The organism is Methylorubrum sp. SL192 (genome assembly GCF_026672325.1).
GTDB lineage: Bacteria > Pseudomonadota > Alphaproteobacteria > Rhizobiales > Beijerinckiaceae > Methylobacterium > Methylobacterium extorquens.
This window is the reverse complement of sequence record NZ_JAPPQV010000003.1, coordinates 1584740-1639819: the sequence shown is the minus strand read 5'-3', so window position 1 is coordinate 1639819 and position 55080 is coordinate 1584740. Positions and strand designations below refer to the sequence as shown.

Annotated in this window: 53 protein-coding genes, 2 tRNA genes and 1 pseudogene (2 of these 56 only partly in view); 25 read left to right on the top strand and 31 right to left on the bottom strand. The window is 66.7% G+C overall.

The features are described from left to right. Window positions 1–798, top strand: the 3' portion of a protein-coding gene (locus OVA30_RS08455; protein ID WP_268175188.1) for a class I SAM-dependent methyltransferase. It extends 228 nt beyond the left edge of the window; the window shows 798 of its 1026 coding nt (coding positions 229–1026); its start codon lies off the left edge, out of view; the stop codon is at window positions 796–798. Next, the gene (gene egtD, locus OVA30_RS08450; RefSeq protein ID WP_268175187.1) at window positions 795–1742 is read left to right on the top strand and encodes an L-histidine N(alpha)-methyltransferase; all 948 of its coding nucleotides are present in this window, start codon (window positions 795–797) and stop codon (window positions 1740–1742) included. Before OVA30_RS08455 ends, egtD begins: the two co-directional genes overlap by 4 nt. An 11-nt stretch (window positions 1743–1753) precedes the next feature. On the opposite strand, the gene OVA30_RS08445 is transcribed toward egtD, so the two are convergent. Beyond that, window positions 1754–2992, bottom strand: a complete 1239-nt coding sequence (locus tag OVA30_RS08445; RefSeq protein ID WP_268175186.1) for a glycosyltransferase — start codon at window positions 2990–2992, stop codon at window positions 1754–1756. A gap of 1128 nt (window positions 2993–4120) precedes the next feature. Between OVA30_RS08445 and OVA30_RS08440 the strand changes: the two genes are divergently transcribed. The 8 genes from OVA30_RS08440 (at window position 4121) to OVA30_RS08405 (ending at window position 10960) form a co-directional block, all read left to right on the top strand. Further along, the gene (locus tag OVA30_RS08440; protein WP_268175185.1) at window positions 4121–5350 is read left to right on the top strand and encodes a tyrosine-type recombinase/integrase; all 1230 of its coding nucleotides are present in this window, start codon (window positions 4121–4123) and stop codon (window positions 5348–5350) included. A 189-nt stretch (window positions 5351–5539) separates the two neighbouring features. Further along, window positions 5540–5755, top strand: a complete 216-nt coding sequence (locus OVA30_RS08435; protein WP_268175184.1) for a helix-turn-helix transcriptional regulator — start codon at window positions 5540–5542, stop codon at window positions 5753–5755. A 123-nt stretch (window positions 5756–5878) separates the two neighbouring features. Further along, the gene (locus OVA30_RS08430; RefSeq protein WP_268175183.1) at window positions 5879–6058 is read left to right on the top strand and encodes a helix-turn-helix domain-containing protein; all 180 of its coding nucleotides are present in this window, start codon (window positions 5879–5881) and stop codon (window positions 6056–6058) included. Further along, window positions 6045–6317 (top strand): hypothetical protein, encoded by a 273-nt coding sequence (locus OVA30_RS08425; RefSeq protein WP_268175182.1) that lies wholly within the window; start codon window positions 6045–6047, stop codon window positions 6315–6317. Before OVA30_RS08430 ends, OVA30_RS08425 begins: the two co-directional genes overlap by 14 nt. Window positions 6318–6400: 83 nt before the next feature. Then, window positions 6401–8863, top strand: coding sequence for a primase-helicase family protein (locus OVA30_RS08420; RefSeq protein WP_268175181.1), 2463 nt, complete (start codon window positions 6401–6403; stop codon window positions 8861–8863). 282 nt (window positions 8864–9145) lie between these two features. Continuing rightward, window positions 9146–9484 carry a hypothetical protein gene (locus OVA30_RS08415; RefSeq protein WP_268175180.1) on the top strand — a complete coding sequence of 113 codons (339 nt, stop codon included), beginning with the start codon at window positions 9146–9148 and terminating at the stop codon, window positions 9482–9484. A gap of 34 nt (window positions 9485–9518) precedes the next feature. Continuing rightward, window positions 9519–9821, top strand: coding sequence for a hypothetical protein (locus OVA30_RS08410; RefSeq protein WP_268175179.1), 303 nt, complete (start codon window positions 9519–9521; stop codon window positions 9819–9821). Between the two features lie 425 nt (window positions 9822–10246). Then, window positions 10247–10960 (top strand): recombinase family protein, encoded by a 714-nt coding sequence (locus tag OVA30_RS08405; protein ID WP_268175178.1) that lies wholly within the window; start codon window positions 10247–10249, stop codon window positions 10958–10960. 65 nt (window positions 10961–11025) lie between these two features. On the opposite strand, the gene OVA30_RS08400 is transcribed toward OVA30_RS08405, so the two are convergent. Beyond that, window positions 11026–12054 carry a Shedu anti-phage system protein SduA domain-containing protein gene (locus OVA30_RS08400; RefSeq protein ID WP_268175177.1) on the bottom strand — a complete coding sequence of 343 codons (1029 nt, stop codon included), beginning with the start codon at window positions 12052–12054 and terminating at the stop codon, window positions 11026–11028. Between the two features lie 264 nt (window positions 12055–12318). On the opposite strand from OVA30_RS08400, the gene OVA30_RS08395 reads away from it, so the two are divergent. The 4 genes from OVA30_RS08395 (at window position 12319) to OVA30_RS08380 (ending at window position 18606) form a co-directional block, all read left to right on the top strand. After that, window positions 12319–12573, top strand: coding sequence for a resolvase (locus OVA30_RS08395; protein ID WP_268175176.1), 255 nt, complete (start codon window positions 12319–12321; stop codon window positions 12571–12573). Between the two features lie 96 nt (window positions 12574–12669). Beyond that, on the top strand, window positions 12670–13092 hold the full coding sequence (locus tag OVA30_RS08390; RefSeq protein ID WP_268175175.1) for a hypothetical protein: 423 nt from the start codon (window positions 12670–12672) through the stop codon (window positions 13090–13092). A gap of 113 nt (window positions 13093–13205) precedes the next feature. After that, window positions 13206–13331 carry a hypothetical protein gene (locus OVA30_RS08385; protein WP_268175174.1) on the top strand — a complete coding sequence of 42 codons (126 nt, stop codon included), beginning with the start codon at window positions 13206–13208 and terminating at the stop codon, window positions 13329–13331. Next, on the top strand, window positions 13324–18606 hold the full coding sequence (locus OVA30_RS08380; protein ID WP_268175173.1) for a phage tail tape measure protein: 5283 nt from the start codon (window positions 13324–13326) through the stop codon (window positions 18604–18606). Before OVA30_RS08385 ends, OVA30_RS08380 begins: the two co-directional genes overlap by 8 nt. 22 nt (window positions 18607–18628) lie before the next feature. Here OVA30_RS08380 and OVA30_RS08375 read toward each other — a convergent pair whose 3' ends face one another. From OVA30_RS08375 to OVA30_RS08365, 3 genes are all read right to left on the bottom strand, one after another. Beyond that, complete coding sequence (locus OVA30_RS08375; RefSeq protein ID WP_268175172.1) at window positions 18629–18997, bottom strand: hypothetical protein; 369 nt, start codon at window positions 18995–18997, stop codon at window positions 18629–18631. A 158-nt stretch (window positions 18998–19155) separates the two neighbouring features. Beyond that, on the bottom strand, window positions 19156–19740 hold the full coding sequence (locus tag OVA30_RS08370; RefSeq protein WP_268175171.1) for a hypothetical protein: 585 nt from the start codon (window positions 19738–19740) through the stop codon (window positions 19156–19158). A gap of 788 nt (window positions 19741–20528) precedes the next feature. Next, entirely contained in the window at window positions 20529–20762 is a 234-nt protein-coding gene (locus tag OVA30_RS08365; RefSeq protein WP_268175170.1) for a helix-turn-helix domain-containing protein, read from the bottom strand. Between the two features lie 109 nt (window positions 20763–20871). Here OVA30_RS08365 and OVA30_RS08360 point away from each other — a divergent pair, with 109 nt between their 5' ends. The 3 genes from OVA30_RS08360 to OVA30_RS08350 all read left to right on the top strand — a co-directional run bounded on the left by OVA30_RS08360 (window position 20872) and on the right by OVA30_RS08350 (window position 22747). Then, window positions 20872–21165: a hypothetical protein gene (locus tag OVA30_RS08360; RefSeq protein WP_268175169.1), complete on the top strand. Its 294-nt coding sequence runs from the start codon at window positions 20872–20874 to the stop codon at window positions 21163–21165. A 117-nt stretch (window positions 21166–21282) separates the two neighbouring features. Further along, complete coding sequence (locus OVA30_RS08355; RefSeq protein WP_268175168.1) at window positions 21283–21606, top strand: hypothetical protein; 324 nt, start codon at window positions 21283–21285, stop codon at window positions 21604–21606. A gap of 157 nt (window positions 21607–21763) precedes the next feature. Next, entirely contained in the window at window positions 21764–22747 is a 984-nt protein-coding gene (locus tag OVA30_RS08350) for a hypothetical protein (protein ID WP_268175167.1), read from the top strand. Window positions 22748–23042: 295 nt separating this feature from the next. Here the strand turns inward: OVA30_RS08350 and OVA30_RS08345 are convergent, their stop codons facing one another. The 9 genes from OVA30_RS08345 to OVA30_RS08305 all read right to left on the bottom strand — a co-directional run bounded on the left by OVA30_RS08345 (window position 23043) and on the right by OVA30_RS08305 (window position 31673). Continuing rightward, window positions 23043–23534 carry a hypothetical protein gene (locus OVA30_RS08345; RefSeq protein WP_268175166.1) on the bottom strand — a complete coding sequence of 164 codons (492 nt, stop codon included), beginning with the start codon at window positions 23532–23534 and terminating at the stop codon, window positions 23043–23045. Then, the gene (locus OVA30_RS08340; protein ID WP_268175165.1) at window positions 23535–24011 is read right to left on the bottom strand and encodes a helix-turn-helix domain-containing protein; all 477 of its coding nucleotides are present in this window, start codon (window positions 24009–24011) and stop codon (window positions 23535–23537) included. Then, window positions 23983–24453, bottom strand: coding sequence for a hypothetical protein (locus tag OVA30_RS08335; protein WP_268175164.1), 471 nt, complete (start codon window positions 24451–24453; stop codon window positions 23983–23985). The genes OVA30_RS08340 and OVA30_RS08335 overlap by 29 nt, the downstream gene beginning before the upstream one ends. Window positions 24454–24839: 386 nt before the next feature. Next, window positions 24840–24915, bottom strand: a tRNA-Val gene (locus OVA30_RS08330). A gap of 134 nt (window positions 24916–25049) precedes the next feature. Continuing rightward, window positions 25050–27470, bottom strand: a complete 2421-nt coding sequence (gene lon / locus OVA30_RS08325) for an endopeptidase La (protein ID WP_003600393.1) — start codon at window positions 27468–27470, stop codon at window positions 25050–25052. A 267-nt stretch (window positions 27471–27737) separates the two neighbouring features. Then, on the bottom strand, window positions 27738–29009 hold the full coding sequence (gene clpX, locus OVA30_RS08320; protein WP_003600394.1) for an ATP-dependent Clp protease ATP-binding subunit ClpX: 1272 nt from the start codon (window positions 29007–29009) through the stop codon (window positions 27738–27740). 251 nt (window positions 29010–29260) lie between these two features. Continuing rightward, window positions 29261–29887, bottom strand: a complete 627-nt coding sequence (locus OVA30_RS08315) for an ATP-dependent Clp protease proteolytic subunit (protein ID WP_003600395.1) — start codon at window positions 29885–29887, stop codon at window positions 29261–29263. 131 nt (window positions 29888–30018) lie between these two features. Continuing rightward, window positions 30019–31455 (bottom strand): trigger factor, encoded by a 1437-nt coding sequence (tig, locus tag OVA30_RS08310; RefSeq protein WP_012253842.1) that lies wholly within the window; start codon window positions 31453–31455, stop codon window positions 30019–30021. 133 nt (window positions 31456–31588) lie between these two features. After that, window positions 31589–31673, bottom strand: a tRNA-Leu gene (locus OVA30_RS08305). A 163-nt stretch (window positions 31674–31836) separates the two neighbouring features. Between OVA30_RS08305 and OVA30_RS08300 the strand changes: the two are divergent. Further along, window positions 31837–33275 (top strand): annotated as a pseudogene (locus OVA30_RS08300) (multicopper oxidase family protein). A 6-nt stretch (window positions 33276–33281) separates the two neighbouring features. Here the strand turns inward: OVA30_RS08300 and OVA30_RS08295 are convergent. Next, the gene (locus OVA30_RS08295) at window positions 33282–33479 is read right to left on the bottom strand and encodes a hypothetical protein (RefSeq protein ID WP_268175163.1); all 198 of its coding nucleotides are present in this window, start codon (window positions 33477–33479) and stop codon (window positions 33282–33284) included. Between the two features lie 4 nt (window positions 33480–33483). Continuing rightward, entirely contained in the window at window positions 33484–33621 is a 138-nt protein-coding gene (locus OVA30_RS08290; protein ID WP_244413530.1) for a hypothetical protein, read from the bottom strand. Between the two features lie 335 nt (window positions 33622–33956). Here OVA30_RS08290 and OVA30_RS08285 point away from each other — a divergent pair, with 335 nt between their 5' ends. Both OVA30_RS08285 and OVA30_RS08280 read left to right on the top strand, forming a co-directional pair. Beyond that, on the top strand, window positions 33957–34826 hold the full coding sequence (locus tag OVA30_RS08285; protein ID WP_268175162.1) for an efflux RND transporter periplasmic adaptor subunit: 870 nt from the start codon (window positions 33957–33959) through the stop codon (window positions 34824–34826). A 69-nt stretch (window positions 34827–34895) separates the two neighbouring features. After that, window positions 34896–35555 (top strand): hypothetical protein, encoded by a 660-nt coding sequence (locus OVA30_RS08280; RefSeq protein WP_268177470.1) that lies wholly within the window; start codon window positions 34896–34898, stop codon window positions 35553–35555. Window positions 35556–35690: 135 nt separating this feature from the next. On the opposite strand, the gene rfbA is transcribed toward OVA30_RS08280, so the two are convergent. The 4 genes from rfbA to rfbC form a co-directional block, all read right to left on the bottom strand. Next, window positions 35691–36581 carry a glucose-1-phosphate thymidylyltransferase RfbA gene (gene rfbA / locus OVA30_RS08275; RefSeq protein ID WP_015951016.1) on the bottom strand — a complete coding sequence of 297 codons (891 nt, stop codon included), beginning with the start codon at window positions 36579–36581 and terminating at the stop codon, window positions 35691–35693. A gap of 16 nt (window positions 36582–36597) precedes the next feature. Next, on the bottom strand, window positions 36598–37488 hold the full coding sequence (gene rfbD / locus OVA30_RS08270; protein WP_268175161.1) for a dTDP-4-dehydrorhamnose reductase: 891 nt from the start codon (window positions 37486–37488) through the stop codon (window positions 36598–36600). A 2-nt stretch (window positions 37489–37490) separates the two neighbouring features. Beyond that, a complete protein-coding gene (gene rfbB, locus OVA30_RS08265) occupies window positions 37491–38549 on the bottom strand; it encodes a dTDP-glucose 4,6-dehydratase (protein WP_012253821.1) in 1059 nt (352 codons plus the stop codon). Window positions 38550–38682: 133 nt separating this feature from the next. Beyond that, window positions 38683–39234, bottom strand: coding sequence for a dTDP-4-dehydrorhamnose 3,5-epimerase (gene rfbC, locus OVA30_RS08260; RefSeq protein WP_268175160.1), 552 nt, complete (start codon window positions 39232–39234; stop codon window positions 38683–38685). A gap of 184 nt (window positions 39235–39418) precedes the next feature. Between rfbC and OVA30_RS08255 the strand changes: the two genes are divergently transcribed. Next, entirely contained in the window at window positions 39419–39862 is a 444-nt protein-coding gene (locus OVA30_RS08255; protein WP_268175159.1) for a DUF2147 domain-containing protein, read from the top strand. Between the two features lie 22 nt (window positions 39863–39884). Here the strand turns inward: OVA30_RS08255 and OVA30_RS08250 are convergent, their stop codons facing one another. From OVA30_RS08250 to OVA30_RS08235, 4 genes are all read right to left on the bottom strand, one after another. Next, window positions 39885–40352 carry a hypothetical protein gene (locus OVA30_RS08250; protein WP_056460700.1) on the bottom strand — a complete coding sequence of 156 codons (468 nt, stop codon included), beginning with the start codon at window positions 40350–40352 and terminating at the stop codon, window positions 39885–39887. Window positions 40353–40526: 174 nt separating this feature from the next. Continuing rightward, window positions 40527–40919: a hypothetical protein gene (locus tag OVA30_RS08245; protein WP_003600505.1), complete on the bottom strand. Its 393-nt coding sequence runs from the start codon at window positions 40917–40919 to the stop codon at window positions 40527–40529. Between the two features lie 107 nt (window positions 40920–41026). Further along, a complete protein-coding gene (locus tag OVA30_RS08240; RefSeq protein WP_268175158.1) occupies window positions 41027–42844 on the bottom strand; it encodes a methylmalonyl-CoA mutase subunit beta in 1818 nt (605 codons plus the stop codon). Window positions 42845–42992: 148 nt separating this feature from the next. Then, on the bottom strand, window positions 42993–43844 hold the full coding sequence (locus OVA30_RS08235) for an undecaprenyl-diphosphate phosphatase (RefSeq protein WP_268175157.1): 852 nt from the start codon (window positions 43842–43844) through the stop codon (window positions 42993–42995). Window positions 43845–44071: 227 nt separating this feature from the next. Between OVA30_RS08235 and OVA30_RS08230 the strand changes: the two genes are divergently transcribed. The 3 genes from OVA30_RS08230 to OVA30_RS08220 are packed head-to-tail and all read left to right on the top strand — an operon-like array spanning window position 44072 to window position 46815. Then, complete coding sequence (locus OVA30_RS08230) at window positions 44072–44764, top strand: glutathione S-transferase family protein (RefSeq protein ID WP_012253814.1); 693 nt, start codon at window positions 44072–44074, stop codon at window positions 44762–44764. Continuing rightward, on the top strand, window positions 44761–45939 hold the full coding sequence (queG, locus tag OVA30_RS08225) for a tRNA epoxyqueuosine(34) reductase QueG (RefSeq protein WP_268177469.1): 1179 nt from the start codon (window positions 44761–44763) through the stop codon (window positions 45937–45939). The genes OVA30_RS08230 and queG overlap by 4 nt, the downstream gene beginning before the upstream one ends. A 6-nt stretch (window positions 45940–45945) precedes the next feature. Next, window positions 45946–46815 (top strand): SDR family oxidoreductase, encoded by an 870-nt coding sequence (locus OVA30_RS08220; RefSeq protein WP_253388611.1) that lies wholly within the window; start codon window positions 45946–45948, stop codon window positions 46813–46815. A 59-nt stretch (window positions 46816–46874) separates the two neighbouring features. On the opposite strand, the gene OVA30_RS08215 is transcribed toward OVA30_RS08220, so the two are convergent. Beyond that, window positions 46875–48839 (bottom strand): methyl-accepting chemotaxis protein, encoded by a 1965-nt coding sequence (locus OVA30_RS08215; protein WP_268175156.1) that lies wholly within the window; start codon window positions 48837–48839, stop codon window positions 46875–46877. A gap of 230 nt (window positions 48840–49069) precedes the next feature. Between OVA30_RS08215 and OVA30_RS08210 the strand changes: the two genes are divergently transcribed. Further along, window positions 49070–49834 (top strand): SIMPL domain-containing protein, encoded by a 765-nt coding sequence (locus OVA30_RS08210; RefSeq protein ID WP_268175155.1) that lies wholly within the window; start codon window positions 49070–49072, stop codon window positions 49832–49834. A 19-nt stretch (window positions 49835–49853) separates the two neighbouring features. Here OVA30_RS08210 and OVA30_RS08205 read toward each other — a convergent pair whose 3' ends face one another. From OVA30_RS08205 to glnA, 6 genes are all read right to left on the bottom strand, one after another. Continuing rightward, the gene (locus tag OVA30_RS08205) at window positions 49854–50627 is read right to left on the bottom strand and encodes an NUDIX hydrolase (protein WP_442786091.1); all 774 of its coding nucleotides are present in this window, start codon (window positions 50625–50627) and stop codon (window positions 49854–49856) included. Further along, window positions 50578–51075 (bottom strand): DUF983 domain-containing protein, encoded by a 498-nt coding sequence (locus tag OVA30_RS08200; protein WP_012253809.1) that lies wholly within the window; start codon window positions 51073–51075, stop codon window positions 50578–50580. The genes OVA30_RS08205 and OVA30_RS08200 overlap by 50 nt, the downstream gene beginning before the upstream one ends. Window positions 51076–51098: 23 nt before the next feature. Next, the gene (gene rnr / locus OVA30_RS08195) at window positions 51099–53465 is read right to left on the bottom strand and encodes a ribonuclease R (RefSeq protein WP_268175153.1); all 2367 of its coding nucleotides are present in this window, start codon (window positions 53463–53465) and stop codon (window positions 51099–51101) included. A 158-nt stretch (window positions 53466–53623) separates the two neighbouring features. Then, window positions 53624–53962 carry a hypothetical protein gene (locus OVA30_RS08190; RefSeq protein WP_268175152.1) on the bottom strand — a complete coding sequence of 113 codons (339 nt, stop codon included), beginning with the start codon at window positions 53960–53962 and terminating at the stop codon, window positions 53624–53626. A 144-nt stretch (window positions 53963–54106) separates the two neighbouring features. Beyond that, complete coding sequence (locus tag OVA30_RS08185; RefSeq protein ID WP_268175151.1) at window positions 54107–54685, bottom strand: NADPH-dependent FMN reductase; 579 nt, start codon at window positions 54683–54685, stop codon at window positions 54107–54109. Window positions 54686–54817: 132 nt separating this feature from the next. Further along, window positions 54818–55080 carry the end of a type I glutamate--ammonia ligase gene (glnA, locus tag OVA30_RS08180; protein ID WP_003600520.1) on the bottom strand. 1147 nt of this gene lie beyond the right edge of the window, so 263 of the gene's 1410 nt are visible here — the last part of the coding sequence; its start codon lies beyond the right edge, outside the window — the gene reads right to left on this strand; it ends in the stop codon at window positions 54818–54820.

The following is a 55080-nucleotide window of genomic DNA, read 5'->3' as shown; positions in this document are numbered from 1 at the left end:
GGCCTGATCCCGGCGGAACTCACTGATCTGATGGAGCGGGCGGGCGTGCTGCACCGTTCGGAAGGGCCGGACGGTTCTCTCCTGAAGGCGGGGATTCGGCTGTCGAGCCTCGACGACACGTTATTCGTGCATGCGGCCTATCCGCCTTTGGCGGCTGATTCCGTGTTCTTCGGCCCCGACACCATGCGCTTCGCCGAGGCTGTCCTTGCCCATCTCGAAGAGCGGGCCAGGGCCGGGCATCCGGCGCCGCGGCGGGCGGCCGATATCGGCTGCGGCTCGGGCGCGGCGGGCATCCTCGTCGCCAAGCGGTTGCCGGAGGCCGAGGTCGTCCTCGTCGACATCAACCCGGCCGCCCTTCGCGCCGCGCGCATCAATGCGCGGCTCGCGGGCGTCGACAACGTGCGCCCCGTTCACAGTGACATGCTGAGCAACGTCGAGGGATCGTTCGATCTCATCGTCTCGAACCCGCCCTTCATGGTGGATTCCGGCGGTCGGGCCTACCGGCACGGCGGCGGACCGCTCGGAGCCGGGTTGTCGCTGCGCGTGGTCGAGGCGGCGGCCGAGCGATTGGCGCCGGGCGGCAGCCTTGTCCTGTTCACCGGCTCGGCCATCGTCGAAGGCCATGACGGCTTCCGGGAGGAGGCCAGCGCGATCTGCGCGCGGGCCGGTCTCGAGGTCTCGTACCGCGAGTTCGATCCGGACGAGTACGGCGAGGAACTCGACGATCCGGGCTATGCGGCGGCCGAGCGCATCGCGCTCGTGGTTCTCACCGCCACCCGCCCGACCGGACCGCAATGAGCGCGGCAGAGGCAGTGGCCAGCGAGCGTGCCGAATTCCTTCGGGACGCGCTCGCCGGCCTGTCGGGCGAGGTGAAGACCCTGCCCGGCAAATACCTCTGGGACGAGACCGGCTCGGACCTGTTCGACCGGATCTGCGCCCATCCGGACTACTACCCGACGAAGCGGGAAATGGCGCTGCTGCCGCGGGTCGCGGCGGAGGTGGCAGCCCTCGTCGGCCCAGGCGTCAGCGTCGTGGAATTCGGCAGCGGCGCGAGCCGGAAGATCAGAACCCTGCTCGACGCCCTGGAGGCGCCGGCCGCCTACCTCGCCCTCGACATCTCGGGAGCCTATCTCGAAGCGGCGATTGCGCGCCTCGCCCCGGATTATCCGGCCGTGCCGATGATTCCGGTCTGCGCGGATTACTCGAAGCCGATCCGCCTGCCGCCAGGGGCCGCCGTGCCGCCGATCCTCGGCTTCTTTCCCGGCACCAGCATCGGCAACTTCACGCCGGAGCAGGCGGAGGGCTTCCTGGCGCGGGCGCGGGAGACGCTGGGGCCGAGCCACTTCCTGGTCGGGGCCGACCCGACGCACGACCCAGCCCGCTTACGCCGCGCCTACGGGGAGGCGGGCGGGCTGATGCCGGCGCTACACCTCAACCTCATCGAGCGGATGAACCGGGAACTCGGCAGCGATTTCGACCGGAGCAACTTCCGCCACGAGGTACGGCTTGCCGACGACCCGTTCCGGGTGGAGGCCCATCTCGTGGCAAACCGGCCCGGCGCCTACCGGCTCGGCGACCGGACGATCCGCTTCGCGGCCGGCGAGAGCATCCGCACCGACACCTCCCACAAATACGCGCCGGACACGTTTCGAGCCCTGGCTTCGGCGCAGGGCTGGGAGCCGGTCCGCCTCTGGGTCGATGAGGACAGCGGCTTCAGCCTTCACCTGTTCCGGGCGCGATAGGTCCAAGCCGCTCAGGCACGGGCCGGCGCGTCGGCGAGATAGGTCAGGAGCGCGAGCCAAGTCGGCAGGCAGTGACGCCGCCGGTCGTAGCGGTCGATCACCGTCCGCCGGGCCGCCTCCCGCAGGGGCCGCCACCGTTCGGGTGTGCGGCAGGCGTCGATGAGCGCTTCCGCCAGCGCGTCGGCGTCGAAGAAATCGCGGACGATCCCGTTAACGCCGTCCCGCACCACCTCCCGTACCGGCGCAGTGTCCGAGGCGATCACGAGGCATTCGCACGCCATCGCCTTCAGGAAGACCCGCGAGAGCGAGAAGGGATAGGTGTAGGCGACATGAGCCGTGGCCACCGAGAGGGCGGCCACCATCTCCGCGTGCGTGAGCCGGGGGAGGAAGTGGAGGCGTTCGAGATCGAGCCGGCCCTCCAGCTCGGCCAGCATGCGGTCCTTCCACGTCTGCGACTGGGCCCCCTTTGCCGCGCCATTCCCGCGCCCGTCGCTCCCGACCACCAAAATCTCGGCCTGGGGCACGGCTTCGAGCAGCGCCGGCAGGGCACGCATGAAGGTCGGGAAGCCGCGCAATGGCTCCAATTGCCGAGCGATGAAGGTGATGACCGGCCAAGCCTTGGTCAGCTTGCGCCCATTCGGCAGATGCACGACGGCATGGGGATCGTAGCGCACCTCGTCCGTGTCGATGCCTTCGTGAATCACGCTGGCCTGCGCCCGCAAGCCCGCCGGCAGCAGGCTGCGCTGGAACTCCGTCGGGCAGACCAGCCGCTCGGCCTCGGCATAGGCCATGGCCAACGCCGCGTTCCCGGCGCGGTCGCGCACGCGGTCTTCGAGGTTAGGCGGGCGCGTCCACTCGGAATCGAAGCCGAGCGCATCCCCGTCCGCCCGGTAATACGGCGCGTAGGCGAGCCGACGCGCGCGGGGGAAGACTTGGTTGAGTAGCAGCGATTCCCCGCGCCCCGGATGCCCGACGATGACGGCCGGGTCGAAGCCGTGTTTGCGCAGGTCGAGCGCGCATCGCAGGGCGGCGGTGGCGTTGATGAACGCCGCTTCGGTCGGATGGGCCAGCGGAAACAGGCCCGGTGTCACCTTCCGCCCCGGACGCCACCGCAGGATCGGCAAGCCGGCCAAGCCCGGCGCGGCCTCTCCGGCGATGGCCGCGCAGCGATGCCCTCGATCCATCAGCGCCTCGGCGAGAAAGCCAAACGGGCCTGGGAAATGGTCGTGAACGAACAGAAAATCCGTCATTCCGGAGCGCCGGTACCCTCTCGTCCAACCGGCGCAACGCAGCGGGCGCTGACATGCGCCTTCTTCTGCACCAAAGGGTTGAGCGGCTCAGCCGGGGCAATTCATCCGCGTCGGCGCTCCGCCAGTGCAAAAAATCTGCTTCGGAGGACGGCGCTTCATCGCGGAAGCAGATGCCGCAGCCGATCAAGCGAGGCCTTGCTCGCGTTGCAACGGCGCGGCGCCCGTGCGGCAAAGCGCGGCGGCGTGAATTTTGGGACGTACAGTCAATGCGTCGAGAGAGTTCGCGGTTAGCTTCCGGGACCAGTCAGCCAGACGTCACCGTGAAGAATGACCATGTGTGGAAAAGAAACCGTCCAGTATGGACGTCCTCGGCGCCGCCGGCACGAGGCCTGGATCTACCGGCGCTCGACGCGCATCGTGCCGCTGTTGCTTCGCGGCAAAGAGAAGACCGATCGGGCCGGAGATACGAGGCTTCAGCCCAGCGATAACGGCAATGCGGCGGTACGGGACGCCTCGAACCGGTACGAGCCGCGCGATCGGCAGGCGTCGCTCGCATCGCGGTGAACCGCGCGGCGGGGCCCAAGGCCCCTCCCCTCCGGCGCGACAGATGTCAGCGCGGCTCCCTCCGCGCCTTCGCCCAGGCGGCAAACAAGTAGCCGACGCCGCTCAACCCCAGGATGCCGGCGATAATGCCGAGCCAGATCAACCCACCTTCCATGTCATTCCCCGCTCATGCCTGAACGAGGAACGCGGATCGAGCTTCTGGTTTCAGTTTTCGCCTGCACCGGACAATGCGGTTCGTCCGCACGCCCCCGCAGCGGGATGTTCAGGCGCGGAGCCTGCATCGATCGCGGACGAGCTTCGAGACAGAGGTGTTCCGTCGGAAACGCTTAGTCGGAGCCGGCAGGCACTGGTGGGCCCGCCTCTGAACCATCCTGCGCCCGGATTGGTGGGCGGTGACGGGCTCGAACCGCCGACCCTCTCCGTGTAAAGGTGAAGAACGATCCACTCATATGCGCTCGGGGCGCAGAATAGTGCATCATTTCCCTTTAGGACCCTCTCACGGATCGTGGCATAAAGCTGCGGGCGAGATTGCTTGCTGCACCCCTAATGCGCCCCGAGACCCTGATGGCCCGCCGTGCTGTTGCCGAGAACTTGGTGCGCCTGACGCGCTCTGCGACTACCAAGCTGGCCCTGGTACCAGGGCAGGCCGAGCGGGTTTGGTGGGATGCCGAACTCCCCGGTTTCGGCTACCGGCTTCGCGGCGAGCGGGCGACATGGGTGGTACGGCCTCCACGCGGTGGGGGGCGCTCATCCCTCATCACACTCGGCGCGGTAGGCCTCATAGACGCCACCGATGCCCGGCGATTGGCACGTGAGCATCTGTTAAAGGCTGCGCTCGGGGAGGACACACGGTCGGCGCGGCGTGTCGAACGTGCCGAGCGGACCAAAGCCGCGCTCACGGTCAAGGAGGCCTTCGACCTGTATACCGCCGCCGCGGAGGGGCGATTGCGGCCGTCCACCCTCGCGAACCTCCGCACACATCTCAATCAGCATTGGCTGGTGCTTCACGCCCTGCCTCTGGCCTCGGTGCGGCGGGCGGATGTGGCTGAGCAGCTGCGAAAGATCGCGCGGCCGGCCCCGGATGGGTCTGGGCCGCAGGCCGCGCTACGGGCACGCCGCACGCTCTCGACAGTCTACGTCTGGGCGATCGGAGAAGATTTGGCGGAGAGCAATCCCGTCACCGGCACGAACCCGCCCGCTGTTGAAGTGCGTCGCGAACGGGTGCTCACCGACGATGAGCTTTCCGCGGTGTGGCGGGCCTGCCCGCCGACTGGAGACTATGGCCGGATCATCCGCTTGCTCGCCCTGACCGGCGCCCGCCGCGACGAGGTCGCGGAGCTTCAATGGGGCGAGATCGATACGGCTGCCGCGGTGTGGCGCCTACCGGCCGCTCGGTCGAAGAATGGGCGGCCTCACGTGGTGCATCTGAGCGGGCCGGCGCTGGACATCCTCGCGGCGACGCCGCGCATCGACGGCAGGCTCTACGTTTTTGGGGGCGGGAGGGGGCCGTTCTCGGGGTTCTCGAAGTCCAAGGCGCGGCTGGACCGCCAACTTGGCTTTGGAGAGCCATGGGTGGTCCACGACCTTCGACGGACGGTCGCGACGGGTATGGCGCGCCTTGGGACGCCTATCGAGGTCGTCGAGAAGGCCTTGAACCACGTGAGCGGCACGTTCGGCGGCATCGTCGGGGTTTACCAGCGCCATGACTACGCTGCAGAGCGTCGGGCTGCGCTGGATGCATGGGCGGCTCACGTGCTGAAGCTGGCAGAGACGGGACCTTCCGGCTCCACCTAATTTCCATGTGGAATTTAGATGGACTGCAAAAGGCGCTCTTTGCACTTGTCTGATCTAATCTGACGCGCTAATTAGATCGAAGTTCTATTTCAATCCTGACCTGCCCTCGAACTGGGTGCAGGTGGCGGATAGGTCCACGCCTCAGCGTAGGGCCGAACCCCAGTTCTCGACGCTAGAACTGGAACCTCCATGTCTCCGAACATTAATGCGGGCGAGAGCTGCCCGGCTGATAACCGCGTGGTCCGCTTCCGCGATGCCTGCGCCGAGGCGGGTGTCAGCATTGCCACGATGCGGCGGTATCTCTCGGCCGGGCGCGGCCCCCGTCTCGTGCGGCTCAGCGAGCGCGTCCACGGGTTCCGGCGCAGGGACCTCAATGCCTGGATTGAGGATCGCACTGCCGGCTAGGCTGATCTTGATCCAGAAGTAGATCAACAGATCACCTCCCCTAACTCTTAGGGTACGTCATTTGCCCTAATCATCTCCCATGCACATCTATCTGTTTGCAGAAGCAAACAAGGTGGCATGGTGATGATCGAGAGCAAAGAGAAAGAGTTCTATACCCGTAAAGAGGTTCAAGAGCGCCTCGGGTGCTCTCTGGCTTTCATCGACAAGCGCCTTCCGCGCATCAAGATCGGCGGCAAGATCTTCGTTCCTGCTGTCGACCTTGAGCGACTGCTGAAGGGGGAGCGGGTCGATGCTGCCGCGTGAGCCCCTCCACGAACCCTGCCACTCACCGGGCGCATCGGCCGATGGTCGTGTCACCCGTCAGTCGCTGGCCCATGTCTGCTTCAGGATCACGCCGGAGGCGTTCGACGCCTTCCGCCGTGCCGGGTTCGGGCCTCGATGCTCCGGGTCTGGCGATCGGACCTTCGCCACGGATGCCGCCGTCGATGCGTGGTTCGGCTCACCGTGGAGGAGCCGCGAGAGGGAAATGCTCGCCGAGCTGCAGCACCTGCACCCGGCCTAGTCGAGACAACAAAAAGGGCCTGAGGCGTCCCGCACCTCAGGCCCGAATTAATCGCCGCAACTCCTCGCAGGAACTGCTAGCAAATGAATATGGATCATCGCGTTACTGAAGGCAACGAAACGCTCAGTTTTCTTCGTCATCTTTTTCTCGGTGCTTCGACAGGCACGATCGTGCTCTGGATGAAGCAGACGAAGAAGTCCGAGCACTTCGCGTTGTCCGATATCGAGAAGGCCGCGGCCCGCGCTGTCGAACTGGCGGCGGCTGGTGACGTCTACGCCGGTCGCGGCCTCCAAACCGAAACGCTCAAAGCCGGCAAGCGCGGGGTCGAGGCCGACGTTTGCTTTGTGTCCGGCCTCTTCGCCGACATCGACCTTCGGGGCGGTGCCCACTCGGCCGACGCCACGAGGCTGCCTGGCGACGCGGACGAGGCTATGAGCCTGATCGCAGAGGCTGGTTTGCCGGCCCCGACGCTCGTCGTGTTCACTGGCGGCGGCGTCCATGCGCATTGGACCTTCACCAATCCCAGGATGATCGAGACCTCGGAGGATCGCGCCGAGGCGAAGGTGCTGTCCGAGGCGTGGCAGGCTCGCTTGCGGCGAACGTTCTCGGCTCATGGCTTCATCCTCGACGGTACCGCCGACCTCTCCCGCGTCGTTCGCATTCCTGGCACCGTCAATCGCAAGGGCAATGGCTCAAGCCCTGTCTGCATCATTTACAACAGCGATCGGATCGAGGAAGCGGCGGCCGTCGCCCTCGTCGTCGGCAAGCTGCTGCCCCGGCCGGACGTTACCGCGCCGAAGGATGGCAAGGTCACCGATCTACTGGGCGTGGGCTCGTTCACCAGCTCGCGCCTGCCCGAGTTGGAGCCGCTGCTCACCGGCTGCGCCTTCGCCCGGCACTGCATCGAGCATGTCGCCACGCTGTCCGAGCCGCACTGGTACCGCTGGCTCGGCCTCTGCGGCCGGTGCGAGGACGGCTACCGCTTGGCCCATGAAACGAGCGCGGCCTACCACGGCTACACGCCGGAGGGGACGGACGCGAAGCTCGCCCAGGCCGTCACCGCGTTCAAGCCGATGACCTGCCAATGGGCGAGCGGGGAGTTCGAGGGCTGCCGGACGTGTCCGTTCTTCGGCACGACCCATTCGCCGATCGCGCTGGGTTACCAGAAGACGTCGGTCATCGCTGCGCAGGCCGACGCGGTCTACGACCTCGAAACCGATCGCTACTACGTGCCCTCCACCGGAGAGGTGGTGCGGCCCAAGGCAGTGCAGGCGCTGAACCGCGCCAAGGTGGGCCGCGATCCCCTCGACCAGATGCATGCGGCCGCTACCATGCCGATGGTGCGTCGGCTGGACTATCTGCCGGGCGACACCCGCCTCATGATCGCCGGTGAGGTCGGGCGGCCTGTTGCGAACATGTGGCGGCCGGAAGGCGTGATCCCGGCCGAAAGCACGGACGGCGCCGAGCCGATCCTTCGGCACTTCGACTATCTCTTCCCGAAGGCAGCCGAGCGCGAGCACGTCCTCGACTACCTCGCTCACATGCTTCTGCACCCGGGTGTGAAGATCGCTCACGGCCTCATGGTGACCGGCCCTCAAGGGACCGGCAAGACGACGATCGGGATCATCGTTCGGGGGCTCATCGGCGATCGCAACGCTCGCAAGGTCGAGGGTGACGAGTTGGCCGACAAGTGGACCTCGCGGCTCGTCAACGTGCAGGCGTTGGTGATCGAGGAGGCGGCCCACGGCCAGCGGTACGAGATCTACGAGCGGTTCAAGGAACTGTTCACCGGCGAGACCTTCACCGTTCAGGATAAGCAGGTGCCGCTCTACAGCGGCCGGTGCCCGCGTGGGGTGCTGCTGCTCACCAACCATGAGGCGGCGATCACCGTCACGGGGAACGACCGGCGCTTCCATGTGAGCGAGACAACGGAGGTTCCGGCCCCGCCCGACTACTTCGCCGCCCTCTATGCCGCGCTCGATGACGGCGTGACGCTGCCGGCCTTCGCCGCTTGGCTCATGCAACGGGACATTTCGGCCTTCAATCCGAAGGCCAAGCCGCCGATGACCGATGCCAAGGTCCGGGCGCAGGATGCATCGCTGACGCCGACTGCTGATGCTCTGAAGACCCTCCTCGCTGGCGGCGTGGCTCCCTTCCACCGGGACGTGACGACCGTCGAGGAGGTACGCGCTGCCCTGCTCTCTTCCGGCTACTTCCCTGCTACGGAGCGCCTGCGGACGGGTAAGGTCACAGCGGCAATCAAGGACGTCGGCGGCAGGCGGCTCAACGACGGCAACGACATGCGGCTCCCCGGTGGCGCGAAGATCAGGCCGTGGGCGATCCGCGATGGTGCTCGGTGGGCGGCGGTCGGCTTGGATGAGATCAAGGCCGAATACCTGCGGTCGCCCGGCACCTCTCGTCCTGCCGGTCGCTCGGAGGCGGCGAATGTCGTGCTGTCTTTCCCCGCTCAGCCGGGCGAGCCCGTCTACCGTCACCGGACGCTTGAGGATTACCTCCAATCGGTGGAGGCGGCCGGTGCGGCCTGATCCGTCTCAGGTCTCACGTCTCACAGGCGTGCAACCCTCCCGCTCCCTCCTACTGTCTCTCTCTCTATCCTCTCACTTCATTTTCCCCATCAAAATAAAAGGGTGTGAGACATGAGACATGAGACAGCGGAAGGCGCTCCAAAAGCAGCTTTCGACCAGACCCCTTCCGCGCACGGTGGCGCTACTATCAAGAAGCTCGCCACCACCCTGAGCGATCTTCCTCACCCCTCCGAAATCGCTCTCGGAGACCACCGCCCTTGGTCCGTGATCCCCACAAGCTCGGTGGTTGCCCTCCTGGGGGTCGACCGGGGCAATTGGGGGACGTGGCGATGTCGAGGCATCGGACCGTCTGAACTGCCCGTTTCTTGGTTCAAGCCGGCCTCTGGACGGCCCTGCTACTACCGGATCTCCGACATCCTCGGCTGGCTCGCCAGCCGGCATGGCGAGCCCTTCGACAGCCGGGCCTACATGCTCGACTTCATGCGCACCAATCTGGGGTGCAACTTCGCGACCTCGGAGTGGGTGCGGCGCTTGGCTGAGCGCGACGGCCCAATGCAGGGCTCGGTGCGTTTCACGCCGGCCGGCTTCCGCGACTACCTCAACAGCTTGTCGTCGGTGTAGCTTCGACCGGATGACCCTCGAGACAGCAGATACCATGGACCGTCCCCGCCGCGTCGCTCTGCCCTGGTACCGTGCGGAGGACTACTCCTTCCTGCGAACCGGCCTCGCCGATGGTGCGAAGCTGCCGGAACGGCATGGGGCCTGGCTACTCGCCACCGAGCAGGTCGAACAGGTGGTTCAGCGCAGTGGGGTCGAGGTCGTGCGCGTGACGATCGAGCCGGACGACTTCCTGGCTTGGTGCAAGCGCGTCGGCTTAGTGAGTGATGGTGCGGCGCGCAGCAGGTACGCAGCCGAGATCCTTGAGACCAGGGAGACGGGCGCCCCTAGACGGCTGTAGGTCAGTGCTCAGCCAGGACAGCTTGACCCCACCACCTGGAAGCTCAGCCTCGCGCGCGACCTCGGGCAGGAGGAGACCGACCCGGACCAGGTGCGGAAGTGGGCGCACGTCTACGCCCAGACGCTCAACCCCCGCCCTCCTGGTGGCGTGGCGTTCACCCCGGCCGGCTTCCGGGACTACCTCGCACCCCTGTTATCATTCAAGTAAAAGCAAAATTTTCCGAAAGAATACACGGCATATAGTGTTTATTAAGGTGAGTTAATATCTGTGAAAAAGGACCCACGGATGGCTTGTAGTTTGTTTGTCAAGTAGTTTATTGAGTTTGTTCGTGTGATTGTTTGATTGACCAACAAGGTCAGGCTTTGCCATGAAGCGTGTCGTTAGCCAGTACGGTCGTACTGGTCACCGACACAGAGGCACCGACCATGGCCGAAGGGCGCTTCGTCAGCTACCTGCGCGTCTCCACCAAGCGGCAGGGTGACAGCGGCCTCGGGCTGGAGGCGCAACGCAAGGCGGTGAGCGACTTCCTCAACGGGGGCCGGTGGTCGCTGGTTACTGAGCTGGTGGAGGTGGAGAGCGGCAAGCGGGCGGACCGGCCAAAGCTCACCGAGGCCTTGCGCCTGTGCCGCCTTCACAACGCCATCCTAGTGATTGCGAAGCTCGACCGCCTCAGCCGTGACGCTCACTTTCTGCTTGGTCTCCAGCGGGCCGGTGTACGCTTCGTCGCGGCCGACATGCCCGAGGCCAACGAGATGGTCGTCGGGATCATGGCCGTTGTGGCGCAAGCCGAACGCAAGATGATATCCGCCCGCACGAAGGCCGCTCTCGCGGCTGCGAAGGAGCGAGGCGTCAAGCTTGGTGGTCCGATACACCACCTCCCGGCGCAGGCCGGCAGAGCGGCTGAAGCCTCCGCCTCGGTGCGGTCTCTGAAGGCACAAGACCGGGCTTCGGATCTCGCGCGAGACATCGCAGAGCTGCGCTCTGAAGGGGCCTCATCGTTGCGGGACATCGCTGCCGGCCTTGGCCGGCGCGGCATCACCACGCCGCGAGGCGCCGCCTGGACTGCCACCGCTGTGAGACGTGTTTTAGGCAGGATCGACAGCCTTCCAGAACCGAGCCGTCGCTGTGATACGGCATAAAAGTTCCGTCGTCGCGAGACCTTAAATCTCCGTGCACAAGCAGCCTCGCAGACCAAACGGGGGGTTTAGATCATTCTTCCTCGTTCCACGATTTGTATCTCACCCTCACTGAGATTTTGCAGTACTCGACGAGCGCGATCTAACAGCCAATCGAACCCAACCGTCACAAGCTTGTGCCTTGCCTCATTTGTGGCAGAAAGAGCACGTGCCTGCACGTCAGTCAAAGACCTCTGTAGACCGATCACAGCCATCTTGTCTGCGGGACGATAGTTTGGGAATACACGCCTCGCCTCGCCAATTCGTTCATTCAGGAATGTTGCATAGTCGTTTACTTGTTTTTCTGCATGCGTGGCCTCAGCCGCAAGCTGACCGTCCTGTCTGATTAGTAGCTTACCGGGCGTTTCAATCTCTACAACGAGGTAAGTGTCATCCGCTCGTTGAAGCACGAAATCAGGCTCTTCCGCTCCGTGGAGATCTGGCTGGCTCCACGCTCTTACTACCATCGGGTCTAGCATCTGTGGGTAAGCAGTAAAAAAGGCCTGGAATGCGGGCTCATTATCCGCGTCAGTGACAAGCATTTCTTCAAAGCGGTCGAGCACCGCCGGCCCAAACTTCAGCCATTTCGATGATATGGCAGAAGTCAGAATGTAGGGAGCATCTGTTCCACCCATCGCGTAATGGATAAAAGATTGACTTATTGGGATTATCAAATCCTCTGTCGGAATTTGCATTACCATGCTAGTCAGCGCGCGACGAGCATCGGGCCGGTCCTCATCCGATAACTTGATATTGACAATTCTTGCAAGTTCTTCTCCAATCATGATACTGGGCGGCACACAGCCCTTCTCCGCTATTGCAGATAGTACCGTTAGCGCTGCGGACTTGATTTTTACGCTGTCACCGGAGAGTGCAATGCGCACTATTTCGGCAAAGCCGTCTTGGCGCCATGCCGCAAGTGAGGCATACGCCGGCAATATTTCGTCTAGGCCATCACCATTAACTGCAATCTCAGTAATGTGATCTCGTGCCGCACGACCGCCGTCTTGAACGGCGCTCAATAAGTGAGCAAACATTTCTGCATAATAGTTGGCCACTTTTGCACCTCTAGATTTACGAAACTGCTGTCATTTCGCCGCCGCTGCCGATATCAAGCGTTTGTAAAAGATTGATGCTAGCGCAACCTATAGATCCGCCGCTTCTCAAACCGGCCGCGGTTAGCTGATATCTCCCAGCTATAACAAACGCCGGCTGAGCACGCACGCAGAGGTGAGGGCTCTCCTTCGTTGATGGGAATGCGACCGGGCTGATACCTGTTTGGCTTACTTGCCCCGCAACCGGCCGCAGCCCACCTTTCACCCATGACCCACCACCTTCCCGCCCTGGCCCGCCAAGCGTCGCAGGCGTCGGCCGCGATCCGTTCCGGACGAGCGCAACGGCGGGCCGCCGACCTCGCCCCCGTCATCACCGAGCTGCGCACCGGAGGCGCCGCGTCCCTGCGTGCCCTGGCGGCCGGCCTGAACCAGGCCGGTATCGCACCACCTCAAGCGCTCCAGTGGTCCCCTGTTGCGGTGAAGCGGGTGCTGGATCGCATCGAACAACTAGCTTCGACTTGATCTCCACGTGGAAAGCACCGGCATTGCTCCGACTTAATCAAGGTCGGCGTATTGCATCGTCTGTTACAGTAACCATCTCTCGCTTGGCGCCAATGCTTGAGCGAGAACAAGATGACCACTCAATCTCCCGTCCCGACCATCAGCATCAAGATCGGCGAGACGCCGCACGAAGTGACGATGTACTTCGGCCGCCTCGATGAGCTGGCCGAAGTAGTCGGCAGCTTCGAACGGCTCCCCGATGTGGATTTCCACGCGCCCACCCGGCAGGCGGTCCTGGATATCTGCCTGGCTCCCCGCGACGAACGCGGCCGGCGGATCGAGGGCGAGACCGTGAACCTCCACCAGCTCACTGTCGAAGACGGTGAAGCGGTCCTGGACTTCGTGAAGGACCACCTCTCGGATTTTTTTCTCGGGCGGCTGGAGAAGCACCTGCGCAGCCTCGCGGCGGACGGGGAGCGGCTGACGAATGTCGGATCCTCGCTGACTGGCTTGGCGGGCTCAGCTTCCGAGACACCGTAGTTTTCACGCTTGGTGTTAAGCCGAGCGCCCTGCCGGTCGTGTATTGGTCGCACACATTAGAAGACCTCATCACGCTCACAGACCTGAAGGTCCAATTCGAAATGGTGAAGGCCATGTCCTTCACCGAGAGCATGATGTTCACTGCCGGCAACATCTTCGGTGCGAAGCAAACCGCGCCGACCGATGAACTTACCAGCAAGGATGACATGCTGGCATTCGCGAAGATGGTCAATGGCTAGCAGCGGCGACAACTCTCAGGTGGATGTCGATATCGTCGTGGACGATGCGACCCTGAACAGCGGCCTCCAGCGCACGGCGCAGTACATCCGCGAGACGGTCCAGGGCGCTCGCGCGCTCCAGGACCAGTTCGCGGGCACGGTGCGAACCGTAGAACCGCTGCTGGCATCCGTCACCAGGCTCCGCACCGAGCTGGCCGCCTCGCGCACGGGCGGCGACCTCCAGGCCGGGCTCCGAGACCAGCTCCGCCAGGCCGAGACCGACCTTCGGACGGCGACCGCTGCTCTGACGGCGGCCCGACAGGCGGCATCGTCCCCAATACCAGCCCCCCGTTCCGGTGCTGGCTCGGGCGGTGCCGGTGGCACTCCGCCGGGTGGCTTCCCCGGCGGCGGTATCCCGCCCGGTGCCGGCGGCGCGGGCGGTGGCCTGTTTGGCCTCCAGGCTCAGATCGCGGCCAACTACGCGACCATTGGCGCGGGGATCACGGTGCTGCGCACCGGCCTCCGGGACATCGCTGAGTTCGATGACCGGCTCCGGCAGTTCCAGGCCATCACCGAGACCACCAACACCGAGATGGCGGGCTTCCGGGACCAGCTCCTGGCCGTCGCCGCCACCTCGCGCTTCAGCGTCACCGAGCTGGCGGGCGTCTCCATCCAGCTCGGCCAGATCGGCCTGTCCGCGAAGGGCGTCGGCCAGACGCTGAAGCCGGTTCTGGACCTCGCCGCCGCATCTGGGTCCACCCTCCAGCAGTCGGTGGAGGCCATCACCTCGGTGCTCGGGGCCTACAATCTGGAGGCGGCGCGCTCGGGTGACGTGGCCGACGTGTTCGTGGGTGCCCTGAACCGCACCAAGCTCGGGATGGATCAACTCCAGCTCGGCATCTCCTATGCCGCCAACGTGGCGCGCGACAGTGGGGTGTCGTTCACCGAGCTGACGGCGGCACTCGGCGGCATGGCGCAGGCCGGCATCAAGTCGGGTTCGACGCTCGGCACCGGCCTCCGGCAGTTCTTCCAGGAGTTCACCGCCCCCACGGACAAGCTGAAGGAGGGCCTGCGCCAGGTCGGCCTCAGCATGGCCGACGTGGACCTCCGGGCCAACGGCCTCATCGGCGTCATCGAGAACCTGCGCCGCGCCGGCTTCGGCACCTCCGAGGCCCTGCGCTCCCTGGACCTTCGGGCCGCCTCCGCCTACTCGGCCATGCTCGGCCAGGTGGACGTGATCAAGCGGCTTGGCGGCGACCTCACCCTGTCGAACGCGGCGGCGGAGGGCGCGGCCAAGGCGAACGAGAGCCTAACGGCCAGCCTCACCCGGTTCGGGAACGTCGCCTTCGGTCTGCTGGACAAGAGCCTCCGGCCAATGGTCACCGGGCTCACCAGCGCAGTGGACGGGGCGTCCGCGCTCACCACCGCCGCCGACAAGCTCGGGGTGGTGCTCCCCATCGTCGGCACCGGGCTTGGCACCATCGCGGTGGCCGCCGCCGGCCTGCGTCTCGGTGCGCTCGCGGCCAGCCTCGCCCCTCTGCTGGCGGGCCTCGCCAACCCGGCGGTACTGGCCATCGCGGCGACCGGCGCGGCCATCGGTGGCGGTGCCTACCTCGCCCGCATCCTGTCGGACACCGAGCGCGCGAAGGAGGCCCTGGACCAGGTGCGGGCCGTCCGCAACGAGGTGCTGTCCCAACAGCAGAGCATCGAGACCGGCATCAGCGGGCTGGACCAGCAGCTCGGGCTCCTGCTGGAGCGTCGGGAGAAGCTGAACGCCGACCCGGTGCTCCGCCGGAACACCATCCTGGAGGCTCAGAAGGCGTTCGGCGACCTCGGGCTGTCCATCTCGGCCAACGCCGCGTCGATTGATGAGCTGATCGCGGCCTACCGGCGGCTGCGCACCGAGCTTCAGTCCCAGAACACCGAGCTGTTGCAGCGCCAGTTCGCGGTGACCGCGAAGGAGCTTGATGCCCTGGTCACCAAGGGCAACGTTGATCGGCGGAGCGCGGACCAGCGCATTGCCGACGCGCTCGGCGGCGGCCAGGCGGACTATGCGGATCCTCGGTTCCCGGTGAAGGCGTCGGCCGGGCCGCGGTCGGACGATGCCGCTCTGGCGCGCTCCGGCCTCACCGCCCTGAAGCCCCTGCTGGACGTGATCCGCAACCCGGCCTCGCTCGGCCAGGATGATCCGCTCGGGGTGTCTCGTTACCAGCAGCTCATCCTTGATGAGCGCCAGCGGCTGGAGCGCGAGGCCGCGCCGCTCCGCCTGGATGCATCGAACCCCCCTCGCCTGGCGGCCATCACCGATACCCTGGACCGGCTCGACAAGATCGCGGCCCTGTTCGCGGACGCGGTGAAGACCAACGCCGGGGCCATCGCGGCGCAGGGCAAGCTCACCGAGCTGTCGGCCCGCGCCGATGTCTCCCGCCTCCAGCAGGCGCCCGAGTTCCAGGCGTTCGGCCAGCGTGCGGCCGACCTCCAGGCGGGGCTGACCGAGCGCAGCCGAGCGTTGGACACCGACCGGACCCTCACCGGCACCGAGAAGAAGGACCGGATCGTCGCCGCGATCCGGGAGACGCAAGCCGACGCTGCCACACTGGAGGCCGAGTTCGACCGGTATCTCGGTGAGCTGCGCGCAGCCGGCGCGGCCGACAAGACGGTGACCGAGGCCGGCGCGCGGATCACCGACCAGCTCAAGAGCCTCCGGCGCGGCGTCACGAAGGAGCTGGACGAAATCGCCTCCAGCATCCGGCCCGACCTGACGCGCGAGTTGCAGGCCGAGCGGAAGGCAACCGCCGCCCAGATCGACACGCTGATGAAGCGGGCCGGGGTGACCAGGGACACGGCCGAGCCGGGCGAGATCGAGGCACAGGTGAAGGCGCTGGTAGAGCGTCAGCGGGCCATCGCCCGGCAGCTTATCGAGGCCGAGACCGCCAACCCGGACGAGGTGGAGCGCCGGCCCGAGCTGCGCGAGCGCCTGGCCGCTGCGAATGAGGAGCTGGACGCGCGCCTGGCCGGCTACACCGACCGCGTGGCGGAGGCCCGGCGGCGGATCACGGAGAGCCTGCTGGCCTCTCAGGAACGGGCGCTCGGCCGACAGAAGGCCGTGCTCGATGCACAGGTGGCAGGGCTCGAAAAGCAAATCCGCGATCCGGCCACCACAGTTGACAAGGCGGCCGAGCTGGCCGCCAAGGTGCGCGAGCTGCTTCAGCAGGGCATCAACATCGTGGACCAGCAGGGCCAGCTCCGGCTGGCTCGCGAGGCGGTCACCGCGCCCACCGGCTTCAACCGGACCCCGGCCCTGTCCGAGACCGGCAACGCGGTGGCCCGCCAGATCGCGGACACGGCGGAGGGTGCCGGCCGGAATGACCGGCTTCGCACGCTCCTCCGGTTTGGCTCCTTCGAAAGCGACTTCAACCCGGCGGCGGTCTCCTCCACCGGGGCGCGCGGCGTGTTCCAGTTCACCAGAGGCACAGCCTCCGATTTCGGCCTGTCGGACCCCACCGACGTGGCTCAGTCGGCCCTGGCCGCGATCCGCTACTTCGACCAGATCGACAAGACCCTTCGGGCCAAGGGCCTGAACCTGTCCGACGACAACCGTTATGTCTTGTACAACCAGGGCGAGACGGGCGGCTCGGCCCTGCTGGCCAACCCGAACCGCGGCGCGATCCAGGCGCTGATGGATGCCGGGGTGGCCGCGGGCCGGGCGCGGCAGGCCATCACGGCCAACGGTGGCCAGGAGGCCGACACCTCGGCCGAGTTCACGGCCCGGCTGCTGGCCGCCTTCAACGCCAAGGCCACCCGTGCCGACCGCCTGGTGACGCCCACCGGGGACGCGCTCGACGAGAGCGAGGCCTCCGGCCGGAAGGCGCGAGCGGAGGCCGCGACGACGGAGGAGGCCAACGCCAGGGCCATCCGCCAGAAGCGTATCGCGCTGGAGCAGCGGCAGCTTGCTCGGGATGAGCAATCGCTGTCCGACCAGCTCGCCCTGGACAAGCGTGCTGTGGGTCGGACGGCCGACCTCGCGCCGGCCACTCGCACCATCACCGACCTGGCCGCCCTCCGGGACAAAGACCTCCAGCGCGAGCGTACCAGCGACCGCTTCGCGTCCCTCGCCCCCGATGAGCAGGGAGACCAGGTGGCGCGCATCCAGCGCAGCTATGCCGACCGGGCCGCCAAGCTGGTGGAGGCGAACGCGCGGGCCATCGGTGAGGCGACGCTGAAGACCTATCGGGAGGAGGCCGAGCGCACGAAGGCACGGGCCGATTTCCTGAAGGGTGAGGAGACGGCCGGGAAGGTGGGAGCCGGCGAGGTGCAGGCCGCCGACGCCGCCGCGCGCCAGGCCGCCGACCGGCTGAAGCTGGAAGGCCAGACCGCGGCCATCCGGGCGGAGGAGCTGGCTCTTGAACAGCAGCTCGAACAGCTCCGCGACAAGGGTCTTCTGTCCGAGACCGGCCGGGCCGCGATCCAGGAGCGCATCACCGAGCTGAAGAAGCGCGAGGCGGACTATGCCGCCAACGCGAACCTCCAGCGTGGGGTGGAGGCGCGCCGGGACGACGTTGGGGCCGCGCTCAGCCGGGGCTCACTCGACTTTTTCACGTCAGCCGGGCTGGTGGACCGCAAGACCGGGGAGTTCAAGACGGCGGCGCAGGAGATGGCCGGCTACTGGCAGCAGTCCATGGCCAGCATGTCGGGCTCGATGGCGAACCTGTTCCAGGGCCTCGCCACCGGCACGGTGAAGGGGAAGGACGCCTTCAAGATCTTCGCCACCTCCCTCCTCACCGACATGGCGCAGATCGCGAGCAAGGCCGCGTCCAACGAGATCATGAAGGCCCTGTTCGGTGACCTCATCGGGGGTGGTGCCAGCCCCGCCACCAATTCCGGCGGTGGGCTCGGTTCGATCCTCAGTAGCTTCTTCGGGGGTGGCTCAGCCGCCGCTGCCGCACCTGGCATGGCGCTCGGCGGCATGGTCACGGGCGGGGTGCCGAACCGGGATAGCGTGCCCCGGACCCTCATGCCTGGTGAGTTCGTCCTGAAGCGGTCGGCGGTGGACGTGATCGGCCGGGAGACCCTGGACCGCATGAACACCATGGGTGCGGGCGTAATGGCGAAGGCGCCCCCGGTGGAGCCGACCCGGTTCGCGAGTTCGTCCCGAGCCGAGAGCAACGTCTACGTGGTGGACCGGGACCAGGTGCCTCAGCCCGGCCCCTCCGATTTCGTCTACGCCATTGGCGAGAACATCCAGCGCGGCGGCTCGATTAAGACCCTCATCAAGAGGGTGACAGCTGGGGGATGATGCCCACAAACACCTTGGGCTATCAAACCTTATTTACTACACGACGGTCGTAGGCAGCTATCTCGATCAAGATCGCCAAGTCTCCCGTGTTATTCCAGACGCCGTTAGAAAGCCCCCAGTGGAAATAATGCACGACTTTCCCGGCTTTGTTGGTAACATTACAGTATTTACCTGGACGCGTCCAAAGCGCCACGAGTTCTCCGGCCTTAACGCCTTTGTTCGGAAACCAAAAGAAATTCCGGCGCTCATTCGAAAGATTAGTCGTCCCGCTGATATATGTATTATCACATACGGCATAGCCGTTTAGATTGGTATCTATGTCCACAGACAGTATTAGAACTTCTAACGAAGGATTACCGTTGTCCTGTAATTTCAAAATTGAGAGGTCCATTTCTACTCCCGGAAGATGATATTTGTTCGAAGCTGCTGCCGTGCACGGCCAATTATTTTTAGCTCTCGGGCAGAGAAATTATGTCATAGGGTGCAGCCCGCACCAAGGGATGGTCTCGGTGTGGAATGCACACCGAGACCCGCGTGGAAGCCAGCGCGTCAGACCAGCTTGCCCTGGCTGACGGTGATCTCGTGGATCTCATCTCCGACCGGCACCGTGATGACGTAGGTCTTCGGACCCTCAGTCCCTCCCTGCGGCGGCTCGATGTGAAGCTGGCCGCCGACCCACTCGCTGGGAAGCAGGGTGTTGTCCTTGATGACGTTCTGCTCCAGCGCAGCAAGATTGAGCTGGCCGGCAGCGACGGCATCACCGATCATGGCCGAGTTCTGCGCATCCGCCCGGGCGCCGTTAATCGCTCCGGCAATTGGGCTGTAGTTGCCGCCTCGGGTGTAGCTGGCGTTCTGCGCCGCGTAGCTGTTGCCAGCGGCAGCGACGCCCACCAGCAGGGCGCCGACGACCTGGCGGGTGCGCTCCTCCGAGACCAGCGTCTCGTACGGCACGACCGGCATAGGCCGGCTGGCAGCGCCGTTCTGGAGCTGAACGACGGTGACGTTCGTCACGCGGAAGTCGCTCGGAATTTTCCCGTTGTTCTGTAGGGCAACAACGAAGACGGGCCGCGCCCCGCGTGCGATTTCTCTGGATGCCGGGCTCACGATGACAGTCGAGTTCTTGCGCTTCGACATGATCGTGTTGCGTCCATCGCGGACGACGGCCTGTTGCTGGGGTCCAGCCGTAAATGCGACCCGCTCAGTCGGCACACAGGCTGCAGCTGATAGGGCAATCGAACATACAGCAACAACACGCCGGGCAAACATTTGCTCAGTTCCTGCTTCGGTAGGAGCTACAAAGCATGCCGAACATTATCCTAGCAAGATACTGCCATGCTTGAGTTGTGGAACGTTGCGAGATCGCAACACCTGAGGTGGCGCGGCATGGGTGCGAATGCTGATTTCGTTGCGTAGCCCGCACCCTAGGTGGCCGTGGTCTCGGTGTGGAACTCACACCGAGACCACTTGGAAGCTCCAGACGAGCGGTCCGCATCGTACCAAGTGTACAAGCGGTGTCGCCTATTGAGCAGAAATTTAGAGGATCCGCAAAGTCGTTGAAATGCCGTTCCACCCTGCAGAGTTGTGCACACTGATGAACTTAGATGCGGTTATATAAGCTGCTCACAAATCTAAGTTTGAGGCATCTTGATCATGAACGGCAGGACAGACGTAAAGCTTCAGACGCAAAGAGCGAGCAAGGTACGTCCGAAGGGCAAGGGCTATCGGATGGGGAACAAGCTCCAAGTCACGGTGCTGTTCATGCCGGATCTGGTGGACCGGATCGACGTTGTAGCTAGAAGGTTCGGGGAGGCGCGGACAGTCGTGATCAACCGCGCGGTGCGCGAGTTTCTAGACCGATTAGAGGCTCGGTGAGCTGCGAGCGGTCTCGGCGTGGAATGTGCACCGAGACCAGCTCTGGCGGTTCAACTCCGATCCCGCATCCGCACACCGGCCCCGCCGCCGTTCTCCGGGATGAACTGGACGCCTGCCGTCTCGAACGCCTGACGGATCACCATAAGAGTGGCGGGGCGGGGCTCTGCGCTGCCGCCCTCGAACTGACGCACGGTCACGACCCCCACCGAAGCGGCGGCGGCCAGCTCGGCTTGGGTCCAGTTCAGGAGGCCGCGAGCGGCCCGGCATTGTGCGGCAGAAATCATAGCCCAGTTTCTCAGATCCGTCTAAAAACGACAAGTCTGACCAATAAGGCTTGAAACGTCTTAAAACGTCGTTTATCGCTTGAACCATCGAAAAACGACGGATCAAGCGATGTCCTCCCGCCGCTCTCTCTCTTGGTCATCCGCCCTCCGCGACATGCGCGCCGACCGCGTACAGGTGCCGGCCGGCTTCCTCGGCGCTCGTGGCCGGGTCGAGGGCTTGGTCCGGTTTGGCAAGGTCGCGTTGGTGAAGGCCGATGGCTCCTTCGACCGCGCCGGCATCATGACCGCCGCTGTCGCTGCCGCGAAGGCGCATCAGCTCTCCTATGGCTCGACCTGGGCCGTCGCAATGTCCGTCTCGCTCAACGCCGCCTGGCAGGCCGCTCGCCGCGCCCGGAGCCACTGAGAACGGCGCCGATACCAAACCATCGCTCGGTGCGCCGGAAGGCCACGACAGCCAGCTCATCTGGATGCGCAGCAACGACACCGACCGAGAGCTTGTGACCCAGTGAGGAGCCCCGACATGACCGAGCCCAAGACCGTTGCCGACGTGCTGGACGCCCTGCTGGCGCTCTATGCCGCCCCTGGTGCCTGGATCCGCGACGGCGTTGCCGAGGATGCCGCCGGACGCTCGGTGCCGGCTGACAGCCCGGAAGCCATCGCTTGGTCACTGGAGGGCGCGCTGGAGCGCGTCATCGGTGAGTGGGAAGGTAACGCTCACCGGACGGCGCTGCTGTGCGCCGCCTCGGAGGCGTGCGGCGTTGACCTGTCGGACTTCAACGACACGGTGCGGCGCCAGGAGGTGGTGGTCGCGGTGCTTCGTGCGGGGCGCGATGCCGTCGTCTGAATGGCGCTAAGCTGTTGGCCGTCACCGCGCAACGTTAGGTGTGCTCTGTGCGCACTCGACAGCCACGCTCTGACCCGCTCTTAGCCCCTGGAAGACAAGGGAGGGGGCGATGTTGAATAGAGTGAGCCGGGCGGCCATCTGCGCGAGCGTAGGCGCAATGTTGAGCTTGGACGCGCAGGCGACCACCCTCGAGGAAATGGCAGAGACGATCCGCGCCCTTCAGGCTCGCGTCGAGACACTGGAAGCCCGCTCTCGGCGAGACCAGGCCGAGTTGCGTGCCGTGCGCCGTGAGCGCGCCGCGCCGGCTCCGGTTCCAGCGCCTCGCCCGCTCATCACAAAGGACGCGCCGCTCATTTCTGAGCCTATACCGGCCGCCGTGCTGAGTAGTTTTGACGGGGCTTATGCCGCGATCCTCGGGGGCTACAACTTCGGGCCTACCGGGCAAGCGGCATCCACGTTCTTCGGTTTCGAGAGCACCGCTTTGTCCTCTCTGTCCGGCGGTCGGGTGGGCGTGGCAGCCGGTTACAACCGGGTGATTGACGGCCTTCTGTTCGGCATAGAGGGCCGCATTCGAACCGACTTCGGGCAAACCGAGGCGGTTGGTATTCGCCCCAACAGCGCATTTCCATCAAGCCTGCCCTACACGTTCAGCTTTGGTGGCTCCGCACAGTCGTCATTCCCAGACTTCCAGTTGAACAACTCAGCAACTTCAAAGCGTGTCCTCTCGCGCGACGTTGGTGGCGATTTGGTCGCTCGTTTCGGCATCACGTTGGACGATTGGCTGTTCTACGGCCGGCTCGGTGCCGGCATGGAGGCTCTGCGCGTTGAACGGACCTTGGACGAGACCGCATCCGTCACATGCGTGAACCCGGTCGTTCGCTCGACGCCATTGCCGTTCACCGGGTTCAGCAACGCGGTGGTCGCGTGCGGCGCGCAGCGAAACGGCACGGTGACGCGCTCGGTCGATGTGTTCGCGTCACCCTTCGCCGTGATGGGCTTTGGCGTCGAACGCAACTTCGGTCCGATGTTCGCCCGGATCGAAGGCAACCTCTACCTCAACCTCCCGCCATCCGCTCTCATCAGTGGTAGCGGCACCTCTTATGCAACCGATGTGCTTGGCGCAGTCGGCTACCGCTTTTGAGCTTGGACAGCTGCGGCCTTGCTAGCCGCCGCTGCTAGTGGTTTCAGGACGAAGACGTTTAGCGGCTCGAACGCGCCAAGGTGAAGAGCGCCGCGCTGCGACGCCGCTTGGACAACGAGACCGACGAGATGCTTCACGAGGCTGCAGGCTGGGCAGCGTCGCCAGCGGTCAACGACGGGCCGACCACAAGTCACTCTGAAGTGCTCGATTTGATCCGGTGAGCGAGCGCGGTCTGAGGGATGATGTTCGCCCTCAGCTGGGCGAGCCTTACTCCATGCCGGGCGCGGTCGACAAATCAAACTTTTGGGTGGAACTTAATGACCGGCAAAGGGGGGAGCCTCAACTCGGACGACCAGTCCAAACTAGCGAATAAAGCCCTGAAATAAGTATAAGTCGCCGGACGCGCAACATTCTCAGCGAAAAGCTCTACAATTTCCTCGTCTACATCACTAAAGCCATTATAAATTACGTCGTAATGCGCAAGACATTTCGCGTATGTCTGCCGGCCGACTTTGATTTCAACCGTCCAAGCGACACTAGCAATAAAGGCTTTTGCCTCATCGTTGTACTGAAATTTGACTAATTTTCCTCCGTAACTCGGTACGGAAGAATTGCCTTCGCCCTTTGCCGGTCGCTTAACATCTCGATTAACCTTGAAATCGATCTTGCTAAGAAGGATTGTAACAAGATTAGCTTGCCGCACAGCACGGTTGTACTTGCGGCGACGCTCCTCCGGATCTGGAGGAGCGTCCGAGACAGCCATTTCCTTTGCAGGTTTCTTGCTCATTTAGGCGAAGATAGCCGTTTCGTCGTAAGCCGCGCCCCAATTGTCATTGGAAGCAGGATCAACCTGCCAGCGCGTGTTTTCCAGTTCGAGCAATCCTTGCCAGAACCCGGGCTCGGAATGATCGCCGACCCTGGCAGGGATCAGGTCGGGTTGCTTTTCGACGCACCAATCTCTGCTCGTGGCTTCAGGCTCCGGAACGGCCGTCGCATCTTGCCGCCGCCGGCTCACGCGAGAGATGTCGATTTCCTCACCCAGCGCATCGAAGACAGCGACCAGCGTCCGAAGCGTCGGATTGGCGTTGTCGCCGAGCAACTGGGTCACGCGCGACTTGCTAATGCCCAAAAGCTCGGCCAGCTGGACCCGGTTGAGGCCGCGTTCGTTCATCAACTCCTGAACGAGGTACTGAACCTCAGTGATGAGGCCTTCCTCCCGCTCGATCAGCCGAACGTCAGCGTCGCTTACGTGCCGCTCGCTCATCACTGTCTCCACCTCTCTTTTGCCCGGCCTGGTACTCCACCAAGCCGCCGATCTCCTTGGCAACTGCCTTGAGGAGATCCTGATCCGCTCTGTCGCGTTTCTTGCTGGGGTCAACTCGAACGCCGACGAAGCACTGAGCGCCCTCGATCGTCACGAAGGCCCCATAGAGGCGCCACTGCCAGACTTTGAAGACCCATATCGATACTGCCCCACCAGCACCATCAGGGAACGAACCCTCCCGCTTGAACTGCTCGTCGTTCAAACGGCCCGGCCCGTTAGCCGCCATCTCGTCGAAGTGCTTACGCAGCTTCACCCTTCGCTTAATGTCTTCCCTGTTTCGCCCCCTCTCCAACGCTTGCCACTCAGCAAGCGCCTTCGGAGCGAGCAGGATCTTGCCCCCTTTGCCTTCCGCCAAACACTCGAAGCCGGCAGCTGCGGTCAAGCGCCTGCCTCTCCAGCGTGTCGCGAACCGGTTAAGATATGGCTCAACTCTTCGCTCGTGATAAGTGGGGCAAATGGAATTTAACACGTGCTTTAGGCGCGGCAGACGCGCACGTGCTGCACACACCTCAACCAGGCAACCCCTGCTGCTTCACCGCTGGAAAGACGACCGGAAAGGAACGAGGCATCTACGGTTCTATAGCAGCAGGACCGGCCAAAAAAGCGTGAGCATATTCTGGCGCGTGGAAAAGTGGCTGCCACTCTCAGTCGCAGCCAGCCCGCTACGTGAACTAACCTGAAAGCGTCGATTGCGCCCCTTATGCGCCCCGACGACCAAGTTCGGGGTGCAGCCAGCGCTAATCTGCCGTCTAAGTCATTGTGCCGGATTGGTGGGCGGTGAGGGACTCGAACCCCCGACCCTCTCCGTGTAAAGGAGACGCTCTACCAACTGAGCTAACCGCCCGATCCGGCGCCGCGAAGCGTTACGGAAGGGATCGCGGCTGCGCAAGGTGGGTCTCGCCCTCCTCCCCCGATCCGCGCACGAAAAAGCCCCCGGAGCGGCGCTCCCGGGGGCTTCGTTCGATACGAGCGAGAGGATTAGTGGGCGATGACCGCCGCGCCGTCCTCATCTCGCTTCGGCGTCTTTGCCGGGAGGGGCTCGTCCCACTCGATGGGCTCAGGCTGACGCACGAGGGCGTGCTGCAGCACCTGATCCATCCGCGAGACGGGGATGATCTCCAGACCGTTCTTCACGCTGTCGGGCACCTCGGCGATGTCCTTGGCGTTCTCTTCCGGGATCATCACCGTCTTGATGCCGCCGCGGAGTGCGGCGAGCAGCTTCTCCTTCAGACCGCCGATCGGCAGGACGCGACCGCGCAGGGTCACCTCGCCGGTCATCGCCACATCGCGGCGCACCGGGATGCCGGTGAGCGTCGAGATGATCGCGGTGGCCATGGCGATACCGGCCGACGGACCGTCCTTCGGGGTCGCCCCCTCCGGAACGTGGACGTGGATGTCCCGACGCTCGAACAGCGGCGGCTCGATGCCGAAATCGATGGCCCGCGAGCGGACGTAGGACGCCGCCGCCGAGATCGACTCCTTCATCACGTCGCGCAGGTTGCCCGTGACCGTCATCTTGCCCTTGCCGGGCATCATGACGCCCTCGATGGTCAGCAACTCGCCGCCCACCTCGGTCCAGGCCAGACCCGTGACCACGCCGACCTGATCGTCCGCGTCGATCTCGCCGTAGCGGAACTTCGGCGGGCCGAGGAATTCCGGCAGCGTCTCGGGGTTGGCCTCGACCTGCTTCACCTTGGTGATCAGGATCTCCTTCACCGCCTTACGGATCAGGTTGGAGATCTCGCGCTCCAGGTTCCGGACGCCCGCCTCCCGCGTGTAGCGGCGGATGAGCATCATCAGGCCGTCATCGGTGATCGACCACTCGTCGGGGGTGAGCCCGTGCTTCTTGACCGCCTCGGGGATCAGGTGGCGGCGGGCGATCTGGAGCTTCTCCTCCTCGGTGTAGCCGGCGATACGGATCACCTCCATCCGGTCCATGAGCGGGCCGGGGATGTTGAGCGTGTTCGCCGTCGTCACGAACATCACGTTCGACAGGTCGTAATCGACCTCGAGGTAATGGTCGTTGAAGGTGGCGTTCTGCTCGGGATCGAGAACCTCGAGGAGCGCCGCGGACGGATCGCCGCGGAAGTCCATGCCCATCTTGTCGATCTCGTCGAGCAGGATGAGCGGGTTCGAGGTCTTGGCCTTGCGCATCGACTGGACGATCTTGCCGGGCATCGAGCCGATATAGGTCCGGCGGTGACCGCGGATCTCGGCCTCGTCACGCACGCCGCCGAGCGACATCCGGACGAATTCGCGGCCCGTGGCCTTGGCGATCGACTTGCCGAGCGAGGTCTTGCCGACGCCGGGCGGGCCGACGAGGCAGAGGATCGGGCCGGTGAGCTTGTTCGCCCGCTGCTGCACGGCGAGGTACTCGACGATCCGGTCCTTGACCTTGTCGAGGCCGAAGTGGTCCGAATCGAGGACTTGTTGGGCCCCGAGCAGATCCTTCTTGATCTTCGAGCGCTTGCCCCACGGGATGCCGAGCATCCAGTCGAGGTAGTTGCGCACGACCGTGGCCTCGGCCGACATCGGCGACATCTGCCGCAGCTTCTTCAGCTCGGCGGTGGCCTTCTCGCGAGCCTCCTTCGTCAGCTTGGTCTTCTCGATCTTGTCTTCCAGTTCGGCCAGCTCGTCGCGACCGTCCTCGTCGCCGAGTTCCTTCTGGATCGCCTTCATCTGCTCGTTGAGGTAGTACTCGCGCTGGGTCTTCTCCATCTGCCGCTTGACGCGGGTGCGGATGCGCTTCTCCACCTGCAACACGGAGATCTCGCTCTCCATCAGCGACAGCACGCGCTCGAGGCGCTGCGCCACCGTGGGGATTTCGAGGATCGCCTGCTTGTCGGCGATCTTGACCGCGAGGTGCGAGCCGACGGTGTCGGCGAGCTTGGACGGCTCGTCGATCTGCGTGACGGCGGAGACGACCTCGGGGGAGATCTTCTTGTTGAGCTTCACGTAGTTCTCGAACTCGGAGATCACCGAGCGGGCGAGCGCCTCGGCCTCGACGCGGTCACCGAGGTCATCGGTGAGCGTGAGAGCCTGCGCCTCGTAATACTCGTCCGAGCGCACGAAGGACTCGATCTGCGCACGGCCTGCGCCCTCGACCAGCACCTTCACGGTGCCGTCGGGCAGCTTGAGAAGCTGCAGCACGGAGGCGAGCGTACCGATCGTGTAGATCGCGTCGGTGGCCGGATCGTCGTCGCTGGCATTGATCTGCGTCGCGAGCAGGATGTGACGGTCCGAGCGCACAGCCTCTTCGAGCGCGCGGATCGACTTCTCGCGGCCCACGAACAGGGGCACGATCATGTGCGGAAAGACGACGATGTCGCGCAGCGGCAGGACGGCGTAGGAGCCCGTCGAACCGGGAACGACCGGCTGGCGCGATTTCGACTGGGTCATGGGTTCTTCCCTTATGTGTTGACGCCGGGCAGTCGCTCCTCAACGGCGAGCAAGCATCTTGCCAGGTGCCGACCGGGCCGCGAAGGGTCGGAAGCGGATAATCAGTTTGCGGCTGGTGGCGCGGGCCCGACCTTTCGGGGGATGAAGCGTGGAGCCCTGCGTTGAGCCTGAAATGGTCGTTGCGGGGGGCGCTTTCAAGCGCGGGCGTCCCCCGGAACGAAAAAGGGCCGCCGGCTTAAAAACCGTGCGGCCCCGGATGTTTGCCGGTCAGGCGCTGACGCTGGCCGGGGCTTCCTTGTTGCGGTCGCCGTGGATGAAGAGCGGCCTGGATTTGCCCTCGACCACCTCCGGGCCGATGACCACCTGCTCGACGGATTCGAGGCCGGGCAGGTCGTACATCGTGTCGAGGAGGATGGTCTCCAGGATCGACCGGAGGCCGCGGGCGCCGGTCTTGCGCTCGATGGCCTTGCGGGCGACGAGGCTGAGCGCCTCGTCCTGGAAGGTCAGCTCGACGTTCTCCATCTCGAACAGCCGCTGGTACTGCTTGACCAGCGCGTTCTTCGGCTCCTGCAGGATCTTCTTGAGGGCCTCCTCATCGAGATCCTCCAGCGTCGCCAGGACCGGCAGACGGCCGACGAATTCCGGGATCAGGCCGAACTTCAGCAGATCCTCGGGCTCGACCGAGCGGAACACCTCGCCGGTGCGGCGATCGTCGGGCGCCTGGACGCTGGCACCGAAGCCGATCGAGGTTCCCTTGCCGCGCTGGGAGATGATGCGCTCCAGCCCGGCGAAGGCGCCGCCGCAGATGAACAGGATGTTCGTGGTGTCGACCTGCAGGAACTCCTGCTGCGGGTGCTTGCGGCCGCCCTGCGGAGGCACGGAGGCGACGGTGCCTTCCATGATCTTCAGGAGCGCCTGCTGCACGCCCTCGCCCGAGACGTCGCGGGTGATCGAGGGGTTGTCCGACTTGCGGGAGATCTTGTCGATTTCGTCGATGTAGACGATGCCGCGCTGCGCCCGCTCGACGTTGTAGTCGGAGGCCTGGAGCAGCTTGAGGATGATGTTCTCGACGTCCTCACCGACATAGCCCGCTTCGGTCAGCGTGGTGGCGTCGGCCATGGTGAACGGCACGTCGAGGATGCGGGCGAGCGTCTGCGCGAGCAGCGTCTTGCCCGAGCCCGTCGGCCCGATCAGCATGATGTTGGACTTGGCCAGTTCGACGTCGTTGTGCTTCGTCGCGTGGGCCAGCCGCTTGTAGTGGTTGTGCACGGCGACCGAGAGGACCTTCTTGGCGAAGTCCTGGCCGATGACGTAGTCGTCGAGGACGCGCCGGATCTCCTTCGGGGTCGGCACCCCGTCGCGGGACTTCACCAGCGAGGACTTCGATTCCTCGCGGATGATATCCATGCACAGCTCGACGCACTCGTCGCAGATGAACACCGTCGGGCCCGCAATCAGCTTGCGAACCTCGTGCTGGCTCTTGCCGCAGAACGAGCAGTACAGCGTGCTCTTCGAGTCGTTGCCGCCTGTCTTGCTCATGTCGGTCTCCGGTTCGCGGGCGCGGCCCCAGCCAGGAGGACACGCGCGTCGTTCATACGATGTAAGCGCATCCGCCTAAAGAAACAGTCACACAGGGCGGATGCGTCGGGATTGAGGCACTGTCATCCCGATGCAATCATGCAGCCGGCTCGGGATCAACCGGCCTCTCGGCTGGGGCGGGCGCCCAAAAGACGCATGACCCGACAAGGTCGGGCCAGCGGCCCCCGGGCGCCTCAGGTATCTCGTCCTAATCAGGCGGCGGCCGGCTCGGGACGCTTGTGCAGGATGTCGTCGATCAGGCCGAACTCCTTGGCCGCGTCGGCGGTCATGAAGTTGTCGCGCTCGAGCGCCTGATGGATCGTCTCGTACTCGCGGCCGGTATGCTTCACGTAGATCTCGTTCAGGCGCTTCTTGAGAGCCTCGATCTCGCGGGCATGGATCAGGATGTCGGTGGCCTGACCCTGGAAGCCGCCGGAGGGCTGGTGCACCATGATCCGGGCGTTCGGCAGGGCGAAGCGGTGGCCGGCCTCGCCTGCGGCCAGCAGGAGCGAGCCCATCGACGCGGCCTGACCGACGCAGAGCGTCGTGACGGGGCAGCGGATGAACTGCATCGTGTCGTAGATCGACAGGCCCGAGGTCACCACGCCACCGGGCGAGTTGATGTAGAAGGAGATTTCCTTCTTCGGGTTCTCGGCTTCCAGGAACAGGAGCTGGGCGACGATCAGCGACGCGCCCTGGTCCTCGACGGGGCCGGTGAGGAAGATGATCCGCTCGCGCAGAAGCCGCGAGTAGATGTCGAACGCGCGTTCGCCGCGGCTCGACTGCTCGACCACCATGGGCACGAGCGAGTTGTGGAAGTAATCGACCGGATCTCTCATTTCAGCCCTCGGCTCCGGGTCCGGCCCCGGGGCGAATCGCCCGAGGCCGGATGGTTACAGCGAACACGGCAAGCGTTAACGCCGCCTGATCTCAAAGATCGCCGCCCGCCGCGGAGCCGGTGGGTCGGCGATCAGCCGGCAGCCTTGTCGGCCGCCGCCTCGTTGTTGGACTCGCTCGGCTTCTCGTCCGTCGCGGCCCCGCCGGTCACGGCGTCGGCCTCGTCGTCTTCGGCGAAGAGCGCCTCCTTGGAGACGGGTTCCTCGACGACTTGGACCTGACCGAGGACATGGTCGACGACCTTCTCCTCGAACAGCGGCGCGCGAAGCTCGGCGAGCGCCTGTGGATTGTTGCGGTAGAAGTCGTAGACCTGCTTCTCCTGGCCCGGGAACTGCCGGATCCGGGCGAACAGGGCCTGATTGACCTCGTCATCCGAGACCTTGATATCGGCGGTCTCGCCGACTTGCGCAAGCACCAGACCGAGCCGCACGCGGCGCTCGGCGATCTTGCGGTACTCCGCCTGCGAAGCCTCCTCGGTCGTGCCCTCGTCCTCGAAGGTCTTGCCGCGGGTCTTCAGGTCCTGCTCGACCTGCGCCCACACGGCGGCGAACTCCTGGTGGACGAGGCTCGGGGGCAGGTCGAAGGCGTACTTGCCGTCGAGCGCGTCGAGCAGCTCCTTCTTGAGCTTGCGCCGGGACTGGGCCTCGTAATCGGAGCCGACGGCCTTGGACACGGCTTCCTTCAGCTTCTCGAGGTCGTCCATGCCGAAACGCTTGGCGAGCTCGTCGTCGATCTTGGTCTCGCCGGGGGCGGCGACGGCCTTCACGGTCACGTCGAACTCGGCGTCCTTACCGGCGAGCTGCTCGGCCTGGTAATCGGCCGGAAAGGCGACCTTCACGAGGCGGCTGTCGCCGACCTTGGCGCCGACGAGCTGGTCCTCGAAGCCGGGGATGAAGGTGTTAGAGCCGAGCTCCAGATCAACGTCCTCGCCCTTGCCGCCCTCGAACTCGGTGCCGTCGATGCGGCCGACGAAGTCGATGGTGACGCGGTCGCCGGACTGCGCCTCGGCGCCCTCCTCGCGCGGCTCGAAGGAGCGGCTGTCCTTGGCCATCCGCTCGAGCGTCTCGTTGACCTCCTCGTCGGAGGGCTTGAGCACGAGCTTCTTGATCGAGACGTCGGAGAGGTCGGCCAGTTCGAAGCTCGGCAGCACCTCGAGCTTCACCTTGAAGGCGAGGTCGCCCTTGGCATCGAGCGCGCGCTCGATGATGGTCTGCTCCTCATCCTTCGGGAACTCGATCTGCGGCTCGAGCGCGAGGCGCAGGCCCTTGTCGGTGACGATCTGCTGGTTGGCCTCGTTGACGGCGTTCTGCAGCACGTCGGCCATCACCGACTTGCCGTAGACCTTGCGCAGATGCGCGACCGGCACCTTGCCGGGGCGGAAGCCCTTGATCTGGACCTTGCCCTTGATGTTCGAGAGCTCGGTGTTGAGGCGATCCTCAAGCTCGTTCGCGGGGAGGAGCACCTGAAACTCGCGCTTCAGCCCCTCGGAGGTCGTCTCGGTCACCTGCATCGTCGTTCGTCCGCTGTTTTCTAAAACCGCAATCTCGTCTTCGCGTGTCGCTGCGCCAGGGAAGCCCCATAGGGAAGCCCCCTTGCGGAAGCTCCGGCGGGAACCGTTCGGGTTCCTGACGCCGATACGGACATGGTGCGGGCGGAGGGGCTCGAACCCCCACGTCTTGCGACACTGGAACCTAAATCCAGCGCGTCTACCAGTTCCGCCACGCCCGCAAGCGCCATCGACACGAGCCCGGATACCGGGCCGTCGAAGCGCGCGTCTATAGCACGCGCACCCGAGCTCGCAGCAAAAAACTTGCGGGGCGCCGCGTGCGGTGGCGGGCCGGACGAAGCCTGTCTACAACGCGAGCCCGACAGAACGACGACGCGAGACGCCATGCGAAATCCCGACCCGACGGCCCAGCCCGCGCCGGGATCGTTCTCACGGCGCGAACTGTTCGCCGGCAGCGCCGCCCTCGCCCTGATGCCGCGGACGGCCGCGGCCCAAGCGCCGGCCGGGAAGGCCCCGCCCTCGGAGCCGAAATCGATCAAGGCGGCACCGGCCAAGCTTCGCTTGAAGCCCGAGCCCGCACCCGAGACCGCTGTATGGCGTCTCGGCGAAGCGGAGGCACCGATCCTGCGGGTCAAGCTCGGCGACGCAATCCGCCTGCGCGTCGAGAACGGGACCGACAAGCCGCTCTCGCTGCACTGGCACGGGGTGCGGATCGTCAACGCCATGGACGGCGTCGGCGGCGTCACCCAGGAGCCGATCAAGCCGGGGGCGAGCTTCACCTACGACTTCACGCCCCCGGATGCCGGCAGCTTCCTGATCCGCGCGCTCGTCGTCGGCGGGTCGAGCGAGCCGTCGGGCCGGGGCATCGCCGGCATGCTGATCGTGGACGAGCCCTCCCCACCCCTGGTCGATGCAGACCTCGCCCTGCTCGTGCAGGATTGGCGGCTCGACGAGGCCGGCGCGCTGCAACCCTTCGGGCAGGTCGCCTTCGCCGCCGCGGCCGGGCGGCTCGGCAGCGTCGTGACGCTCAACGGACGGCCGATCCCGCTCGCGCTCGACGCGCGGCCGGGCAGCCGTCTGCGCCTGCGGCTCGCCAATGCCTGCAACGCGCGCAGCCTGCGCATCCGCTTCGACGGGCTGAAGGCTTATGTCGCGGCGGTGGACGGGCAGCCGACCGACACTTTCGAGCCTCTGAAGGCGACACTCCCCTTCGCGCCGGGCACGCGCTACGACCTGCTGCTCGATCTCCCGGCGCAGGCGGGACCGGCCGGCACCATCACCGCGCTGGTCGGGCAAGGCCTGCCGCTGGCGACCCTGACCGCCGTCGGCGAGCCGGTGGCGCAAACCGGCCGCGCCGTGATCGGCTCGATCCCCGAGAACAAGCGCCTGCCGGCCGAGATCCGGTTGCAAAGCGCGCTTCGCCGCGAACTCGTGCTGACGGGCGGCGTGCGGCCCGACAAGGCGAAGCCCGGCGCCGAGACGCCCTATGCCGGCGATCCCGCCAAGATCTGGCAGATCAACGGCGCGAGCGGGACAGCGGGGGCGCCCCCCTGTTCTCGGTCAAGCGCGGCGGGGTCGTGGTGCTGTCGATCCGCAACGACACCGGCTTCATCCAGAGCCTGCACCTGCACGGCCACGTCTTCCGCCTGCTGCATCAGCTCGACGACGGCTGGGAGCCCTACTGGCTCGACACCGTGCAGATCCCGGAGGGCAAAAGCGCCCAGATCGCCTTCGTCGCAGACAATCCCGGCCGCTGGCTGCTCAGCGCGACCGTGCTGGAACGGTTCGACACGGGGCTGTGGACGAGCTTCGAGGTGAGTTGAACGCCCTCACCGGGGCGGCGGGAAGGTCCAGAAGAACTCGCCCGAGCGCCCGCCCTGGAGCGAGGCCTGCCGGGTGAGGAAGCGGCACTCCGCCGCCAGCGCAGCCTCGCTCCAGCCGGTGCAGGACCGCATCTTCAGGGAGACCGGGTCGTAGTCGAGGCGATGCTCGGGGGGCGAGCGCACCATCAGGCCCGAGGGCAGCACCAGGCTAGTCCACGCCGACCTGCGGCATCAGCCTGTGCGCGTAGGGCGAGACGATCCGGTCGAGGGCGATGATGGGCGTGCGCCGCTCGGTGCGCAGCCAGTCGGTTTCGGTCGGCAGCGTCAGCCTCGCACCCGTTCCCACGCCGCCCGGTCCAGCCGCGGCAGCCGCGCGCGATCTCGCAGATGATCTCCTCGCCGTCGCCCTCGACCACGGCGTCGAGATAGGCATGAGCCGGGCGGTACGGTTCGTGACTCTCACGAGCACCGCCACGGGTGCACTGCTGGCCCTTCTGTTCGTGGTGCCCCTGCGCTGCTCGGACCCGAGCGCGGCCGGGTCCTCGGCGCGCCTGCTGCGCCACGCGCAGTTGCGCACCGAGCGGCTGCACGGGCGCATGCGCGCCGACCTGCTGCATTCCGACCAGATGCAAGACCGTATTTTGGCTTTTGCCGGCCATGCCGAGCGAGGACTGTTTTGCAATGGCCCTTCTGGCTGGAACGCGGCAAGCCCGGATCTGCGCGGCGCTCGCCGGCCTCTTCTTCTCCACCTGCGCGGCGAGCGCCCAGGACACCCGCGTCGATTGCGTGGTGGAGCCGGCGCAGAAACTGAAGATCGGTTCGGCCACACTCGGCATCCTCAAGAGCGTGCCGGTCAACCGGGGCGCGGCGGTCAAGGCCGGCGACATCATCGCCCGGCTCGATTCGAGCGTGGAAGAGGCCAACGTCGCCCTGTCGCGGGCGCAGGCGGAATCGACCGCCGGCATCGAGGCGCAGCAGACCCGCGTCGAACTCTACAAGCGCCGCCTCGAACGCCAGAACCAGCTCTCGAAGGGCATCGTCACCCAGGAGAAGCTCGATCAGGTCGAGGCCGATTACGAGATCGGGAGGCGCGACCTCCAGACCGAGATCCTCAAGCACAAGCTCAACGGCATCGAACTCCAGCGCGCCAAGGCGCAGCTCGAACTGCGGATGATCCGGAGCCCGATCCGTGGCATCGTCACCGAGCGGCTGATGTCGGCCGGCGAGTTCGTACGCCAGGACAGCGCGATCTTCACCCTGGTCCAGCTCGATCCGCTCTACGTCGAGGCCTACCTGCCGGTCGCCCGCTGGAAGGAGATCGCGCTCGGGATGCCAGCCACCGTCGTGCTCGACCAGCCGATCGGCGGCGCCTACGAGGCCAAGGTCAGCGTGGTCGATCAGGTGTTCGACGCGGCGAGCGGCACCTTTGGCGTGCGCCTCGAATTGCCGAACCCGGACTTCAAGCTGCCCGGCGGCCAGCGCTGCAAGGTCGCCTTCCCGCTTCCCCCCGCCGGCCCGCTCGCGACCGCCCTCCCCCCCGACGCCAAGTAGGCGGCGAATCGGGGACCGGTCGCTCGGCGCGATGGACCTTTGCCCGCCATCGACGTATTGCGCTGCACGATGGAGCGGACGGCGACACGGATGCTGACGGTGGGGCTCGCGACGCTTGGCGCCGCCGTGCCGCCCGCCGACTTGAGCAGCGCGCAGGCGCAAGCGGCCGGAGCCGCCGCCGAGACAAGCCGGGAGGCGCAGGATGGGTCCGAGGCGCGCGCCTTGATCGAAACGCTGAGCGCCCGCCTTCTCGCCGCGCCGAGCGCCACCGCCGTTCTCGAAGCGTGGTGCGCTGAGCGCGGGCTCAGCCCCGATCCGCGGATCGTCGCCGTGCGCGTTCCCGGCCCGGACAAGCTCCCCGGTGCGGCCCGGCGCGAGCGGCTGGCCGTGGGTCCGGACGAGCCGGTGCGCTACCGCCGGGTGCGGCTCACCTGCGGCACCCACGTCCTGTCCGAGGCCGACAACTGGTACGTTCCGAGCCGCCTGACGCCCGCGATGAACGCGGCGCTGGACGGCACGCAGGCCCCCTTCGGCCACGTCGTGCGCCCCCTCGGTCCGAGCCGGCGCAACCGGTCGCTGACGATGCTGTGGCGGCCCGAATCCGGCGGCCTGCCGGGGCCCGGCGAACCGCTGTTCTCAGTCGAGGCGGTGCTGACGGCGGGCGGCGTGCCGTTCTGCGAAGTCGCCGAGACTTATACCGGCGCCGTGCTCATTCAGGGCGAGCGCTGACGCGACGCCCGGCCAGACCCCAATTTGTTCTATTCATCATCGCGCGGACGCGAAGCCGTCCAGGACCGCGACCATTCCGGAGAGATTGGTGCGCTGGACGGCTTCGCCTCGCCGTGACGAATCGAGGTGCGTCCGTCAAAAACTCTGATCGGCCCGGTGGCCCTCGCGGGCGAGGCGCAGCAAATTCTGGCCGTAGCTAGTTTTGGCGAACAGCTCACCGCGCGCCTGCAACTGCTCGCGGCCGATGAAGCCCTGCAGGTAGGCAATCTCTTCGAGGCAGGCGACCTGAAGTCCTTGCCGGCGCTGCAGCACCCGCACGAACTCGCCGGCCTCCAGCAGGCTGTCATGCGTGCCGGTGTCGAGCCAGGCGTAGCCGCGGCTCATCCGCTCGACATGGAGCTGGCCGCGTTCGAGATAGGCCTGGTTGACCGATGTGATCTCGAGTTCGCCCCGGTCCGAGGGCTTCACCTCCGCGGCGATGTCGAGCACCTGATTGTCGTAGAAGTACAGCCCCGTCACCGCCCAGGGGCTTTCGGGGGTCTTGGGCTTCTCCACCAGCCGCAAGGGCCGGCCGGACTCGTCGAGGGTGACGACGCCGTAGGCCTCCGGATGATCGACGTGGTAGGCGAACACCGTTGCCCCGCTCTTGCGGGTGCGCGCCTTGGCGAGCAAGTCGCTCATGCCGTTGCCGAAGAACAGGTTGTCGCCGAGCACCAGCGCCACGTCGTCCGAGCCGACGAAGTCGCGGCCGATGATGAAGGCCTGGGCCAGCCCTTCGGGCCGCGGCTGCACCGCGTAGGTGAAGGTGACGCCGAACTGCTCACCGGTGCCGAGCAGGCGCTGGTAGTTGCCGAGATGCTCCGGCGAGGAGATGACGAGGATCTCGCGGATGCCGGCCAGCATCAGCACCGAGATCGGGTAGTAGATCATCGGCTTGTCGTAGACCGGCAGGAGCTGCTTGTTGATCGCCAGCGTGGCCGGATGGAGCCTGGTGCCGGAGCCGCCGGCGAGCACGATGCCCTTCATACGAAACACGTCCTGATCAGTGGGAGCGAACCGGCCCGACCAGCCGGTCGAGGATGTCGTCGAGCGCCGGCTCCCAGGAGCGCGGCGCGAGGCCGTAGGCGTCGGTCAGGCTCTGGGTGGAGAGGCGCGAATTCACCGGGCGCCGGGCCGGCGTCGGGTAGGCGGAACTCGGGATGCCCTCGATCGGAACCGAGCGCCCGCCGCGCCGGGCCGACCCCGCGACGATCGCACGGGCGAAGTCGCACCACGTCGTCGCGCCGTCATTGACGCAGTGGAAGGTGCCGGTGGGCGCAGCCTCGTCGCCGGCCAGCCGCAGGGCGATCGCGGCGAGCGCACCCGCGAGATCGGCCGCGGAGGTCGGGCAGCCGTGCTGGTCCTCGACAACGGTAAGCCGATCCCGCTCGCCCGCGAGCCGCAGCATCGTCTTCACGAAGTTGCCCCGGTGCGGGCTCACCACCCAGGCGGTGCGCACGATGGCGTGGCGCGGATTGCCGGAGCGCACCGCCATCTCGCCGGCCGCCTTGCTGGCGCCGTAGACGCTTTGCGGGTTCACCGGCGCATCGGGGGCGTAGAAGCCTTCGCCCGCGCCGTCGAACACGTAATCGGTCGAGACATGGACGAGCGGGATCGCCCGCCGCTTCGTCTCGGCCGCGAGGATGGCCGGGGCCAGCGCGTTGAGGCGCCATGCGGCCGCGACCTCGCTCTCGGCCTTATCCACCGCGGTGTAGGCAGCCGTGTTGATTACCGCCGCGTAGGTGCGCGCGTCGAGGGCAGCCGCAACGGCCGCCTCGTCGGTGATGTCGAGGCTCTGGCGGTCGGGCGCGTGGACCCGCACGCCCTCGGGCCAGGACAAGGCCTGAAGCTCCGTGCCGACCTGACCGGCGCCGCCGAGGATCAGGATGTCCATGCTCAGGCGCTCTTGGGCGCGAGGCCGAGGCGCTCGCCGGAATAGCGGCCCTCGCGGATCGGGCGCCACCACGCCTCGTTGTCGAGATACCACCGCACGGTTTCCGTCAGCGCCTCCTCGAACACCTTGGTCGGCCGCCAGCCCACCTCGGCTTCCGCCTTCGACGGGTCGATCGCGTAGCGGCGGTCATGGCCGGGCCGGTCGGCGACGAAGCTGATCAGGCGCTCGTGCGGGCCGTTCTCGGGCTTGAGCTGGTCGAAGGCGGCGCAGAGCGCCTTCACCACGGCGAGGTTGTTGCGCACGGAGCGCCCGCCCAGCAGGTAGGTCTCGCCGAGCCGGCCGCGCTCCAGCACCGCGACGAGGCCGCGGGCATGGTCCTCGACATGGATCCAGTCGCGCTCGTTCAGGCCGTCGCCGTAGACCGGGAGCGGCTTGCCCTCGAGCGCGGCCAGGATCATCAGTGGGATCAGCTTCTCGGGGAAGTGGCGCGGGCCGTAATTGTTCGAGCAGTTCGTCACCAGGACCGGCAGGCCGTAGGTCTCGTGCCAGGCGCGGGCGAGATGGTCGGAGGCCGCTTTTGATGCCGAGTAGGGCGAGCGCGGATCGTAGCGGCTCTCCTCGGTGAAGAACGCGTCCGGCGGCAGCGAGCCGTAGACCTCGTCGGTCGAGACGTGGAGGAAGCGGAACGTCGCCTTGGCCTCCCGGTCGAGGCTCTCCCAATGGGTGCGGGCGCCATCGAGCATCACCTGGGTGCCGATCACGTTGGTGCGCACGAAGGCGCCCGGATCGGTGATCGAGCGATCGACATGGCTCTCGGCGGCCAGATGCATCACCGCCTCGGGCTTGAACTCGGCGTAGAGGGCGTGGACGCGCGCCGGATCGCAGATGTCGGCCTGTTCCAGGCGGTGGCGCGGGTCGTCCGCCAGCGGCTGCAGCGAGATCGGGTTGGCGGCGTAGGTCATGGCATCGAGGGTCAGCACCTCGTGGCCGAGATCCTGCACCAGATGCAGCACGAGCGCGGAGCCGATGAAGCCGCAGCCGCCCGTTACCAGAATGCGCATCGATCTCAACTCCGTCTAATTCCTGCCAGCGGGGTCGGCATCCGCGCGATGGGCAAGGGCCACGCTCGGCCGCGCCTACGCCAACCTGAGGTCGGGCTCAATCCGCCCGACCGAACGATCTCGATACCTTGACTCAGAACACCCGCCCGAGATCGGCCAGAAGCGGCGCGGCCTTGTCCTTGCCCGAGAGGATCGCATCCGCTTCAGCCACCGGCCACGCGATGCCGATCGCCGGATCGTTCCAGCGCAGGTTCCGGTCGTCGGCCGGGCTGTAATAGGCATCGACCTTGTAGGCGACCATGGTATCCGGCTCCAGGGTGCAGAAGCCGTGGGCGAAGCCGGCGGGCACGAAGAGCTGCTCACCGCCGTCCGCGTCGAGCCGCACGGCGACGTGGCGGCCGTAGGTTGGAGAGTCGGAGCGCAGATCGACGGCGACATCGAGGATCGCGCCTGCGAGCACTCGGACCAGCTTGGCCTGGGCGTTGGGTGCGACTTGGAAGTGCAGCCCCCGGATCGTCCCGGCGGGTGCGGAGAAGGACTGATTGTCCTGCAGGAAGGCGTTGGTGATGCCGCTCTCGGCCAGCAGGTCGGCGCGGTACACCTCGGAGAACCAGCCGCGGTCGTCGCCGTGGCGCTTCGGGATCACCCGCTTGACCGCTGGGATCTCGGTATCGATAACCTGCATCCGCCGCTCCTGCCTCTTTCGTACCGGCTCGCCGAGGGCGTAGGCCGCGCGAAGGCGGCGAAGTCAAGGCCGCATCGTCATGCGGCCTCATATCCCGCCCCTTTCCCCCTTCTTGCGTAACCGTGGCGGGCTGACTACCGCTCGCGCCGGCCGGCGGTCACTGTCGGCGAGGAGGGAAGCTCGAATGACGACGCCGCGCGCCAACCGTTCACGCCATCGCCCGATGCACGTCTTCGCCGCGGCGCTGCTGCTTGCCGTGTCCGGCACAGGCGCCCTCGCGCAAAAGGCCTCGGACCTCTCCGGCACGTGGCAGACGGAGACGGCGGGCTCAACCGTGCGCATCGCCCGTTGCGGCGGCGGCTATTGCGGCGTGATCGCCGCGACCGCCGGCGCCGGGCTCGACGCGCAGAACCCCGATCCGGCGCTGCGCTCGCGCAAGCTCGTCGGCGTGCAGATCATGCAGGCCGGCACCCCGAGCGGCAACGGTTTCGAGGGCAGCCTCTACAATCCGAACGATGGCAAGACCTATTCGGGCAGCGTCACGCCGAAGGGACCCGACACCGTCGAGGTGGCGGGCTGCGTGCTCAGCGTCCTGTGCAAGCGCCAGACTTGGCGGCGGGTTCGCTAAAGCGAAACCCCGCCTGCCCGGCTCAGTGATCCGCGCTTCCGGGCGCGGATTCCATCGCGCTGTCGATGAGCGCGGCCTTCTCGGCCGGCGGCTCGGCGCTCGCCATGGCCTTCGTCTCCAGAAGAGGCTGCAGGCGGGCGGCGAGCTGCTTGTCGAGGTGGCGGGCGTAGGCTCCCTTGAAGTAGCGGGCGCCGGTGCCGGGGCCGTAGATCCGGTCGTGGGCGACTGCCATGCGATCGACCTCAGGGCGACACAGGAAGCCGGTCACCCCGGCCGCCTCGTACCAGCGCCCGTCCCGAGCGAGCCGCATCGCCTTCGGATTGGAGACCACGGTTTCAGCAAAGCACGCCGTTGCCGCTTCCTCGAGCGGCGCCAGCACCGTGTGCTCGGAGCCGGCCACATGCTGCCGGGCCGGACGCGCCTCGGCCGCGGGGCCGAGCAGGACGAAGGCAAGACCGACGAACGGCAAGGCTCTCATCACGGCTCTCATGGGGCGCCTCGAACGAGTATGGAACGCCGCCAGTGTTCGCCGAAGATCGCGCCGGATCTAGGGCGAAAACCGATCGCCCGTGCCGCAGCGCGGAACAAATCCGAATCTGTCGCCGGGCCGCCACAGCACGATCCGTGCGAACCGCTCCGCGCCGACGCAGCCTGAACGGCGAAATCAGCCGCGCCGCATCGCGTTCCAGCTGCCGTTGCAACTGATCGGGCCGTCGCCGAGGGTCGACCAGCGGCCAGCGCCGGTCCCGTTGGCGGACAACCGCCCGAACACCTGGGCAGCATCGCTGCCGCGAGAGATGGTGCCGCGCACCGTCCCGTTTGCCGCGACGCGCCCGCTGATCCCGACCTCTCCGCCGCTGTAGACGGCCTCGCCGCGCTGGATCTGAATCCCGTAGCGATAGGCCCGGTCGCAGGGGCCGTCGAGGGTCACGACCTCGATGCTCCAGCGGCCGTCGTAGCGGTGCGGCACCTGCACCTTGCGCTTGGCCGCCTCCGATGTTCCGGCGCTGCCGACGGCGATGGCGAAGGTGGCGACGGCAAGGATCGGAAGGCGCATGGGAATGATATCCGGCTCAAAACATGGGGCCGTGTCGGCCCGTTTCAGCCGGAAGATCGTCTTGCGTCCCGCAGTGTCAAGGTTGCTCACGCGGCCTTGAGTGTCCGTCAGCCAGTCGCGCGCTCGGCCGCCTCCCGCAGGAGCGCCAACAGGTCGCAACCGGCGAACAGGAAGCCTTCGACGCTCGCTTGGCGCAGAGCCTCGGCCTCGGCGGGTTTGCCGGCGAGGTATATCGTGCCGGCGCCGGCCGCCTTCAGCGCCTCGGCCGCGGGCACGGCCTCGGTCTGGTAGACGGTGTCGGAAGAGCAGAGACAGGCGATCCGTGCACCCGACGCCTTGAAGGCATCGGCCAGGGCCTGCATGTCGGAGAAGCCGTCATTGCCGATAGCCTCGATGCCACCCGCGGCGAAGGCGTTGGCTGCGAAGGTCGAGCGGGCATTGTGGACCGCCACGGGACCGAGATTGGCCAGGAAGACCGCCGGGCGCTTGCCCGTCCGCTCGCGGACGGCGTCGGAGGCGTCGCGCAGGGCCTCGTAGGGTTCGGCGAGTCGTTGCGAGGGCAAGGCCCCCTCTGAGGAAGTGGCGGGGTTCGGCTCCACGTCGAGCACCGTCACCGGCTTCTCGGCGAGGAAGGGGAACTCGCTGGCGCCGGTCAGCGGCTCCTTGCGGGTTGCCACCGCCCGTGCCCGGGCCTGCGCCACCGCTGCGATCCGACCGACGAAGGCGCCGGCCTCCAGGCTCGCGGCGATCCCGCCCTCTCGCTCGATCTCTTGGAAGGCCGCCCAGGCCTTCTCGGTCAGTTCGGTGGTCAGCGCCTCGAAGCCGCCCGCGCCGGCCGCCGGATCGGAGACCTTGGCGAGGTTCGATTCCTCGATCAGCACGATCTGGCTGTTGCGCACCACCCGCCGGGCGAAGGCGTCGGGCAGACCGAGCGCCAGGGTGTAGGGCAATGCGGTCACCGAATCCGCCCCGCCAAGGCCGGCGGAGGCCGAGGCCATGGTGGTGCGCAGGATGTTCACGAAAGGATCGCGGCGGCTCATCATCCGCCACGCGGTCTCGGCCAGGACCCGCAGCGGCTTCGGCTCGAGGCCGCAGGCCTGCTCGACCCGGGCCCAGAGCCGCCGGATCGCCCGGAACTTGGCGATGGTCAGGAATTCGTCGGCATCCGCCACCAGCAGGACCGCGATCTGGTCGCGCGCGAGCGCCAGATCGTGGCCGCCGGCCTCCAGCGCCCGCAGATAGGCGACCGCCGTCGCGAGCACGGCAGCCAGTTCCTGCACCTCGCTCGCCCCAGCCTCGTGATAGGGCCGGGCGTCGGCCAAGGCCGCGCGCCCATGGTATCCGGCAAAGGCGGTGACGGTCTCGGAGAGGCGTGCCTCCCACCCCTGGTCGAGCCGGCCGGTGGCGGCGCGGGTGCCGATCGGGTCGAGCCCGAGATCGAGGTCGAGCGCGGACGGGTCGTCGCCGCGGCGCTCGATCAGTTGCTTGAGAAGCGCCGCCGTCTCGAATCCGGCCGGGCCGGCATCGAGCCGCAGGGCGATGAGCGGCAGCATCACGCCCGTCAGCGCCGCATCCAGCGCATCGACGGACGGAAGTTCGAGGCCGAAGCCGCAGGCGGCACGGGCGTCGCGATGGACGAGGACCAGCGCATCGGCACCGCCTTCGAGGTCGGCCAGCGCCTGGGCTCCGGCCTTCTCGGCATCGGGATGGTCGATGCGCTGCGCCAGACGCCACGGGCCGGGCGCCCGCACCGGCTGGGCCACCGCAGCCGCCGGCTCGTAGAAGGGCTCGATGCGCAGGCCGTCGGCGGTCTTCGAAACGAGACGCTTCTCGAAGTCGGCCCCCTTCAGCGCGGCTTCGACGGCTTGGCGCCAGCGCTCGCGGGTGGCGGGCTCGAACAACTCGGCGAGCGGACGATCTTCCATCTTGGGCGAGACCTTGACGATTCGGCGTTTCCCGACCGCTTCTTCAAAGAGCGGCGACTTGGCCGCAAGCCCTCGCACGGGGCGCGGGCAGGCGACAACCGACTTTAGTCCAGGTTGCCGCCTCCGCCTCGCTCAAAATCCTGAAGGCTCAGCCAAAAAGAATCAGTCCCGCGAAGCCGAGCGAGCCGACGATGATGCGCCACCACGCGAACAGCCAGAAGCCGTGGCGGGAGACGTAGTCGAGCACCGTCCGCACCACGATCAAGGCCGAGATGAAGGCAGCGACGAAGCCGATGACGATCAGCAGCGCGTCGTTGGAGGAGAGGTTCTTGTAGTTGTCGAGAAGGTCCTTGGCGAAGGCGCCGGCCATGGTCGGCATGGCGAGGTAGAACGAGAACTCGGTGGCCGAGCGCTTGCTCGCCCCCATCAGCATCGCGCCGACGATGGTGGCGCCGGAGCGCGACACGCCGGGGATCATCGCCACGCATTGGAACAGGCCGATCTTGAGCGCCATCGGCAGGCTGAACTCGAACACGTCGGTCTTGCGCGGATGCTCGGTCGGACCGTCGTGCATTCCATCATTTGGAGCCGCTTTCGGCTCGCCGACCGTGTCGTCGATGATGAGGAGCACGATGCCGCCGGCCACCAGCGTGGCGCAGACGATCCACGGGTTGAACAGGTAGAGCTTGATGTACTTGGAGAAGAGCCCGCCGACGATCGCCGCGGGCAGGAAGGCGATGAGGATGGCGAGCACGAAGCGGCGCGCCCGCGGATCATTCGGCAGCGCGGTGGCGATGCTCCACAGCCGGCCGAAATAGACGAACAGGATCGCCAGGATCGCGCCGAGCTGGATCAGCACCTCGAAGGTGTTGTTGGGCGAGTGGAAGCCGATGAAGTGGCCGATGAGGAGCTGATGCCCGGTCGAGGAGACCGGGATGAACTCGGTGGCGCCTTCCACCACGGCGAGCACGAGCGCCTTCGCGATCAGGACGAGATCCATAAGCCTGCTGTTCCCCACGCCGATGTGCCGGCGATTCAGGGCGCGGCAGACGACGGCGATACGGCAGCTTTGCGGCGGTAGGGTTGACGGGCGGTTACCGGGTTGCGGCGGGTTTGTTAATGAGGTGGCAACGTTGGAGAAATAATCCTGGCGCGTCGCCCCAATTTCGCCGGTGCGACACGGTCTGCCCAGGGCTCTGCCTTCTTTACCGCTGAACCACGGCCTCGATGGCGACGCTCTATCACTCCCCGTTCTGCCCGAACTCGCGCTTCATCCGCCTCGTCCTGGCCGAGATGGGGATGGAGCCGACTCTCGTCGAGGAACGGGCCTGGGAGCGCCGCCGCGACTTCCTCATCGTCAACCCGGCGGGCACCACGCCGGTGCTGGTGGAGCAGACCGGGCTCGCCATTCCCGGCGCGGGCGTGATCGCGGAGTATCTCGACGAGACGCGGGGGCTCGGCCTCGCCGGGCGGCGGCTTCTGCCCGACACCACCCAGGCGCGGGTGGAGGTGCGGCGCCTGCTCGACTGGTTCCTCGTCAAGTTCAACAGCGAGGTGACCGAGTATCTCGTCACCGAGAAGATCGATAAGCGCTTCATGCCCTCCGCCGCCGGAGGCGGCCCGCCGGACATGAACGCCATTCGTGCGGCGCGCACCAACGTGCGCTATCACCTCCAATATGTCGGCTACCTGATCGGGCAGCGCCGCTGGCTCGCGGGCAACGACCTGACCTATGCCGACCTCGCGGCGGCGGCCCACCTTTCCTGCGTGGACTATCTCGGCGACGTGCCATGGGACGAGGACGAAATGGCGAAGGACTGGTACGCGCGGGTGAAATCCCGCCCGTCCTTCCGCGCGCTGCTGGCCGACCGGGCACCGGGGATGCCGGCGGCGGCCCACTACGCGGATCTGGATTTCTGAAACCCGAAAAGGTCGTCCTCACGGGCCGCGCCCTGCGCGAGACCATCGAGGCGCGCGCGCGCCGTCTCGGCTTCGAGGCGTTCCGCGTCACCCGTCCCGATGCCGTGCCGGATCTGCGCGAGCGCTTGCCGGCATGGCTCGCGGCGGGCCATCACGGCACGATGGACTGGATGGAGGAGCGGGCCGACCAGCGCGCCGCGCCCTCCGCCCTGTGGGCCGAGACGCGCAGCATCGTCATGCTCGGCATGAATGCAAACCCGGAGCGCGATCCCCTCGAACTCGTGCGGCTGAAGGATCGCGCCGCCATCGCCGCCTATGCGCAACGGCGCGACTATCACGATGTCATCAAGGGCAAGCTGAAGGAACTCGGCGGCTTCCTCTCCGCCCGCTCCGGCCAGCCGGTGAAGGTCTTCGTCGATACCGCGCCCGTCATGGAGAAGCCGCTGGCCCAGGCCGCCGGGCTCGGCTGGCAGGGCAAGCACACGGTGCTGATCTCGCGTGAGCACGGCAACTGGCTGATGCTCGGCGCGATCTTTTCCCGCGCCGAGCTCGAACCCGACACCCCAGAGACCGACCATTGCGGCTCCTGCCGCCGCTGCCTCGACATCTGCCCGACGGATGCCTTCCCGGCCCCTTACCAACTCGATGCGCGCCGCTGCATCGCCTACCTCACCATCGAGCATCAGGGCCCGATCCCCGCCGAATTCCGCGAAAAGATCGGCAACCGGGTGTTCGGCTGCGACGACTGCCTCGCGGTCTGTCCCTGGAACAAGTTCGCGGGTGCGGCGCGGGAGAGCCGCATGGCCGCCCGCGACGATCTCGCCGCGCCGCCGCTCGCCGAACTCGCTCGCCTCGACGATGCGGGATTTCGCACCCGCTTTGCCGGCACGCCGATCAAGCGTACCGGCCGCGACCGCTTCCTGCGCAACGTGCTGATCGCCATCGGCAATTCCGGTGATGCCGCCCTCGCCGCGGAGGCGGTGGCCTGCCTCGCCGAGCCCGATCCGGTGGTGCGCGGTGCCGCCGTCTGGGCCTGCGGCCGGTTGCTGCCCCGGGCGCGACTGCACGAACTCTTCGCCGCCCATGGACACGGAGAAACGGAGGCGCATGTGAGGGAGGAATGGCGTGAGGCCGCCGCCCTCCCTATGGAAGCGGACGGCCCACGGGAGACCTGACACCGCATGAACCTGTTCGTTTTCGGCCTCGGCTTCTCCGCCCGGCATTTTGCCGAGCGTGAACGGGCGCGATTCAACGCGGTGCGGGCGACGGTGACCGAGCCCGAGCGGGCCAGGAGTCTCGCGGCCGAGACCGGGTTCACCCTGCGCGCCTTCGGACCGGAGGCGGACGATCCCCGCATCGCCGACGATCTCGCCGACACCGACGTCCTGCTGATCTCCGCACCGCCGGGACGGGACGGCGATACGGTGCTCGCCCGCTACCGCGACACCATCGCGAAAAGCCGCATCGGCTGGATCGGCTATCTCTCGACCATCGGCGTCTACGGCGACCAAGGGGGTGCCTGGATCGACGAGACGACGCCCGCTACCCCGAAGAGCGCCCGCTCGCGCGACCGCCTTGCCGTCGAGAATGCATGGCTCGCGCTCGGCGCCGAGACCGGCAAGGCGGTGCAGGTATTTCGCCTCTCGGGCATCTATGGCCCCGGCCGCAATCCGATCGTGAAGCTGCGTGACGGCCGCACCCAGCGCATCGTCAAGCCGGGGCAGGTGTTCAACCGCATCCACGTCGCGGACATCGCCGCGACGCTGGCCGCCTCGATCGAGCACCCGCGGGGGGGCGCGGTCTACAACGTCACCGACGACGAGCCGGCCCCGCCGCAGACGGTGACCGAGCACGCAGCAAGGCTCACCGGACTGCCCCTGCCGCCGGAAGTCGATTTCGAGACCGCCGACCTCAGCCCGATGGCCCGCAGCTTCTACGGCGAGAACAAGCGGGTGCGTAACCGCCTGATCCGCGAGGAGCTGGGCGTGCAGCTCGCCTTCCCGACCTATCGCGAGGGGCTGGCCGCGCTGGTCTCCGACGCGCGCCGGTAGGCGGCCCGTCGCGCAGCGTCCCGAAGGCGGGCCACGAATGTTCGGGACGAGGCTCGGGATCAGATGAACTGAACGCCGATCCCGTCGTCGGCCCACCGTATGACGCGGCAGCGCCGGGACGGCTCGCCGTCGATGTGAAGCGTGACGAAGTTCGGAAGGTCCGCAGCCTCGAGTGCCAGCTTGGCGCCGCCCTCCGAGAGGTTGAGAATGGTGCAGGGCCGGCTCTGCGGCGTCCCCGCCGTTCGCCCGCGCTCCGGCACAAACGCGACATGGCCGGAGCGCGAGGAGCGAAGGCGCTCCTCGCCCCGCCGCTCCTCCAGCCCGACATTCCAGGCGTCGAGACGGCTCGCGAATTCCGCCACGCTCGCGGCGGTGGCCTGCATGTCGGTGCTGACCTGACCGGTGGTCGCGCGCTGCCGCGTGCTGTCCGCCGTCGTCTGCGCGATGAAACCCTGCACGGTGTCGACCACCGCCGCGGTCGAGACCAGCGCCGCGCCGACATCCCGCGAGACCGCCTGCATGGCGCCGATCTCGCCGGTGATGCGGGCGGTGGCCGAGCGCGCCTGCTCGGCGAGGCTCTTCACTTCGGTGGCGACGACGGCGAAGCCGCGGCCGGCCGCACCGGCGCGGGCGGCCTCGATCGTGGCGTTGAGGGCGAGCAGGTTGATCTGCTCGGCGATGCCCGTGATGACCTCGACCACGCCAGTCATCGCGGCGGCCGCGTCGTCGAGCTTGGCCGAGAGGATTCCGGCGGCGCTCATGCGGGTCTGAATGTCGCCGACCGCATCGTGCGAGCGGTTCATCTGCTCGGCGATCGATTCCGAGATCCGGTGCATCTCCTCGGACGCGCCGGCCACCGTCCGTACCCGGCCCAGCGTCTGCTCGGCCATGGCGAGGGCGCTGGCGCGCACCGCCATGCTCTGGCTGATGTCGAAGGCGTATTTCACGATCTTGAACGGGCGCCCGGCCGCGTCGAGAACCGGGTTGTAGGAGGCCTGAATCCAGACCTCGCGACCATCCTTGGCCACCCGCTGGTAGACGGCGGAGGTGAACTGCCCCGCCCGCAGCGTCGCCCAGAACTCGGCATAGGCCGGGCTTGCGGCGATTTCGGGCGTTACGAACATCCGGTGATGCCGGCCCTGCACCTCGGGAAGGGTGTAGCCGAGCGCGTTCAGGAAGTTGTCGTTGGCGTCGAGCACCGTGCCGTCCATGCCGAACTCGATCACCGCCTGCGAGCGGCGGGCGGCTTCGACCTTTCCCGCCATGTCGGCGGCGACGCGCTTGGCCGCGGTGATATCGGAGGCGTATTTGACGACCTTGAACGGGCGCCCGGACGGATCGAGGATCGGGTTGTAGGTCGCCTGGATCCAGACCTCGCGCCCATCCTTGCCGACGCGCAGGAACTCGCCGGCCCGGTACTCGCCGCGGGCGAGCGCCTCCCAGAAGGCGCGGTACTCCGCGGATGCCGCCTCTTCCGGCCGCACGAACTGGCTGTGGTGCCGGCCCTCCACCTCGTGCGGCGCGTAGCCGAGGGCGTCGAGGAAGTTGGCGTTGGCGCTGCGCACCGTCCCGTCGAGGTCGAACTGGATCACCGCCTGCGACCGGCTGATCGCGGCGATCTGGCCCGCCGTCTCGGCGGCGGCGAGCCGCTCGGTCGTCACGTCGAGGGCGAATTTGACGATCTTCCGAACGCGGCCGGCGGCGTCGAGGACCGGATTGTAACTCGCCCGGATCCAGACCTTGCGTCCGTCCTTGGTGAGACGCCCATAGGCCGCCGTCTGAAACGTGCCGCGGCGCAGGCCCTGCCAGAACGTCTCGTACTCCGCGCTCTCCGCCTCCTGCGGGTCCACGAACAGGCGATGATGACGCCCGCGCACCTCACCGAGGGTGTAGCCCATCAGTGCGAGGAAATTGTCGTTGGCGTCGAGCACCGTCCCATCGACGGCGAAGGTGATAACCGCCTGGGAGCGGTTGAGCGCGTCGAAGATGGACGCGGCATCGGAGCGGCGAAGGACGGAGAGCATCGGCGATTTCGGCTCCACTTGCCGTCCCACGATGCCCGATGCCGCTTAAGAATCTCCTCTGGGGCATCAAAGGATGCATTTCTGTCAGTGCGGACAGGGCAGGCTTCCGCAAACGGTCAAGCTTCAGCCATCTTCTCCGGCGCATGCAGTCACCAACTCGACCGAAGGTTGTGATCCCTCCGCTCGACTGTCCGTCCATCGGACGTCAGCGATCAGTTCGAATGGCTCCCATGATCCACCCCTTGCCCTTCAAGGCTCCCGCCTTGGCCGCCTTCATGGCCACCCTTCTGCTTGGGCCAGCCGCAGCGCAATCTTCGAACGAGAATTCTCCGCCATCTCGCGGATCCGTTCTGACCGTCCACGGCGCGGGCTCGTTCGAACAGAAGCCCGATTACGGGCGTTTCGAGGTAAGCTTGGTCACGCAGGACAAGACGTTGGAGGCAACCGTCTCGGCGCATGAAGAGCGAGCGGGCTCGGCGATAGAGGTCCTGCGTCGGTTCGAGCAAGCAGGCGTGAAAATCGAGAGAAGTCGCTTCCGGCTCGATGAGGATCGATCTGGCGGTTATCAGCCACCGCAATATCCTGGACATCGGCCGCCGCCACCCAAGAAATCGGCCACTCCGTTCACCGCAACGACCACCTTCATTTTGAAGGCCAACGGGATCGATCAGCTGAACGCAACCATGAGTCGGATTGCGGAAACGGGCCTGCTTCGGGTTCAGTCGGTGACGTTCAAGGTCGAGAATGAGCGGGCCGCGTTGCTCGAAGCGCGCCGTGCGGCCATGCTTGATGCCCGCCAACAAGCCAAGGTCTACGCGGAGGCCGCCGACGTCACGCTCGTCGAGATCAATGCGATCACAGACGGAGAAGCCAGCCCTTCCGAAGTGGGAGAGGCCGATATGCCGCGATCGCTCCGCCGCATCCAAATCGTGCCGCCAGCGGCCATTTCTTTCAACGCCACGGTGAACGTGACGTGGCGCATCGCGCCGCGCTGAAGGGCAGCGGCCGACCCGCTCAGATCTCCTCCCGCACCCCTTTGCCGCGGCGCTCGAAGTAGAACGGGATCGGTCGGTAGGGCGGGAAGCCGGCGTCGGCTGCCGCTTCCAGATCGTCGAGGATCACGCGGGTGATGCGCGGCAGGTCGAGCTTGCGCGCGGCGTCGAGATCGACCCAGGCGAGTTCGGTCAGTTCCGCATCCGGCCCGACGATACCGGGCCGCTCGGCGACCACCGCCTTGCGATCGACGGCAAAGAAGCGGGTATCGAAGCGGCGGGGGCGCTTCGGCGGCGTGATCGCCCGCGCCACCAGATGCAGGGTTTCGAGATTGGGCATCACCCCTTCATCGGCGAAGGCCTGCCACGCCCCCTCCGGCGCGGTCTCCGGCGGGCCGTAATCGCGGGTGCCGATGAGAAGGCCGGTCTCCTCGTAGGTCTCGCGGATCGCGGCGAGCGCGAGGGAACGGCCGAGATGGTGGGGTGCGCGCGGCAGCTTAGCCCGCAGCGCGTCATCCGCCCGCTGCGACAGGGCCCCGGCCACCGGCATCATCCGGTCGGACGGTTCAATCCGTCCGCCGGGAAACACGAACTTGCCGCCCATGAAGGCGAGGCCGACATGGCGCCGGCCCATCAGCAGCTTCAGCTTCTTCCGCGACCGGTCGAGAATGATCAGCGTCGCGGCATCGCGCGGGCGCAACAGCACCGGGCGGGGCGTGGCAGCAGGCGAAGCGGGCTGATCCGAATCAGGCTGATCCAAGCTTTGGGGCGTCGCCTGCTCTGCTTCCTGCCTCACCGCCGCGTCTCTCCCCCGTGCCCGTGCCGGTCCCACCGCGCGCGGGGGGCAACTTGCCGAAACCGTGCATGCCGAACGTGTATTGCAGGCCAATCACCGCGCCCTTGACCGGCTGCAACAGCACGAGCGCCAGGACGAGGGTGAGCAAGGGCCACACCGTCATCGAAATCCAGAGCGGCACGTCGTAGCCCATCTCGATCTCGAGCACGAGGTAGCCGATGATGTGGCCCACGAGGAAGATCACGATATAGGGCGGCAGGTCGTCGGCCCGGTGGCCCTCCATCTCCAGGCCGCAGGCCTCGCAGGCCGGCCGCACCTTGAGGAAGCGGCCGAAGACGTGGCCCTCGCCGCAATGCGGGCAGCGGTTGAGGAAGCCGTTGGCCATGGCCGGGAGCAGCCGCGTCCGCTCCTGGGGAGCCGGGGCCGGAGGGGAGGCGTAGGTTTCCATAGGCCGAGTCTAGCCCCTTCCGCTCAGCGACGCGAGCCGCGATGGCGCCGCGCCGCATCGCTCTCGGACGCCGCCGCCTTGCCGGGGCGCGGCTTGCCCTTGGGCGACTTTGCGCCGAACTTGGCCTTGCCCAACTTCGCCTTGCCCGGATTCGCCTTGGACCCGCTGCGCTTGATCCCACCGCCTTTGGCGCCGGAGCGGCTGCGCCCCTCCGACAGGATCTCAAAGCGCAGAGCGCCGGCCACCGCCGCCGCCTCGACGAGGCGGACCTCGACCGTGTCGCCGAGGCGGTAGGTCTCGCCGCTGCGGTCGCCGACGAGCGCGTGCAGGGCCTCGTCGTGGCGGTAATATTCGTGGCCGATGGTGGAGACGGGCACGAACCCGTCGGCCCCGGTCTCGGCCAGCTTCACGAACAGCCCCGAGCGCGTCACCCCGGAGATCCGGCCGGTGAAAGTCGCGCCGACGCGGTCGGCAAGGTAGCCGGCGATGAGCCGGTCGATGGTCTCGCGCTCGGCCGCCATCGCCCGGCGCTCGGCCGCCGAGATCTGCTCGGAGACGGCGTCGAGCATGCCCGGCGTAGTGTCGTCCGGCAGTCCATCCTTGCCTAATCCGCAGGCACGCACGAGAGCACGGTGGACGATGAGATCCGCGTAGCGGCGGATGGGCGAGGTGAAGTGAGCATAGCGGCGCAGGTTGAGGCCGAAATGGCCTAAATTCTGTGCAGCGTAGATCGCCTGTGCCTGCGAACGAAGCACCACCTCGTTGATGAACGGAGCGTGCTCGCTCTCGGCCACTTGGGCGAGGATGCGGTTGAACAGGTCCGGCCGCAGCGCCCCGGCCTTGGTCATCTTGACGCCGACCGAGGCAAGCACCTCGCCGAGCGCACGCATCTTCTCCAGGGCCGGTTCGTCGTGGACCCGGTAGATCAGCGGCGAGCCCGCCTTCTCCAGCGTCTCGGCCGCCGCGACGTTGGCCTGGATCATGAACTCCTCGATCAGCCGGTGCGCCTCCAGACGCTCCGGCACGATCACCCGATCGACGCCGCCTTCCGCGTCGAGCAGCACCTTGCGCTCGGGCAGGTCGAGGGCGAGCGGGCCGCGGGCGTCGCGGGCCCGCTTCATCGCCTCGTAGGCCGCGTAGAGCGGGCGGAGCGCGGTCTCCAGCACCGGTCGCGATTTCTCGTCCGGCCGGCCGTCGATGGCAGCCTGCGCCTGCGCATAGGCGAGTTTGGCGTGCGAACGCATCAGGATGCGGTGGAAGCTGTGGCTGCGCTTCACCCCGTCGGCGCCGATGATCATCCGCACGGCGAGCGCCGGGCGGTCCTCCCCTTCGCGCAGCGAGCAGAGATCGTTCGAGATGCGCTCGGGCAGCATCGGCACCACCCGGTCGGGGAAGTAGACCGAATTGCCCCGCAGCAGCGCCTCGCGGTCGAGGGCCGAATCCGGCCGGATATAGGCGGCCACATCCGCGATCGCGACGGTGACGATGAAGCCGCCCGCATTGGCCGGATCGGGATCGGCCTCAGCCATCACCGCGTCGTCGTGGTCCTTGGCGTCGGGCGGGTCGATGGTGAGCAGCGGCGCCTCGCGCCAATCCTCGCGGCCGCGCTTGGTCGCGCGCTTGGCTGCATCCGCCTCCGCCAGCACGGCGGCGGGGAAGACGTGCGGGATGTTGTGGATGTGCAGCGCGATCAGGCTCACCGCCTTCTCGGAGCCGAGCGCGCCGAGCCGCTCGGTGACGCGCCCGCGGGGCAGGCCGAAGCGGGTCTCGCGCTCCACCGCGACGCTGACGAGGTCGCCATCCCGGGCCTCGCCTTCCTCGCCCGGCGGGATCGCGATTTCCTTGCCCTGCGATTTCTTCTCGACGGGAAGCAGGCGCCCGCCATCGCGGCCGGCGCGATAGACGCCGATCACTTCGGAGCGGTTCTTGCCGATCACCTTGATGACGCGGCCGGTGTAGCGGCCGGGCGCTTCCGGGTCCGGCGCGACCCGGACCAGCGCCCGGTCGCCGATGCCGGGGGCGGGGCGGTTGCCCTTGCGGCCGGCGCGCGGGGTCTCGACGGCGATCTTGGGCGCCTCGCCCTCCCCGTCCCACTGCGCCGGGCGGGCGATCAGGTCGCCGTCGCGGTCGCGCGATACGATGTCGGCGAGCACGACCGGCGGCAGGCTGCCGCCTTTCTGCAAACCGCCGCGGTCGCGGTCGAGCGCGCCCTCAGCCTCGATCTCCTTCAGGATCGCCTTGAGGCCGATCTTGTCGGCGCCCGAGATGCCGAAGGCCTTGGCGATTTCGCGCTTGCCGACCTTTCCGGGCGTCTCGGCGACGAAGGCGAGGATCTGCTCGCGGGAGGGAAGAACGGGGGTGCCCGCCGTCGGATTGATGCGTCTGGCCAAGGAGCAAGGCTCTCCGCGCCGATCCGGGAAGGCGTGGCGCGTTCGGTTTTTCGTTGATTGGGGAGACCGTTGACGATCCCGGCACCTCTTCAAGATGGGCGCTCGAACGCCTTAGAACAACGCCGAGAGATCGACCGTGAACAGGTTCGGCCCCGGCGTTAGCCCGTGGAAGCCGATTTGCGGATCGTCTCCACTGCCCGATCCACGTCGAAATCGGCTTGGCACAGCTCTTCGAGGGTAAAGGGCGCGCTCCGCGGCAGGGTCAGGTTCACCTGTCCCTCCTCCGGCTGAAGCTCGGGCGCTTCCGCCGCGCGGATCGCCAGGGTCCAGGCGCCATCGATCCGCACCGCCTCCGCCGACGGCGGATCGGCCGCGAGCGCCGCGATCTTGTCCGCCGCCGCCTGCCGGAAGGCGAGGCTCAGGCCGTCATCGGAGACGAGCGCCGCCTTGATCAACTCGGCCAGCGCGTCCTTAACTCTGTCGAAACTCGCGTTCATCCGCCCGCTTTCCTCATCCGCCTATGCTTCGAGGGGTGCAAACGGAGTGCCGCGCGCAAGGTTCAGAGTGCCTCACGAAACTCCCGGTCTCTGACCGTTCTCGCTCTGGCGATGACAGCGCGGCGGGCGTTTTGTGAGAGACACTCAGTACGGCGTGCCCCCGGCCCGCTTCGCCTTCAGGGCCTCGGCGTACCAAGTCAGCTCGTCGAGAAACTTCTTCGCGGCCCGGACGAGCCAATCCTCGGCCGGCTCGCCCGCCTCGCTCAGCGCCTTCTGGATGCGCGGGATCGGCAGGAGCGAGGGAATGCTCGGCGTGCCGAGTTCGGCCAGCATCGCCCGCAACTGCATCGCCGCGCGCACGCCGCCATACTGCCCCGCCGAGTAGCAGCAGATGGCGGAAGGCCGCCAGAAATACTCCTCCAGGAAGTGGTCGAGGGTGTTGGAGAGCGCGGGCGGAATCGAGTGGTTGTACTCGGCCGAGACCACGACGAAGGCATCCGCCCCTCGAAACAGCGTCGCCAGCCGCTCCAGCGGTTCGGGGGCCTCGCCCTTGGGATATTCCTTGTACATCCGGTCGAGGAGCGGGAGCTTCAGCTCGGCGGGATCGACCAGCGGCGCCGTGTGGCCGCGGGCTTCGAGTTGCGCGACGAGGAAGCGGGCGGCGCGGATGCCGGCGCGCTCGGCACGCACGGAACCGAGGATCACGGGGACGGTGAGGGTCATGGATGCGGCTCCCGATCGGACGAGCCTAGTCGTTCCGCCCCGGCTGCCGGCGTCAAGCATTCCCCGAACAAAAAAGGCACCGGAGCCTCGAAGGCTCCGGTGCCCGCTGCACAACGCTGCGCGAAAAAGATCTTACAGCGAGTAGTACTGCACGAACTCGATCGGGTGCGGGGTCATCTCGTAGCGCAGCACCTCGGCCATCTTCAGCTCGATGAACGAGTCGATCTGGTCGTCCGAGAACACGCCGCCGGCCTTGAGGAAGGCGCGGTCCTTGTCGAGGTTCTGCAGCGCCTCACGAAGCGAGCCGCAGACGGTCGGGATCTTCTTCAGCTCGCGCGGGGGCAGGTCGTAGAGATCCTTGTCCATCGCCGGGCCCGGATCGATCTTGTTGATGA

What these genes read in the sequence shown, in the direction of transcription:
- OVA30_RS08395 (WP_268175176.1), top strand. Translation starts at nt 12,319, where the DNA reads ATGACCCACCACCTTCCCGCCCTGGCCCGCCAAGCGTCGCAGGCGTCG.
- OVA30_RS08215 (WP_268175156.1), bottom strand. Translation starts at nt 48,839, where the DNA reads ATGCTCTCCGTCCTTCGCCGCTCCGATGCCGCGTCCATCTTCGACGCG.
- OVA30_RS08340 (WP_268175165.1), bottom strand. Translation starts at nt 24,011, where the DNA reads ATGAGCGAGCGGCACGTAAGCGACGCTGACGTTCGGCTGATCGAGCGG.
- OVA30_RS08410 (WP_268175179.1), top strand. Translation starts at nt 9,519, where the DNA reads ATGGACCGTCCCCGCCGCGTCGCTCTGCCCTGGTACCGTGCGGAGGAC.
- OVA30_RS08245 (WP_003600505.1), bottom strand. Translation starts at nt 40,919, where the DNA reads ATGCGCCTTCCGATCCTTGCCGTCGCCACCTTCGCCATCGCCGTCGGC.
- OVA30_RS08405 (WP_268175178.1), top strand. Translation starts at nt 10,247, where the DNA reads ATGGCCGAAGGGCGCTTCGTCAGCTACCTGCGCGTCTCCACCAAGCGG.
- OVA30_RS08375 (WP_268175172.1), bottom strand. Translation starts at nt 18,997, where the DNA reads ATGGACCTCTCAATTTTGAAATTACAGGACAACGGTAATCCTTCGTTA.
- OVA30_RS08250 (WP_056460700.1), bottom strand. Translation starts at nt 40,352, where the DNA reads ATGAGAGCCGTGATGAGAGCCTTGCCGTTCGTCGGTCTTGCCTTCGTC.
- OVA30_RS08280 (WP_268177470.1), top strand. Translation starts at nt 34,896, where the DNA reads ATGGAGCGGACGGCGACACGGATGCTGACGGTGGGGCTCGCGACGCTT.
- OVA30_RS08355 (WP_268175168.1), top strand. Translation starts at nt 21,283, where the DNA reads ATGACCGAGCCCAAGACCGTTGCCGACGTGCTGGACGCCCTGCTGGCG.
- OVA30_RS08235 (WP_268175157.1), bottom strand. Translation starts at nt 43,844, where the DNA reads ATGGATCTCGTCCTGATCGCGAAGGCGCTCGTGCTCGCCGTGGTGGAA.
- OVA30_RS08200 (WP_012253809.1), bottom strand. Translation starts at nt 51,075, where the DNA reads ATGGAAACCTACGCCTCCCCTCCGGCCCCGGCTCCCCAGGAGCGGACG.
- OVA30_RS08360 (WP_268175169.1), top strand. Translation starts at nt 20,872, where the DNA reads ATGTCCTCCCGCCGCTCTCTCTCTTGGTCATCCGCCCTCCGCGACATG.
- rfbC (WP_268175160.1), bottom strand. Translation starts at nt 39,234, where the DNA reads ATGCAGGTTATCGATACCGAGATCCCAGCGGTCAAGCGGGTGATCCCG.
- OVA30_RS08445 (WP_268175186.1), bottom strand. Translation starts at nt 2,992, where the DNA reads ATGACGGATTTTCTGTTCGTTCACGACCATTTCCCAGGCCCGTTTGGC.
- OVA30_RS08350 (WP_268175167.1), top strand. Translation starts at nt 21,764, where the DNA reads ATGTTGAGCTTGGACGCGCAGGCGACCACCCTCGAGGAAATGGCAGAG.
- OVA30_RS08185 (WP_268175151.1), bottom strand. Translation starts at nt 54,685, where the DNA reads ATGACCCTCACCGTCCCCGTGATCCTCGGTTCCGTGCGTGCCGAGCGC.
- rfbB (WP_012253821.1), bottom strand. Translation starts at nt 38,549, where the DNA reads ATGCGCATTCTGGTAACGGGCGGCTGCGGCTTCATCGGCTCCGCGCTC.
- OVA30_RS08430 (WP_268175183.1), top strand. Translation starts at nt 5,879, where the DNA reads ATGATCGAGAGCAAAGAGAAAGAGTTCTATACCCGTAAAGAGGTTCAA.
- OVA30_RS08380 (WP_268175173.1), top strand. Translation starts at nt 13,324, where the DNA reads ATGGCTAGCAGCGGCGACAACTCTCAGGTGGATGTCGATATCGTCGTG.
- OVA30_RS08385 (WP_268175174.1), top strand. Translation starts at nt 13,206, where the DNA reads ATGTCCTTCACCGAGAGCATGATGTTCACTGCCGGCAACATCTTCGGT.
- lon (WP_003600393.1), bottom strand. Translation starts at nt 27,470, where the DNA reads ATGACCCAGTCGAAATCGCGCCAGCCGGTCGTTCCCGGTTCGACGGGC.
- OVA30_RS08220 (WP_253388611.1), top strand. Translation starts at nt 45,946, where the DNA reads ATGAACCTGTTCGTTTTCGGCCTCGGCTTCTCCGCCCGGCATTTTGCC.
- OVA30_RS08370 (WP_268175171.1), bottom strand. Translation starts at nt 19,740, where the DNA reads ATGTCGAAGCGCAAGAACTCGACTGTCATCGTGAGCCCGGCATCCAGA.
- tig (WP_012253842.1), bottom strand. Translation starts at nt 31,455, where the DNA reads ATGCAGGTGACCGAGACGACCTCCGAGGGGCTGAAGCGCGAGTTTCAG.
- OVA30_RS08345 (WP_268175166.1), bottom strand. Translation starts at nt 23,534, where the DNA reads ATGAGCAAGAAACCTGCAAAGGAAATGGCTGTCTCGGACGCTCCTCCA.
- OVA30_RS08230 (WP_012253814.1), top strand. Translation starts at nt 44,072, where the DNA reads ATGGCGACGCTCTATCACTCCCCGTTCTGCCCGAACTCGCGCTTCATC.
- OVA30_RS08315 (WP_003600395.1), bottom strand. Translation starts at nt 29,887, where the DNA reads ATGAGAGATCCGGTCGATTACTTCCACAACTCGCTCGTGCCCATGGTG.
- OVA30_RS08190 (WP_268175152.1), bottom strand. Translation starts at nt 53,962, where the DNA reads ATGAACGCGAGTTTCGACAGAGTTAAGGACGCGCTGGCCGAGTTGATC.
- OVA30_RS08210 (WP_268175155.1), top strand. Translation starts at nt 49,070, where the DNA reads ATGATCCACCCCTTGCCCTTCAAGGCTCCCGCCTTGGCCGCCTTCATG.
- OVA30_RS08440 (WP_268175185.1), top strand. Translation starts at nt 4,121, where the DNA reads ATGGCCCGCCGTGCTGTTGCCGAGAACTTGGTGCGCCTGACGCGCTCT.
- OVA30_RS08255 (WP_268175159.1), top strand. Translation starts at nt 39,419, where the DNA reads ATGACGACGCCGCGCGCCAACCGTTCACGCCATCGCCCGATGCACGTC.
- egtD (WP_268175187.1), top strand. Translation starts at nt 795, where the DNA reads ATGAGCGCGGCAGAGGCAGTGGCCAGCGAGCGTGCCGAATTCCTTCGG.
- OVA30_RS08240 (WP_268175158.1), bottom strand. Translation starts at nt 42,844, where the DNA reads ATGGAAGATCGTCCGCTCGCCGAGTTGTTCGAGCCCGCCACCCGCGAG.
- OVA30_RS08285 (WP_268175162.1), top strand. Translation starts at nt 33,957, where the DNA reads ATGGCCCTTCTGGCTGGAACGCGGCAAGCCCGGATCTGCGCGGCGCTC.
- clpX (WP_003600394.1), bottom strand. Translation starts at nt 29,009, where the DNA reads ATGAGCAAGACAGGCGGCAACGACTCGAAGAGCACGCTGTACTGCTCG.
- OVA30_RS08435 (WP_268175184.1), top strand. Translation starts at nt 5,540, where the DNA reads ATGTCTCCGAACATTAATGCGGGCGAGAGCTGCCCGGCTGATAACCGC.
- OVA30_RS08420 (WP_268175181.1), top strand. Translation starts at nt 6,401, where the DNA reads ATGAATATGGATCATCGCGTTACTGAAGGCAACGAAACGCTCAGTTTT.
- OVA30_RS08365 (WP_268175170.1), bottom strand. Translation starts at nt 20,762, where the DNA reads ATGATTTCTGCCGCACAATGCCGGGCCGCTCGCGGCCTCCTGAACTGG.
- OVA30_RS08425 (WP_268175182.1), top strand. Translation starts at nt 6,045, where the DNA reads ATGCTGCCGCGTGAGCCCCTCCACGAACCCTGCCACTCACCGGGCGCA.
- rfbA (WP_015951016.1), bottom strand. Translation starts at nt 36,581, where the DNA reads ATGAAGGGCATCGTGCTCGCCGGCGGCTCCGGCACCAGGCTCCATCCG.
- rfbD (WP_268175161.1), bottom strand. Translation starts at nt 37,488, where the DNA reads ATGGACATCCTGATCCTCGGCGGCGCCGGTCAGGTCGGCACGGAGCTT.